Origin of the sequence: Vreelandella profundi, from assembly GCF_019722725.1 — a bacterium.
Lineage (GTDB): Bacteria > Pseudomonadota > Gammaproteobacteria > Pseudomonadales > Halomonadaceae > Vreelandella > Vreelandella profundi.
The window spans coordinates 285,785-343,455 of the sequence record NZ_CP077941.1; the positions used below are offsets into that span (position 1 = coordinate 285,785).

General features: G+C 55.8%; 46 protein-coding genes and 4 rRNA genes (2 of these 50 running past the window's edge). 17 read left to right on the top strand and 33 right to left on the bottom strand.

All coding sequences use genetic code 11. From position 1 onward, the window contains the following. From panC to dksA, 9 genes are all read right to left on the bottom strand, one after another. Positions 1–619 carry the 5' portion of a pantoate--beta-alanine ligase gene (gene panC, locus KUO20_RS01365; protein ID WP_235041139.1) on the bottom strand. 254 nt of this gene lie to the left of the window's left edge, so the window shows 619 of its 873 coding nt (coding positions 1–619); the start codon lies at positions 617–619; its stop codon lies beyond the left edge, outside the window. Between the two features lie 74 nt (positions 620–693). Continuing rightward, on the bottom strand, positions 694–1,485 hold the full coding sequence (gene panB / locus KUO20_RS01370) for a 3-methyl-2-oxobutanoate hydroxymethyltransferase (RefSeq protein ID WP_235041140.1): 792 nt from the start codon (positions 1,483–1,485) through the stop codon (positions 694–696). 146 nt (positions 1,486–1,631) lie between these two features. Next, on the bottom strand, positions 1,632–2,129 hold the full coding sequence (gene folK / locus KUO20_RS01375) for a 2-amino-4-hydroxy-6-hydroxymethyldihydropteridine diphosphokinase (RefSeq protein ID WP_235041141.1): 498 nt from the start codon (positions 2,127–2,129) through the stop codon (positions 1,632–1,634). A 6-nt stretch (positions 2,130–2,135) separates the two neighbouring features. Beyond that, on the bottom strand, positions 2,136–3,524 hold the full coding sequence (gene pcnB, locus KUO20_RS01380; protein ID WP_235041142.1) for a polynucleotide adenylyltransferase PcnB: 1,389 nt from the start codon (positions 3,522–3,524) through the stop codon (positions 2,136–2,138). An 874-nt stretch (positions 3,525–4,398) separates the two neighbouring features. After that, positions 4,399–5,787 (bottom strand): sigma-54-dependent transcriptional regulator, encoded by a 1,389-nt coding sequence (locus KUO20_RS01385; RefSeq protein ID WP_235041143.1) that lies wholly within the window; start codon positions 5,785–5,787, stop codon positions 4,399–4,401. After that, positions 5,765–8,713 carry an ATP-binding protein gene (locus KUO20_RS01390; protein ID WP_235041144.1) on the bottom strand — a complete coding sequence of 983 codons (2,949 nt, stop codon included), beginning with the start codon at positions 8,711–8,713 and terminating at the stop codon, positions 5,765–5,767. Before KUO20_RS01390 ends, KUO20_RS01385 begins: the two co-directional genes overlap by 23 nt. Further along, entirely contained in the window at positions 8,703–8,879 is a 177-nt protein-coding gene (locus KUO20_RS01395; protein WP_007111811.1) for a hypothetical protein, read from the bottom strand. The genes KUO20_RS01390 and KUO20_RS01395 overlap by 11 nt, the downstream gene beginning before the upstream one ends. A gap of 42 nt (positions 8,880–8,921) precedes the next feature. Further along, the gene (gene gluQRS, locus KUO20_RS01400; RefSeq protein ID WP_235041145.1) at positions 8,922–9,815 is read right to left on the bottom strand and encodes a tRNA glutamyl-Q(34) synthetase GluQRS; all 894 of its coding nucleotides are present in this window, start codon (positions 9,813–9,815) and stop codon (positions 8,922–8,924) included. Positions 9,816–9,912: 97 nt separating this feature from the next. Beyond that, positions 9,913–10,350, bottom strand: coding sequence for an RNA polymerase-binding protein DksA (dksA, locus tag KUO20_RS01405; protein WP_235041146.1), 438 nt, complete (start codon positions 10,348–10,350; stop codon positions 9,913–9,915). A 196-nt stretch (positions 10,351–10,546) separates the two neighbouring features. Here dksA and KUO20_RS01410 point away from each other — a divergent pair, with 196 nt between their 5' ends. Further along, complete coding sequence (locus KUO20_RS01410) at positions 10,547–11,707, top strand: aminotransferase class I/II-fold pyridoxal phosphate-dependent enzyme (RefSeq protein WP_235041147.1); 1,161 nt, start codon at positions 10,547–10,549, stop codon at positions 11,705–11,707. Continuing rightward, positions 11,704–12,480: a DNA/RNA nuclease SfsA gene (gene sfsA, locus KUO20_RS01415; protein WP_235041148.1), complete on the top strand. Its 777-nt coding sequence runs from the start codon at positions 11,704–11,706 to the stop codon at positions 12,478–12,480. Before KUO20_RS01410 ends, sfsA begins: the two co-directional genes overlap by 4 nt. Here the strand turns inward: sfsA and metW are convergent. From metW to KUO20_RS01440, 5 genes are all read right to left on the bottom strand, one after another. Further along, positions 12,439–13,032, bottom strand: coding sequence for a methionine biosynthesis protein MetW (metW, locus tag KUO20_RS01420; protein WP_235042396.1), 594 nt, complete (start codon positions 13,030–13,032; stop codon positions 12,439–12,441). The two genes, sfsA and metW, sit on opposite strands and share 42 nt — an antisense overlap. Next, entirely contained in the window at positions 13,032–14,228 is a 1,197-nt protein-coding gene (gene metX, locus KUO20_RS01425; protein WP_235041149.1) for a homoserine O-succinyltransferase MetX, read from the bottom strand. The genes metW and metX overlap by 1 nt, the downstream gene beginning before the upstream one ends. Before the next feature lie 84 nt (positions 14,229–14,312). Continuing rightward, complete coding sequence (locus KUO20_RS01430; RefSeq protein ID WP_235041150.1) at positions 14,313–14,906, bottom strand: YggT family protein; 594 nt, start codon at positions 14,904–14,906, stop codon at positions 14,313–14,315. Positions 14,907–14,944: 38 nt separating this feature from the next. Next, positions 14,945–15,769, bottom strand: coding sequence for a pyrroline-5-carboxylate reductase (gene proC, locus KUO20_RS01435; RefSeq protein ID WP_235041151.1), 825 nt, complete (start codon positions 15,767–15,769; stop codon positions 14,945–14,947). Positions 15,770–15,844: 75 nt separating this feature from the next. Beyond that, positions 15,845–16,561, bottom strand: coding sequence for a YggS family pyridoxal phosphate-dependent enzyme (locus tag KUO20_RS01440; protein ID WP_235041152.1), 717 nt, complete (start codon positions 16,559–16,561; stop codon positions 15,845–15,847). A 32-nt stretch (positions 16,562–16,593) separates the two neighbouring features. Here KUO20_RS01440 and KUO20_RS01445 point away from each other — a divergent pair, with 32 nt between their 5' ends. Beyond that, positions 16,594–17,637: a type IV pilus twitching motility protein PilT gene (locus KUO20_RS01445; RefSeq protein WP_235041153.1), complete on the top strand. Its 1,044-nt coding sequence runs from the start codon at positions 16,594–16,596 to the stop codon at positions 17,635–17,637. A gap of 47 nt (positions 17,638–17,684) precedes the next feature. Here KUO20_RS01445 and KUO20_RS01450 read toward each other — a convergent pair whose 3' ends face one another. Beyond that, entirely contained in the window at positions 17,685–18,827 is a 1,143-nt protein-coding gene (locus KUO20_RS01450) for an anhydro-N-acetylmuramic acid kinase (RefSeq protein ID WP_235041154.1), read from the bottom strand. A 129-nt stretch (positions 18,828–18,956) separates the two neighbouring features. Here KUO20_RS01450 and tyrS point away from each other — a divergent pair, with 129 nt between their 5' ends. The 5 genes from tyrS to KUO20_RS01475 all read left to right on the top strand — a co-directional run bounded on the left by tyrS (position 18,957) and on the right by KUO20_RS01475 (position 27,144). Beyond that, on the top strand, positions 18,957–20,156 hold the full coding sequence (tyrS, locus tag KUO20_RS01455) for a tyrosine--tRNA ligase (RefSeq protein ID WP_235041155.1): 1,200 nt from the start codon (positions 18,957–18,959) through the stop codon (positions 20,154–20,156). Positions 20,157–20,639: 483 nt separating this feature from the next. Further along, positions 20,640–22,174, top strand: a 16S ribosomal RNA gene (locus KUO20_RS01460). 315 nt (positions 22,175–22,489) lie between these two features. Further along, a 23S ribosomal RNA gene (locus KUO20_RS01465) occupies positions 22,490–25,379 on the top strand. Positions 25,380–25,545: 166 nt separating this feature from the next. Next, positions 25,546–25,661 (top strand): 5S ribosomal RNA (rrf, locus tag KUO20_RS01470). Together the 16S, 23S and 5S rRNA genes form the textbook arrangement of a ribosomal RNA operon. A gap of 151 nt (positions 25,662–25,812) precedes the next feature. After that, a complete protein-coding gene (locus tag KUO20_RS01475; RefSeq protein ID WP_235041156.1) occupies positions 25,813–27,144 on the top strand; it encodes a deoxyguanosinetriphosphate triphosphohydrolase in 1,332 nt (443 codons plus the stop codon). An 8-nt stretch (positions 27,145–27,152) separates the two neighbouring features. Here KUO20_RS01475 and KUO20_RS01480 read toward each other — a convergent pair whose 3' ends face one another. The 3 genes from KUO20_RS01480 to KUO20_RS01490 are packed head-to-tail and all read right to left on the bottom strand — an operon-like array spanning position 27,153 to position 29,192. Then, positions 27,153–28,061 carry a nuclease-related domain-containing protein gene (locus KUO20_RS01480; RefSeq protein ID WP_235041157.1) on the bottom strand — a complete coding sequence of 303 codons (909 nt, stop codon included), beginning with the start codon at positions 28,059–28,061 and terminating at the stop codon, positions 27,153–27,155. Between the two features lie 55 nt (positions 28,062–28,116). Next, positions 28,117–28,491, bottom strand: coding sequence for a translation initiation factor Sui1 (locus tag KUO20_RS01485; protein WP_235041158.1), 375 nt, complete (start codon positions 28,489–28,491; stop codon positions 28,117–28,119). Further along, positions 28,491–29,192, bottom strand: coding sequence for an HAD-IA family hydrolase (locus KUO20_RS01490; protein ID WP_235041159.1), 702 nt, complete (start codon positions 29,190–29,192; stop codon positions 28,491–28,493). Before KUO20_RS01490 ends, KUO20_RS01485 begins: the two co-directional genes overlap by 1 nt. Positions 29,193–29,413: 221 nt before the next feature. On the opposite strand from KUO20_RS01490, the gene KUO20_RS01495 reads away from it, so the two are divergent. Beyond that, positions 29,414–29,785 (top strand): hypothetical protein, encoded by a 372-nt coding sequence (locus tag KUO20_RS01495; protein WP_235041160.1) that lies wholly within the window; start codon positions 29,414–29,416, stop codon positions 29,783–29,785. A gap of 17 nt (positions 29,786–29,802) precedes the next feature. On the opposite strand, the gene KUO20_RS01500 is transcribed toward KUO20_RS01495, so the two are convergent. From KUO20_RS01500 to tkt, 7 genes are all read right to left on the bottom strand, one after another. Then, entirely contained in the window at positions 29,803–30,153 is a 351-nt protein-coding gene (locus KUO20_RS01500; protein WP_235041161.1) for a hypothetical protein, read from the bottom strand. Positions 30,154–30,388: 235 nt separating this feature from the next. Continuing rightward, positions 30,389–31,453: a class II fructose-bisphosphate aldolase gene (gene fba / locus KUO20_RS01505; RefSeq protein ID WP_235041162.1), complete on the bottom strand. Its 1,065-nt coding sequence runs from the start codon at positions 31,451–31,453 to the stop codon at positions 30,389–30,391. Positions 31,454–31,552: 99 nt separating this feature from the next. Continuing rightward, entirely contained in the window at positions 31,553–32,722 is a 1,170-nt protein-coding gene (locus tag KUO20_RS01510; protein ID WP_235041163.1) for a phosphoglycerate kinase, read from the bottom strand. Positions 32,723–32,746: 24 nt separating this feature from the next. Continuing rightward, the gene (locus KUO20_RS01515) at positions 32,747–33,784 is read right to left on the bottom strand and encodes a type I glyceraldehyde-3-phosphate dehydrogenase (RefSeq protein ID WP_235041164.1); all 1,038 of its coding nucleotides are present in this window, start codon (positions 33,782–33,784) and stop codon (positions 32,747–32,749) included. 80 nt (positions 33,785–33,864) lie between these two features. After that, complete coding sequence (locus KUO20_RS01520; RefSeq protein WP_235041165.1) at positions 33,865–34,599, bottom strand: LrgB family protein; 735 nt, start codon at positions 34,597–34,599, stop codon at positions 33,865–33,867. After that, positions 34,589–34,942 (bottom strand): CidA/LrgA family protein, encoded by a 354-nt coding sequence (locus tag KUO20_RS01525; RefSeq protein WP_235041166.1) that lies wholly within the window; start codon positions 34,940–34,942, stop codon positions 34,589–34,591. The genes KUO20_RS01520 and KUO20_RS01525 overlap by 11 nt, the downstream gene beginning before the upstream one ends. Before the next feature lie 3 nt (positions 34,943–34,945). Further along, positions 34,946–36,961 (bottom strand): transketolase, encoded by a 2,016-nt coding sequence (gene tkt, locus KUO20_RS01530; protein ID WP_235041167.1) that lies wholly within the window; start codon positions 36,959–36,961, stop codon positions 34,946–34,948. A 265-nt stretch (positions 36,962–37,226) separates the two neighbouring features. Here tkt and metK point away from each other — a divergent pair, with 265 nt between their 5' ends. After that, a complete protein-coding gene (metK, locus tag KUO20_RS01535) occupies positions 37,227–38,447 on the top strand; it encodes a methionine adenosyltransferase (RefSeq protein WP_235041168.1) in 1,221 nt (406 codons plus the stop codon). A 247-nt stretch (positions 38,448–38,694) separates the two neighbouring features. Then, positions 38,695–40,332 (top strand): NAD-dependent DNA ligase LigB, encoded by a 1,638-nt coding sequence (gene ligB / locus KUO20_RS01540; RefSeq protein WP_235041169.1) that lies wholly within the window; start codon positions 38,695–38,697, stop codon positions 40,330–40,332. Positions 40,333–40,367: 35 nt separating this feature from the next. Here ligB and KUO20_RS01545 read toward each other — a convergent pair whose 3' ends face one another. Beyond that, positions 40,368–41,303 (bottom strand): AEC family transporter, encoded by a 936-nt coding sequence (locus KUO20_RS01545; RefSeq protein WP_235041170.1) that lies wholly within the window; start codon positions 41,301–41,303, stop codon positions 40,368–40,370. Between the two features lie 160 nt (positions 41,304–41,463). Here KUO20_RS01545 and metF point away from each other — a divergent pair, with 160 nt between their 5' ends. Next, positions 41,464–42,306, top strand: a complete 843-nt coding sequence (gene metF / locus KUO20_RS01550) for a methylenetetrahydrofolate reductase [NAD(P)H] (RefSeq protein ID WP_235041171.1) — start codon at positions 41,464–41,466, stop codon at positions 42,304–42,306. Between the two features lie 91 nt (positions 42,307–42,397). Here the strand turns inward: metF and KUO20_RS01555 are convergent, their stop codons facing one another. The 4 genes from KUO20_RS01555 to prlC form a co-directional block, all read right to left on the bottom strand. Further along, positions 42,398–44,599: a TRAP transporter permease gene (locus KUO20_RS01555; protein ID WP_235041172.1), complete on the bottom strand. Its 2,202-nt coding sequence runs from the start codon at positions 44,597–44,599 to the stop codon at positions 42,398–42,400. Positions 44,600–44,701: 102 nt separating this feature from the next. Then, entirely contained in the window at positions 44,702–45,694 is a 993-nt protein-coding gene (locus KUO20_RS01560; protein WP_235041173.1) for a TAXI family TRAP transporter solute-binding subunit, read from the bottom strand. A gap of 349 nt (positions 45,695–46,043) precedes the next feature. Then, positions 46,044–46,295, bottom strand: coding sequence for a YheV family putative zinc ribbon protein (locus KUO20_RS01565; RefSeq protein ID WP_235041174.1), 252 nt, complete (start codon positions 46,293–46,295; stop codon positions 46,044–46,046). 84 nt (positions 46,296–46,379) lie between these two features. Then, complete coding sequence (gene prlC / locus KUO20_RS01570) at positions 46,380–48,428, bottom strand: oligopeptidase A (protein ID WP_235042397.1); 2,049 nt, start codon at positions 48,426–48,428, stop codon at positions 46,380–46,382. A gap of 196 nt (positions 48,429–48,624) precedes the next feature. Here prlC and KUO20_RS01575 point away from each other — a divergent pair, with 196 nt between their 5' ends. The 3 genes from KUO20_RS01575 to KUO20_RS01585 all read left to right on the top strand — a co-directional run bounded on the left by KUO20_RS01575 (position 48,625) and on the right by KUO20_RS01585 (position 51,368). Beyond that, a complete protein-coding gene (locus KUO20_RS01575) occupies positions 48,625–49,965 on the top strand; it encodes a sodium-dependent transporter (protein ID WP_235041175.1) in 1,341 nt (446 codons plus the stop codon). Between the two features lie 81 nt (positions 49,966–50,046). Next, positions 50,047–50,583 (top strand): gamma carbonic anhydrase family protein, encoded by a 537-nt coding sequence (locus KUO20_RS01580; protein WP_235041176.1) that lies wholly within the window; start codon positions 50,047–50,049, stop codon positions 50,581–50,583. 113 nt (positions 50,584–50,696) lie between these two features. Beyond that, positions 50,697–51,368, top strand: coding sequence for a metal-dependent hydrolase (locus KUO20_RS01585; RefSeq protein ID WP_235041177.1), 672 nt, complete (start codon positions 50,697–50,699; stop codon positions 51,366–51,368). On the opposite strand, the gene KUO20_RS01590 is transcribed toward KUO20_RS01585, so the two are convergent. The 3 genes from KUO20_RS01590 to KUO20_RS01600 are packed head-to-tail and all read right to left on the bottom strand — an operon-like array spanning position 51,344 to position 55,423. Beyond that, positions 51,344–52,726, bottom strand: a complete 1,383-nt coding sequence (locus KUO20_RS01590; protein WP_235041178.1) for a sigma-54-dependent transcriptional regulator — start codon at positions 52,724–52,726, stop codon at positions 51,344–51,346. The genes KUO20_RS01585 and KUO20_RS01590 overlap by 25 nt on opposite strands. After that, the gene (locus KUO20_RS01595; RefSeq protein ID WP_235041179.1) at positions 52,719–54,653 is read right to left on the bottom strand and encodes a sensor histidine kinase; all 1,935 of its coding nucleotides are present in this window, start codon (positions 54,651–54,653) and stop codon (positions 52,719–52,721) included. The genes KUO20_RS01590 and KUO20_RS01595 overlap by 8 nt, the downstream gene beginning before the upstream one ends. Continuing rightward, a complete protein-coding gene (locus KUO20_RS01600; RefSeq protein ID WP_235041180.1) occupies positions 54,650–55,423 on the bottom strand; it encodes a GntR family transcriptional regulator in 774 nt (257 codons plus the stop codon). Before KUO20_RS01600 ends, KUO20_RS01595 begins: the two co-directional genes overlap by 4 nt. Before the next feature lie 283 nt (positions 55,424–55,706). Here KUO20_RS01600 and lldD point away from each other — a divergent pair, with 283 nt between their 5' ends. Together lldD and KUO20_RS01610 are read left to right on the top strand one after the other, a co-directional pair. Further along, positions 55,707–56,861, top strand: a complete 1,155-nt coding sequence (gene lldD / locus KUO20_RS01605) for an FMN-dependent L-lactate dehydrogenase LldD (protein ID WP_235041181.1) — start codon at positions 55,707–55,709, stop codon at positions 56,859–56,861. A 543-nt stretch (positions 56,862–57,404) separates the two neighbouring features. Next, positions 57,405–57,671, top strand: a 16S ribosomal RNA gene (locus KUO20_RS01610); it runs 1,268 nt beyond the window's last position.

A 57,671-nucleotide genomic window follows, 5' to 3' on the forward strand; every position in this document is an offset into this window, starting at 1 on the left:
TGCGATAAAGCACCGGTGCTGCTGCGCGTTCTTGCTCACTCAAGTAGCCGTTGCGCGAGGAGAGCGCTAAGCCATCATCAGCACGCACAATCGGCACACCGATGATGTCGATCGGCATGTGAAGATCGCGGACCATTTTACGGATCACCGCGAGCTGCTGATAATCTTTCTCTCCAAAGCAGGCAATGTCGGGCTGTACGAGATTAAACAGCATGCTGACTACGGTGGAAACGCCGTCAAAATGCCCGGGGCGTGAGCCGCCACACAATCCCTCGCCCACGACGGGCACATGGACTCGCGTTTGGGCATCTAAGCCGTTTGGGTACAGCGAGCTGACGGTCGGCGCAAACAGGACGTCGCAGCCTGCATCGCTCAGCTGCGTTTGGTCTGCGCTGAAGGTCCGCGGGTAGCCGTCTAAATCCTCTCCTGGGCCAAACTGCATCGGGTTCACAAAGAGGCTCGTGACCACAACGTCGGCGTGCTCTCGTGCACTGGCGATCAGCGCTAGGTGGCCGGCATGCAGATTACCCATTGTGGGTACTAGAGCGATGCGCTGGCCGCGTAGGCGATGCTCTCGCAGGATGCTGCGTAACTGATCAATGTCTCGCAAAGTGCGCATAGTCGTTTCGCGTTATTAACAAAAAAGGGGGCTAATTAAGCGGGCTTCTAAAAATACGCTTTTAAAAGCATGTTTTAAAAACAATGCTCTGGTGCTGGGAAGGTGCGGTTTTTAACGGCCTCATGATAGTGCTGGAAAGCCGTTTGAATGCTCTCTGCCTCGGTCATGAAGTTCTTCACAAAGCGCGGCGTACGGCCATGGGTAACGCCAAGCACATCGTGCATAACGAGAATCTGGCCATCGGTGTCAGGTCCTGCGCCAATGCCAATCACCGGTACATCCAGTGCGTCGGTGATGGCTTTGCCGAGGCTGGCGGGCACGCACTCAAGCAAGATGACCGATGCGCCGGCCTCGGCCAGCACCTTGGCATCGTTGAGGATTCGCTCAGCGTTAGCGGCGTCTCGTCCCTGTACTTTATAGCCGCCGAGCTGGTGCACGGTTTGCGGTGTTAAGCCAAGGTGCGCGCATACCGGCACGCCGCGACGTGTCAGCTCACGAATGCCGTCGGCCATCCACGCTTCGCCTTCAAGCTTCACAAGCTCTGCGCCAGCGCGCATCAGCGCAGCGGCGTCTTCCAACAGGCGCTCGGTTGAAATATTGCTCATAAAGGGCAGGTCGACCATCAGCAGGCTATGGCCTTTACCGCGAGCGGCACAGCGCGTGTGATAAAGGATGTCTTCCATGGTGACGGGCAAGGTGCTGTTGTGGCCCTGTAGCACCATGCCTAGCGAATCGCCGACCAAAAGCACGTCAATACCGGCTTGGCTTGCCGCATGGGCAAAGGAGGCATCGTAAGCAGTCAAGCAGCTAAACGTTTCGCCCGCCTGCTTATAGGCTTGCAGCGTGTTCAGGGTGACGGTTTTCATGGCATGCTCTCATCGTGTGCGTGAGGCCAGCGCTGCATTGGCGACCGGCCATTATTAGTGCAGCCTTAAGTAGGTGCGTGCTGCGGTACCGTGATTGTTACCTGATTGCGCGCGCGCTGTCGAGATTTGGGTAAGAAAGTAACAGTTTACGAGGGCGCATCTTCAACTAACCGCTGAATGCCGGGGTTGGATATTTGGCCAAGCCACGCAGTAAGCGGCTTATGATGCAGTAGGAGTGCAGGCGCAATTTCTGCTAGCGGTGCTAGCACAAATGCTCTCTGGGTCATCTGTAGGTGTGGGACGCATAGACGCGGAGTTTCGATTTGCTGATCGCCGTAGACTAGCAGATCAAGATCCAGCGTGCGTGGGCCCCAGTGACGCTGGCGGCGGCGTCGGTGCTGCTGTTCTAACGCTTGGAGCTGATCAAGCAGCGCCAGTGGCGAGAGGCTGGTTTCCAGCGCCGCCACGGCGTTTATAAAGTCCGGCTGATCTTGCGGCCCAACGGGGCGGCTGGCGTAGAGCGATGATGCTATCACTAACCGGCTCAACGGCAGTCCAGCGAGCCCGTTGAGTGCCTGGCGAACCTGTTCAACGGGTGAGGCTAGATTGCTGCCTAAGCCAATATAGGCAAGTTGGATCGGCATTCCTGGCTACTCTGGATCTGGGCTGCGCGGTTTTCGCCGTTTTTTACGGCGACGATCACCCTGGCTGGCCGGATCGCCACCCACTTTTTGCAGCAAGCGACGCTGTTCGTGCTCATCGCCGCGCTGAAAAGCAGTCCACCAGTCGCCTAAGCCACGCGGTATTTCACCCGCCTGTTCGCGTAGCAGTAGCAGGTCGTAACCTGCCCTAAAGCGCGGGTGCTCGCGGGTCTGGAAGGCTTTCTTACCGCGTCGTTGAGGCAGACGCTGCTGTAGTTCCCAAATTTCGCGCATGGGTATACCGAAGCGCTTGGGAATCGAGGTGTGCTCTAACTGGCGAGATACCACCTGTTGAGCGGCCGCCTGGAGTGCGGGAATGGCCGCCATGCCCTCTTGCTCTAGCTCTTCCATGCGGTGCTTAACCGGCGCCCAAAGGAAGGCCGCCAGCAGAAATGCAGGCGTCACCGGGCGCTCTTCAGCAATCCGCTTGTCAGTATTGGTGAGCGCTTGCTCAATCAGCTCTTCTGCCCAGGCGGCATCGACCATCGCTTCTTCGGCTTCGGGGAACAGCATGCCGAACAGTCCGTAATGACTGAGCAGACGAAACGCAACCAGGCCGTAACCCGACATAAACAGCTTGAGCACTTCATCGAACAAGCGTGCGGGAGGAATCTGTAGCAGCAGCGATGCCTGTTCATACATCGGGGCTTCGGTGGCCGGGTCTATGGTGAAGTCCAGCTTGGCCGCAAAGCGTACCGCGCGCAGCATCCGCACCGGATCTTCACGGTAGCGCGTCGCCGGGTCGCCAATCAGGCGCAGCGTGCGGGTTTCAATGTCACGCACGCCGTTGGCAAAATCGGTGATGCTGAAGTCGGCGATGTTGTAGTAGAGCGCGTTCACGGTGAGGTCGCGGCGCACCGCATCCTCTTCGATATTGCCCCATACGTTGTCGCGCAGCAGTAAGCCTTCATCAGACTGGTGGGCAATATGATCGCTATGCTCGTCTTGGGGTTTGCCACGGAAGGTGGTGACTTCAATGACCTCGCGGCCAAAGCGCACATGGACAATCCGAAAACGGCGGCCGATCAGGCGCGAGTTACGAAACAGATCGCGCACCTGTTCGGGCGTGGCGTTGGTGGCCACATCGAAGTCTTTGGGCATCTTACCCAGCAGCGCATCGCGAATGCATCCGCCTACCAAATAGGCGTCGTAACCTGCGCCGCTCAGCCGATACAGCACTTTTAGTGCGGCATCGCTAATTTGCTGGCGAGAAACAGGATGCTCGGACCGAGGAATATGACGTGGAGAGAGGGCGGTGGTGGAACTCTCTTGGGGATCGAGCAAGGTTTTCAATTGCTCCCCCGGGCTGTGTAGGAAACGGGTAAATCCTTTAAACATGCGATGATTTCAACTCGCAGGGTACGAAGAAATGGTCATAACATAGTCGCTATAAAGCACTTCAAAAAAGTACTCAATAAAAACAGTCAGTGGATGAGTGTAGCCGACCCCTTTGAGCTTGCAAAGCACTTGACGCTGACGTGTGCTAACTCAATCCTCAAATACGGAAAGGGGAGGCTAAGAGAGCCTCCCCTATAAAGCAGTTAATCAGCGTCCATGCTGCTGTTTTTATTCATGATGGCACATCGCTCTGAATACGCACCGCAGTCGGTAGGCGTAAGGATCGCGTTCGTTCCGACCGCCTCGTATTCAAAACAATAATCCAACCGCGAACTTTTTCTCCCCCCGGGGAATTATTATTGGCGCCGGGGTGTACACCTAACTGCTATTGTTATTGTTGGTATGCAAGTTGCTGTGTACGTCGCGTCCTTATCGGGCTACTTACTGTGTTTATTATTGTTCTCAGCGCCTGTCTTGCCTGCGCTAGCAAGTCATGAGATTTAAGCCTGTTGTTGTTATTAGTACCGCTATCTCTACCTGGCCCTGTTGTATTTGTTATGGCTCAGGTGGTGGCAAGGTCATGTTGTTTTTGTTGGTGACCTACCGCTATGCCCAGTTTGTTTTTCTTACCTAGTAATATTGCAGTCGCTGTGCCACCTCTTAGATAAATCATAAATTTCAGAAGGTTGGCATTTTTTAAATTGTTAAGGAACTTTCTCTAGCAAGAAGTGTTACCCCTTTTGCTCCCGTTTTTGTGCGCCGTTGTGTGGGAAGGTAACAGTGCTGGGCGTGCATAAAGTTGAATATTTCTTATTTAAATCAGCATATTAGACGATAGTCGTAAGAGGGTGTCGTAAAGCCGGTTCCCTCATGCTTACCCTGGGCGTCGAGCGGTCTTTTTGCGCGGAATGCCAAGCCTCTGGCGCCGCTCCCAAAGGTTTTTCCGGCTAATACCCAGTTTTTGCGCCAGCTCGGTTTCGCTCATTTGGTCCTGGTGCTCTAGCACAAAGTGCTGAAAATAGTCCTCTAAAGAGAGGTCGTCTTCATTCTCTTCAGCGCTTTTATCTATCTCTCCGCTGGCCGCTGAAGCAATCGCTGATGGCGCGTGGGTACGTGCGGGCGTAGGCGCCAATCCTAGATCATCAGGATGAATCAGGTGCCCTTCAGCGAGAATAACGCCGCGCTCAAGCGCATTTTCTAGCTCGCGGACGTTGCCGGGCCATGGATAGTCGCGTAGATCTTGACGGGCAGCGCGGGACAGCCGCAGGCCGATGCGCTCATGGCGTTTACACGCTTTGTCGAGCAGGATGTCGGCGATTTCGAGTACGTCATCTTCTCGTTCGCGCAGCGGCGGCAGCTCTATCTGCATCACGTTCAAACGATAGTAAAGGTCGAGGCGAAACTCACCGGTTTTCGACAGTGCCCGCAGGTCGCGGTGAGTGGCGGCGATCAGCCGGACGTTAACGTGGCGGGTTTCCACCGAGCCAATTTTGCGGATTTCACCCTCTTGAAGCACGCGAAGTAAGCGCGCCTGGGCATCCAGCGGCAGCTCACCAATCTCATCCAGAAATAGGGTCCCGCCGTCGGCAGCTTCTACCAGGCCGGTGCGCGCAGCGCTGGCGCCGGTAAAGGCGCCTTTTTCATGCCCGAACAGCTCTGATTCGATCAGCGTTTCTGGAATCGCCGCACAGTTAACGCTGATCAGCGGTGCTTTGGCACGTTTGCTTTGCTGATGAATGGCCCGCGCGACGAGCTCTTTACCAGTGCCCGACTCGCCTAGAATAAGCACGGTGACATCGGCGGGCGCGGTTTTACTAATGCGGGTATACACCTGCTGCATGGCAATGCAGTTGCCAATCATGGCTTGTCGGCCGCCGCCTGCGTCAGTGATGTCGGGTGGCGGGCTCTGTTGCATCGCCTGCGTATGCAGAATCCGCTCGACGGTTTCGAGTAGCTCCGCGTGGTCAAACGGCTTAGCGACGTAGTCGATGGCGCCCAGTTTCAGCGACTCTACCGCTGAGCGCATGCTGGCGTAGCTGGTCATGATCAACACCGGCACCGGCGACGCTTTGGCAATCAGAGTGATGCCCTGTTCACCGGGTAAACGCAGGTCGCTGATGATGAGATCGAACCCTGTGAGTTCAAGCTTGCAGGCTTCCTCCGCGCTGCCTGCTTCGCTGACCGTATAGTCGTTGCGTTCCAGCAGCCGCTTTAACGCGCTGCGAATAATCGCTTCATCTTCAACAATCAGAATCCTGGGCATGGGCTGGCTGATCATCCTGTTGGTAAAGCGGCAGCCATAGCGTAATGGCAGTGCCGCGAGGCTGTCCGGGCGGTGGCGAGGCCACGTCTATTTTACCTTGGTGTTCATTGATAATTTGATACGCCAGCGAAAGGCCCAAGCCGGTGCCTTCACCTGCTGGCTTAGTGGTCGTAAACGGTTCAAATAAGTGGTCGCGTACCCTGGGGTCGATACCCTGGCCGTTATCGGTTATTCGCCACCAGGCAAGCTGTTGATGGGCGCCTGCGTCAATATGGACTTGCCCGCCTTGATCGCAGGCATCTCGAGCATTGCTGAGCAGATTGACCATCACCTGAGTCAATCGCTGCGCATCACCGCGGACCACCAGGTCATCTGGCGTATCGTTGGTCAGGGTAACATCCTCTCCCGAGCGGGCGAGGTGGATCAAGTGCAATGCGTCTTCGCTAATTGATGAAAGCGTCACCGGCGAAGCGGGGGGCGCTACCGCTTGGCGTCCACCATGGGCAAAGCCAACCAAGGAATTGACGATTTTAGTCACCCGCTGGGTCAACTGCTGAATTTGATCAGCCGTTTCCAGCAGCGCCGGGTCGTTGGTGTCGTAGCGAAGATTCTGCGCCAGCGATGAAATGCCGGTGATCGGATTGCCGATTTCATGGGCGACGCCCGCAGCTAGCTGACCGATCGAGGCTAACCGTGCCGCATGCACCAGCTCATCTTCCAGCCACTTCATTTCAGTATGGTCTTCTATCAAAATAACGCTGCCACCACGGCTATCGTGGCCGCTGAGAACCGCTTTATGCAGGGTTAGAAAGTAGTCTTTTTCGTGCAGCGTGACGGCCTGTTTATAGAGCGGGCCTGACGTTGCGTCGAGCACGCTGCCCAGCAGGCTTGGCCAGGGGGCTGGGAGACTATCGCGGCGCGAACCTATCACGCTTTCACCGCTAATGCCTGAGAGCTGAGAAAGCGCTTGGTTCCACATCAGCAGCTCGTCGTCATCGCCCAGCACGCAAAGCCCAACGGGCAGGTAGGCCAGCGTTTGGCGATGGTGGCGGCGCAAGCCGTCGAGCTCGCGGGCTAACCCTGTGAGCCGTGAACGGTAGGCTTCCAGGCGGCTTTCGACAAAATGAATGTCGTCGGTTTCTGGGGCGTCGTCATGGCGATAAGGCAGGTAGCGGTCAACGATGTCGCGCGCCACCGATGGCCCCATCAGGCCTGAGAGATTTGCTTGAATACGGTCGCGTAAGCGGCGCAGCGCGTAGGGTCGTCGCTCTTGAGGCGTAAAGTTGAGCGCTTTTAAGGCGCGGGCAACTTCGCGCTGCGCCGCTTCGTCGCCGATCGCCTGCGCCAAATGAGTGGCAAAGTCGTTAGCCGTGGCGGCTTCTAACGGCGAGCGCTTAGAGCGGATCACGGCATCTACCGAACACGCTTCGGCGGCAGATCGTTCCCCTTCAGAGATACGTGTAAAGAGTGAGATTACTATCAGCAGCAGGATATTAACCGCTAAAGAAAGCAGCGTAACGTTGTACCACAGCGGCGAATCGGCAGCCGTGAGCGGCGTTGAAGGCAGCGGCGGTAAGGGCAGTGAAAGAATGAGGGGTAGCCAAAGGCCCCAAAGCCATACGCTGACCCCAGCGACTAGCCCTACAATCATGCCTTTACGATTAGCGCCCGGCCAATAAAGCAGTGCCAGCATGCCTGGCAAGCACTGGGCCATACCCACAAATGCGGCTAATCCCAGCCCAATTAAGCCGTGGTGGCGGCCTATCCACTGATAGAACAGCCAGCCGCTGATAATCACCGCGACCACCAGGCCACGCCGCAGCCACAGTAGCCAGCCGTAAAGATCGCTGCGTGCTTCAGGGGGCCTTGCCACTAATACAATGTGGTTGAGCACCATGCCGGAGAGCGCCAGCGCGATCATCATCATCGTACCGGAGGCGGCGGCTAGCCCGCCGATAAACGCAAGCGCCCCCACCCACCAGTGTTCGGTCATTAAATAGGCGGCATAGGCCGCTATGGGGATGTCGGGATTGACCGACTGTGCGGCCCACCAAATCACCGGCACGGGTAGCGCCATGAGCAACAGAAACAGCGGTAACGCCCAGCTGGCTTGGAGCAGGGTATGCCGCGATAAGTTTTCTGAGAAGCTGATATGGAAAAGATGCGGCATCATAAACGCCGCGGCAAAGAACAGCAGCAGCAGGGTGCGCCACTGCGCAGGATCAAGCTGTGGGGTTTGCTGCTGAAGTATCGCGCCGGGCCCTTCCAGCCACAGTTGCAGATCGCCAGGGCCGTCAAAAACCATCCATAGCGCCACTGCCCCTAGCCCTAGCATGGCCAACAGTTTGACGATGGATTCAAACGCGATAGCGCTGAGCAGGCTGTCGTGGCGGCCATGCGCCTGACTATGACGTGCGCCGAAAATTACCGCAAACGCGGCAATGAGCGCGCAAAACAGCAGTGCAACGCTACTCCCCGCCTGGCTGGCCGTCATAATATTAATGGCATTGCTCAGCGTTTGTACTTGAATGCCCAGCAGCGGCAATACCGCCAGTAAACTAACGACCGTGACCAGCGTGCCCGCCCACCGAGAGCGAAAGCGAAAGGCAAACAGGTCAGCCAGTGACGTTAACTGATAGGTACGCGTGATGCGCTGAATGGGCACCAGCAGCACGGGCGCGAGCAGGAAAGCGCCAGCGGCGCCCAGGTAGTAAGCAAGAAAGCCAAACCCTGCGCTGGCCGCCATTTCCAGGCTGCCGTAAATTGCCCAGGCGCTGGCATAAACGCCGAGCGCAAGCGTGTAAACAACGGGGTGGCGGGTAATGCGTACCGGCACCCAGCCGCGCTCTACGGCAAAACCGCAGCCAAACAGCAGCGCCAGGTAGCCCAGGCCGAGCGCTAATACTCCCATTAACTCAGCGTTCATCAAGCTTTCTCTTTTGCTCTAGCCAGAGCGTCAAGGCAATAAGCCCGCCCCAGATCGCAAACGGCCGGTACCAGGCAGCCTCCGGGTCGCTCCAGCCATTCATAAGCAGCGGAGAGAGCAAATAACCGCCAAACACCAAAAACAGCATGATGCGATAGACGTACATGACGCTCTCCTGTGGATATTGAAAAAGATAATAACAAGGGTATTACGTTGGCGTTAGGCGATGAGCCGTGGGACGCAGCTGCGCCGGTGACCAGTTTGCGACTGCCCAGTGTAACTGAGTCGACGGTGGTTCATCGCCAAGCGCTTTAGGCGGTGCTTGGTCAAGTGCTTGCAGCGCCTGAAATAGCTGCAGGCGCACACCGCCTTCATCGGTTGCCAACGCGGGGGCCAGGTTTTGTTTTGAAAGCTTTTGGCCTTCAGCGGTCACGATCAGCGGCAGGTGCAGATAGCGAGGCCGCGGTAGCTGAAGGGCGCTTTGCAGCTGGCATTGCCAGGGCGTGTTATCCAGAAGATCGACTCCCCGCACCACGTCGGTAATCTGCTGTTCGGCGTCATCGACAATAACCGCAAGCTGATACGCCCAAAGGCCATCTTTACGCTTTAATACCACATCGCCTAGTGTGGTTGGGTCAAGCAGCTGTTCACCGAACAGTCGATCATGCCAGCGGATCGGGTGCTCGCCACGGTCGCTACGTAGCCGCCAGGCCACTGGTTTGGTGGGGTCGCATACGCCGCTGCGACACCAGCCGGGATAGATGTCATGCTCTTGCCACTGTTTGCGCGAACAGCTGCAGGGATAGGCCAGGCCTAGCGTGAGAAGCTGCGCTAACGCCTGTTGATACGCCTCGCCACGGGTGTGCTGCCACATGACCGTTTCATCCCACTCCAGGCCGAACGTTTCTAGCTGGCGCAAAATAGTACTCGCTGCACCCTGGGGGCAGCGGGGAGGATCGATATCTTCTATGCGCACTAGCCACTGCCCTTGAGCCGCGCGGGCGTCTAAGTAGCTGCCCACGGCGGCGACGAGCGATCCAGCGTGCAGCGGGCCTGAGGGCGTTGGGGCAAAGCGGCCACGATAGCGAGCAGAGAAAGGCATGTCAGCGTCGTCCTAAACGGTACAGGCAAGCGCCTTGTCGTTAACAAAAACGGGCACCCGAAGGTGCCCGCGTTCACGCAGAACGGTTTTGTAGAGCTCATCCGCCGTGCTGTTTTTCTTTGAGTTCCGCCAAGGTCTTGCAGTCCACACACAGCGTGGCGGTGGGGCGAGCTTCAAGACGGCGAATACCAATTTCAACGCCGCAGGCTTCACAGAAGCCATAATCGTCATCGTCAATATTATCCAGGGTCTCGTTAATTTTTTTGAGCAACTTACGCTCGCGATCCCGAGTGCGCAGTTCCAGGCTAAAGCCTTCTTCCTGGGTGGCACGGTCGGCGGGGTCGGCGTAGTTGTTAGCGTCTTCTTGCAGGTGGCGTACCGTGCGATCCACCTCTTCCATGAGATCCTGTTTCCAATCCAGCAGCAGCTGTCGGAAGTGCGCTAGCTGCTGCTCGTTCATATACTCTTCACCCGGTGCTGGCTCATACGGGGTGAAGGACTTGGACGCTTCCGGTTTCTTTTCTGCTACTGGCATGGGACTGCCCCTTACATATGTGACTACTGATCGACCATGAGCCTATGTCACGATCTCACGCCAAAGGGATGCTTGTTTAGCTGAAAAATGACGACGTTGCAAGCATAATAGTGCTTTTGCGACCATGGTCTTGCATCAAATGTGACTAGTGCCATGTTTTAAGTGATATTAATAATAGCTAGGTAAAGGAGCCGTTATGGCCTGGAATTCACGTGTCGATCACGTTGCCCCTTTTCGGGTCATGCATTTGTTGGAAATGGCGCAGGCGCGGGAAGCCGCTGGCCACGATGTGATTCATCTGGAAGTTGGCGAGCCGGATTTCGCTACCCCAGCGCCGATTGTGGCCGCCGGGCAGCAGGCGCTCGCCAATGGGCAAACCCGCTACACGCCGGCGGCCGGGCTGCCCGCCCTGCGTAAAGCGATTGCCGAGCACTACGCCGAGCATTTCAATGCCGCGGTGGACCCTGCGCGGATACTGGTGACGCCCGGCGCCTCGGGGGCACTGCTGTTAGCCAGCCAGCTATTAGTTGAAAGCGGCTCGCGAGTGCTGATGGCCGACCCCAACTATCCGTGTAACCGTCACTTTATGGCGTTAGCCGGTGCTGAGATTGATGCCGTGTCAGTGGGGCGCGAGAGTGGCTGGCAGCTCGACGCAGCCTTGGTCGCCAAGCATTGGCGTAAGGAAACCAGCTTGGCGATGCTGGCCTCGCCCTCTAACCCGACTGGCCACACCCTGAGCGCTGAGCAGCTTTGTGCCGTGCTGGCCGCGGTTGCCGAGCGTGAAGGCGACGTGATTGTTGATGAAATTTACCAAGGCCTTAATTACGACGCTGCGCCGCTGTCGGCGACCTCGCTTTCAGAAAACGCCTTTGTGGTGAACAGCTTCTCAAAATATTTTGGGATGACCGGCTGGCGCCTAGGTTGGCTGGTGGCCCCGGAGCATGCGATAGAGCCGCTGACCCGCTTGGCGCAGAATATGTTTCTTGCCGCCTCAACGCCTGCCCAGCATGCGGCGTTGGCAGCCTTTACCCCAGCGTGCCGAGATATTTTTGAGCAGCGCCGAGAAACCTTAAAGCAGCGCCGCCAGGCGCTGTTAGAAGGCTTGGCAGGCTTGGGGCTGGCGCCAGACCTGCCGCCCCAAGGGGCCTTCTATTTATGGCTGGATATTTCCCGCTACAGCCGCGATAGCCAGGATTTCTGCGAGCGCCTGCTACAGGAAGAGAACGTGGCCATCACCCCCGGCATTGATTTTGCCGTGCGGGGTGGCGAACACCATGTGCGCATTGCCTTCACCAATGACGTTGCCCGCCTTGAAGAAGCCGTGGCGCGCATTGCGCGTTTTGTGAGCCGACGATGACGCTGGCCTATCCCACGCTTGTGCCGGGCACGCTGCTCAAGCGTTACAAGCGGTTTCTTGCCGATGTCCGTTTAGACGATGGCCGTGAGGTCGTGGCGCACTGCCCCAATACGGGCTCGATGAAGGCGGTGAACGTGCCGGGCTGCCGCGTCTGGCTTTCGCCTAGCGATAATCCTAAGCGTAAGCTTGCCTGGACCTGGGAGTTTATTGAGCTGCCGCAAGCTGACGGGCAGGTAGCGCTTGCTTCTGTGCATACCGGTCGTGCTAACCGCATAGTGGAAGTGGCGCTAAACGCCGGGCGCTTAGCGCCTTTGGCGGGCTACGCCACGCTGCGTCGTGAAGTGAAAGTGGCCGATGCGCGGCTTGATTTTATGCTTGAAGATCCTGAGCGGGGGCGAGTGTATATCGAAGTGAAGCAGGTCACTCTTAAAGAGCCGGACGGCCACGGCTACTTTCCTGACTCGGTGAGCGTGCGCGGCACCAAACACCTGCATACCTTGCGGGCGATCGCTGAGCAGGGCGGGCGGGCAGTGCTGCTATTTTGTGTGGCTCACGAAGGTATCGCCGACGTGGCCGCCGCTGCGCATATTGATGCGACCTATGCAGCGGCCCTAACGCAGGCCTCGGCCAGCGGCGTGGAGGTGCTGGCCTATGGTATTGACGTGATACGGGAACAGGGTTGCCCCAGCGGGGTGAGGTTAAGCCGTGATCTGCCCGTGCGGATTGAGAGGCTAGCGGCGCCGAACGCGGAAGATGGCAATTTCACCAAATAGATTGGGCCATAGCCGCGATTTCCAGTGCCCCTGATGATCCCCAACGCCCACGGCGCGATCAACAATGACCAAGCCTTTCTCGCGACACAGGTGCTCAAAGTCATTGAACGTCGAGAGGTGGATGTTGGGCGTGTCGTACCAGGCGTGAGGCAGCGACTTCGATACCGGCATGTAGCCGCGCAGGCCTAGATGGATGCGGTGTCGCCAATAGGCAAAGTTGGGAAACGTAATAATCCCTTCTTCGGCGACCCGCAGCATTTCATCCAGCATCTTGTCTGGGCGGCGCAGCGCCTGTAGCGCTTGGGTCATGATCACTTGATCGTAGCTGTTATCGCAGAAGCTGCCTAAACCGTCGTCTAAGTTGTGCTCTATGACGCTAACGCCGCGCGCCACGCAGGCGTTGATGCCGTCATGATCAATCTCTAGCCCATAGCCGGTGACGCCCTTGGTGCGCGCTAGGCTCTCGAGCAAATCGCCGTTGCCACAGGCAAGATCAAGCACGTGTGATCCTGCGGGCACCCAGTCGTAAATCAGTTCAAGATCGGCGCGCATCATGACGTCTCCTCTATGCCTAATTCGTCGAGATTAAGCTCGCGGGCAGCGCGGTTCATAAAAGCGCTGAAAATGGCGTCGTAGCGCGGCTCGGAGAGTAAGAAGGCGTCGTGGCCATGGGGTGAGTCGATGTTGGCGTAGCTGACTGACTTGCCCGCGCGGGTGAGCGCATCGACCAATTCTCGAGAGCGTGAGGGCGGAAAGCGCCAATCGGTGGTAAAGCTGACAATCAAAAACGGACACTGCACTGGCGCCAAGGCTTTGGCAAAGTCGCCGCCTTGGGTGGCCGACGGATCAAAGTAGTCCAGCGCTTTGGTCATTAACAGGTATGTATTGGCATCAAAGGCGGTAGAAAAAGTATCGCCCTGATAGCGCAGATAAGACTCCACCTGGAATTCAACATCGAAACCGAAGTTGAGGTCGTCACTGCGCAGGTCGCGGCCAAATTTGCTGCCCATGGCGTCTTCTGACAAGTAAGTAATATGCCCCACCATACGTGCCAGTTTTAGCCCGCGCTTAGGTACGGCGTCGTGCTCGGCGTACCAGCCCTCGAAGAACTCAGGGTCGGAGCGAATCGCTTGGCGAGCCACTTCGTTAAAAGCGATATTTTGCGCCGAGAGCCGTGGCGTTGCGGCAATCACCACCGCGTTAGCGACGCGTTCCGGATAGGTCATGGTCCATTGCATTACCTGCATGCCACCGAGGCTGCCGCCCACCGCGGCAGCCCAGCGCTCAATTCCCAGGTGGTCGGCAAGTCGCGCCTGGCTGGCCACCCAGTCGCTGACCGTGACCATGGGAAATTCCGGCCCCCACTGGCGCCCGGTTTCGGGATTGTGGCTCACGGGGCCGGTGCTGCCGTGGCAGCCGCCTAAGTTGTTGAGCGATACAACAAAAAAGCGGTTGGTATCGATTGCCTTGCCGGGGCCGATATGGGCCTCCCACCAGCCGGGTTTACGATCCTCCTCGCTATGGTAACCCGCCGCGTGGTGGTGGCCGGAGAGCGCGTGGCAAATCAAGACTGCATTGCTGCGCTCAGCGTTCAGCGTGCCGTAGGTTTCGTAAATCAGCTCGTAAGCTGGCAGTACTTTGCCGCACGCCAGGGCGAGCGGCGTGTCGAAGCGTGCCACGTGCGGCGTAACAAGGCCGACGGAACCCGTCGGCCGGTCTGCAAACGCAAGCGTATCTGAATCAGGCATTGAAGGCGCGAGTCCTGCTAATTAAGAGTGCGGCTGAGTAGGCCCTGCTGATCGAATCCATGATGAAAATGGGTCGGGCTGTTATCACAGCCCGACCAGCGCGCCGGAAATGCCGGCAGCACGTATCATCGAGCCAACGATCAAGCTATCGATCAGGTTAATGGCAATAAACACGACGATAGGCGAGAGGTCGATCATGCCAAGCGCAGGAACGACCTTACGCACCGGTGCCATAATCGGTTCTACCAGTTGCATTACCAACAGAGCACCCGGATGGCTGGCATTGGGGGCTACCCAGCTCAGGATAATCATTACAATCATGGCGAAGAAGTAGATTTTTAAAATCGCATTCGCCAGGGCAGCAATACCCGCTATTAATAGCCCTGGAATAGGCGGCATGCCGATACCGATGACCATGAAGATAATGATGATGCTCACTACTTTTAACACGAAGCCAGCCGCGAGCGTTGCAAGATCAAAGCGTCCGGCAACGGGGCCTAAAAAGCTCTGAAATAAGCCGACCAGCGGCTGAGTGATCTTAACCACCGACTGACTTAGCGGGTTATAGTAATCCGCCCGTGACGCCTGCAGCAGAAAGCGCAGCATGAGTAAGAACAGATAAATATTGATCAGTGTGTTGACCAACATTAACCCTGCACTGCCTAATCCGTTGCCCATTATGATGTCTCCTTGGTGATTCGTTGCTGAGCGGTTCTTTAGTCGCCGCTAAGTTCTTTGGCCATTGCCTGAGCACGGTCAGCGCAGGCCTGCATGGCATCGGCAATGGTGGTGCGCAGCTGTGCCCCTTCCATGTGCGCAATAGCACGCTCGGTGGTGCCGCCGGGCGACATGACGTTTTGCTTCAACGTCGCCGGGTCTTTGTCACTCTGCTGTGCCATGGTGGCAGCGCCCAGCGCGGTTTGAATCGCGAGCCGGCGCGCGGTAGCGGCGGGTAGGCCGAGTTTCACCGCCGCCTCTTCCATGGCTTCGAACATCAAAAAGAAGTAGGCCGGCGCACTGCCCGAAACGGCGGTGACGGCATCCAGCAGCGCTTCTTCTTCAACCCATTCCACTATGCCTACCGCTTCCATGAGCTGAGTGGCCACGTCGCGCTGAGCGTCGCTTACGTTGGCATTGGCATAGAGGCCGCTGGCACCAAATCCGACCAGCGATGGCGTATTGGGCATGCAGCGTACCATGGCGTTATTGCCACCGAGCCACTGGTCGATAGTGCCTGCATCAAGGCCTGCTGCAATCGAGATAACGAGCGGCTGCTGACGCTGCACGCTGTCGCGCAAATTTTCGCATACGCTGCGCATAATTTGAGGCTTTACCGCTAATACCACGACGTCAGCATCGGCGACTGCCGCATTGTTATCTGTCGTTGTGTGGACGCCCAGGCGCTGTGCCAGCGTTGCCATCTCTTTTTCATTAGGTGCAGTGGCGGTGATAGTCGAGGGCGCCGCGCCGCTGTCGATTAGTCCGCCGATAATGGCACTCGCCATATTGCCGGCCCCAATAAAGGTAATGTTACTCGGCATTCTAGGTGTCCTTTAGTAAACGTTGGCTCAGTGAAAGAGTGGGCTGCAGCAGGCAGCCGGACGGTTGTGGTTCGTCTAAGCGCTCTGGCGGGCGCCAAAAATGGCGGTGCCTAAACGTACCAGCGTGGCGCCTTCCAGTACTGCCGCTTCTAAGTCGTCGCTCATGCCCATCGAAAGCGTGTCAAGCGGGGCCTCGGGCAACTGGCTTTGCAGAGTCGTTAAAGCTTCACGCAGCGCGGTTAGTGGCTGGCGCTGGGCAGCTAGCGTTTTTGCCGGAGCAGGTATCGCCATTAAACCGCGCAAGCGCAGATTAGGCAGCGTGGCAACTTCCCTTGCTAACGCCTCCAGCTCTTCCGGCAATACACCCGCTTTGCTATCTTCGTGGCTAATATTAACCTGTAGGCAAATATTTAGCGGTGCAAGGTGCGTCGGACGCTGTTCGTTAAGACGCTGGGCGATTTTTAATCGGTCGACGCTGTGCACCCAGTCAAAATGCTCGGCAACAGAGCGAGTTTTGTTGGATTGCAGTGGCCCAATAAAATGCCATATAAGACCTTCAAGGTCCGCCAGCTCCGCCTGTTTTTCTAGCGCTTCTTGCAGGTAGTTTTCACCAAACTCACGCTGGCCAAGCTGCCAGGCCTGACGAATCATCGCTGCCGGTTTCGTCTTGCTGACGGCCAGCAGCGCCGCGGCGTTCGGAGCGCGTTCTGCGTCCTTTAGCGCTTGGCGCAGGCGTTCACACGCCTGTTCGTAGGAATGGGCGAGCGACTCATTAAGCGCGATGTCTGACATACTCAAGCACCTTACCGCAGCTGGGAGGAGAGATGGATATTACCGAACTGCTAGCATTCTCGGCAAAGCAGAATGCCTCTGACGTGCATCTTTCGGCAGGTTTGCCGCCCATGATACGTGTTGATGGCGACATTCGTCGGCTCAATGTGCCGGCTATCGATAATAACGGTGTGCGTAAGTTGATTGACGACATCATGAATGATCATCAGCGGCGCGACTACGCTGAACGGTTGGAAACTGATTTTTCGTTTGAAATGCCGGGCATCGCACGCTTTCGCGTTAATGCCTTCACCCAAGCCCGAGGCGCGGGAGCCGTGTTGCGTATTATCCCTAGTCATGTGTTGCCTATGCAGGCCCTAGGGCTTGGTGAGACGTTTGAGCGCCTAGCCATGCTGCCGCGCGGGTTGGTATTAGTCACCGGGCCGACCGGGTCGGGTAAAAGCACGACGCTTGCGGCGATGATTGATTACATAAACAGCCATCTTTATGGGCACATTCTGACCATTGAAGACCCGGTTGAATTTGAGCACTCAAGCAAGCGCTGTTTGGTTAATCAGCGTGAAGTACACCGCGATGCGCACAGCTTTGCAGGTGCGCTGCGCAGTGCCCTACGCGAAGATCCGGATGTGATTCTGGTCGGCGAGCTGCGCGATTTAGAGACTATTCGCCTAGCGTTGACTGCGGCAGAAACAGGGCATCTGGTGCTCGGAACGCTGCATACCACCTCGGCGGCTAAAGCCGTTGATCGCATTATCGATGTTTTTCCTGGCGACGAAAAAACCATGGTGCGTTCGATGCTCTCTGAATCGCTCCAGGCGGTAGTATCGCAAACGCTGCTTAAGCGTCAGGGCGGCGGGCGCGTAGCGGCCCACGAAGTGCTCGTCGCTACGTCAGCGGTGCGCAACTTAATTCGAGAAGACAAAACGGCGCAAATTTATTCGGCTATTCAAACCGGCGGAAGTCTGGGCATGCAAACGCTAGACTTTGCGCTCGCCCAGCTAGTACAAGAAGGCTTAGTGAGTGCAGAAGAGGCGCAATTGCAGGCCAAAGGCGCGCACGCTCAGCAGGCGTCATAGCCCAGCTTGGCATGCGCTTTTATTACGGCGTTTACGTGTGACGTGAATCAGCCTGCGTAAATGCCGCCGAGCACCCGTGGGCCTGCTGCACCGGTGACCGATGGCAAGTTGCCCGGCAAATGCTGTAACCGCTGATGAGCCAGCCAGGCAAAGGCGCCTGCTTCAATCCAGTCTTCAGGCCAGCCGTATGCTGCCGGCGATGTGAACGTCGCCCCCGGCAGGTGATAGGCAAGGCGCTGCATTAAGTAGGCGTTATGGGCGCCGCCGCCAGCGGTGATAAGCGTGAGGGGGCCATCATTGATCTGTAAGTGGCTAATGCCCTGAACTACGCTAACCGCAGTGAGCTCGGCCAGCGTCGCCTGTACATCGGCGGCGGCCTCCTGGCCACTTAGGTGTTTTTCTAACCACGCCATGTGAAATAGCTCGCGCCCGGTGCTGCGCGGCGGCGGCTGCTGGAAAAAAGGTTCCGATAGCAGTCGAGCCAACAGCGCGTTATCTATTTTTCCGCTTGCGGCCCAGGCGCCGTCCTGATCAAAGCGCCCGCCCTGATGCCGCGCAAACCAGCCATCCAGCAATGCGTTGGCGGGGCCGGTATCAAAGCCAATCACCGGGTCTGTCGGCTGACGGGATAGCCACGTTAGATTGGCAAAGCCGCCTAGGTTTAGCACCAGCTGATGCGCGTTGGTCCTACCAAACAGAGCCTGATGGAAGGCGGGGGCTAGCGGTGCAGCCTGGCCGCCGGCGGCTAAGTCGCGGCGCCGAAAGTCAGCAACAACGGTGCAGCCGGTCAGTTCTGCCAAGAGACTCGGATTATCCAGCTGAAGGGTGTACGCCGGGCCGCCGTTGTGGCCTAGGGGGGCGTGCTCAATGGTTTGGCCGTGGCTGCCAATAGCACTGACCTGCGCGCGGCTTATTGAGAGTGGCGCCAGTAAATGTTGAACGGCTTGGGCCTGTGACTGGCAGAAAGCATGCTCCGCGGCTGCTAGCTGTGCAAAGCTGACCTGCTTGGCATGACAAAGCGTGAGCAGCAGATGATGCAGCGCGTCAGGCATGGGTTCGGCATGCGTTGCCATTAGGCGTGGCGGTGAGTCGTCTTCGATAGCGATCAGCGCGGCATCAATTCCGTCCAGGCTGGTGCCGGACATCAGGCCAATATAATAAAGCGGCGTCGAAGCAGTAGGCGTTTTCATAAGCTAACTCGTGCAAAGCAGGGCGGAGTCTCAGCCAAGGCTCAAACAAGACGAGCGAGTATGGTAACATCGCCGGCTATTTATCACCTGAGCCCGGCAAGGGCGGTTTTTTTATAGTGGAGAGAGGCAATGAGTGAGGTGGATCAGGCTTTAGCGCTGCTGTCGCGCGGTACGCAAGAAATCCTGGTAGAGGACGAGTTGAAAAAGAAGCTGTCCTCTGGGCGCAAGCTGCGTATTAAAGCTGGTTTTGATCCCACGGCCCCTGACCTGCACTTGGGGCACAGCGTTTTGCTGACCAAAATGCGCCAGTTCCAGGACTTAGGGCATACGGTCATCTTTCTGATTGGTGACTTCACGGGACGTATCGGTGATCCCAGCGGGAAAAACGTTACCCGTAAGCCGCTTACCGAAGAGGACGTTAAAGCCAACGCTGAAACGTATAAAGCGCAGGTGTTTAAAATCCTTGATCCCGAAAAAACGGAAGTGCGCTTTAACGCCGAGTGGTTTGGCGAGCTGACCGCCGCCAAAATGATTGAGCTTGCCGCTCAAAGTACCGTTGCGCGCATGCTTGAGCGTGATGACTTTGAGAAGCGCTACAATTCCAATCAGCCGATTGCTATTCACGAGTTCCTTTACCCATTGGTACAGGGCTATGACTCAGTGGCGCTTGAGGCCGATATTGAACTTGGCGGTACCGATCAGAAGTTTAACCTGCTGATGGGCCGTGAGATTCAAAAGCACTTCGGCCAGGAGCCTCAGGTGGTCATCACCATGCCACTGCTTGAGGGCTTAGACGGCGTGCAGAAGATGTCGAAGTCGCTAGGCAACTACATTGGTGTCGATGAAGCGCCTGGCTCCATGTTCAATAAGCTGGTTTCCATGCCAGATAGTTTGATCTGGCGTTACTTTGAGCTTCTGTCGTTAAAATCTAACCAAGAAATTCAGGCGCTGAAAGACGCCGTTGAGCAGGGCGCCAATCCCCGTGATGTAAAAATGGAGCTGGCGCGCGAGTTAATTGCCCGCTATCACGGTGAAGAGGCCGCGGCCAATGCTCACAAGTCAGCGGGTAATCAGTTGGCGGATGGTGAGCTGCCAGACGATCTGCCAGAAGTGACGGTGGATTTTGAAGGAAGTGAGCAGGCGCCTATTGGCGCGATCCTGAACAGAGCAGGGTTGGCGAACAACAGTGCTCAGGCTAAAGATATGCTGGGTAATGGGCGCGTTAAAGTCGATGGCAGCGTCGTTGCTAAAGACGCAATGCTGGCCACGGGAAGCAGCTATGTGATCCAGGCGGGCAAGAAGCGTTACGCCCGTGTGACGCTTGTGTGAACTTTTTGCGCTTATTTTCACCATAAGCCTTGCCAAGGCGGCAGCGAGTCCGTAAAGTACGCATCCGCTGCCGGGGACGCCAAGCGTTACCAGCGGTGAATGAAGTTGAAAAACTTCGGTTTGTCAGTAGGTTAGCGTTTTTGTTGGGTCGTCAAATTGGCCGCGAAAATTGCAGATTGACAAACGCTCGGAAGTGCGTAGAATACGCCTTCCTCGCTGAGGCCAAACAGTTCAACGGTTGGCCCGCTATCACAACACGATAGCCACAGCGAAACGCTCTTTAACAATTTGATCAGGTAATTCATGTGGGCGCTTGCTGATGTTGGTGGCAAATCACCCAATATCAAGGCAAGCGACTCAAGCAATAAGATTTTAAAGGCATTGCCTTTTTAATCCGTTTTGAATGAATTCGTTTGAACCTTGAGCCAAGTTTGATTCCGCTTTTGTTGTCCTCGGATGACAAGTAAGGATCACAATGATTGTAAACTGAAGAGTTTGATCATGGCTCAGATTGAACGCTGGCGGCAGGCCTAACACATGCAAGTCGAGCGGTAGCACAGAGAAGCTTGCTTCTTGGGTGACGAGCGGCGGACGGGTGAGTAATGCATAGGAATCTGCCCGATAGTGGGGGATAACCTGGGGAAACCCAGGCTAATACCGCATACGTCCTACGGGAGAAAGGGGGCTTTGGCTCCCGCTATTGGATGAGCCTATGTCGGATTAGCTAGTTGGTAGGGTAAAGGCCTACCAAGGCAACGATCCGTAGCTGGTCTGAGAGGATGATCAGCCACATCGGGACTGAGACACGGCCCGAACTCCTACGGGAGGCAGCAGTGGGGAATATTGGACAATGGGGGCAACCCTGATCCAGCCATGCCGCGTGTGTGAAGAAGGCCTTAGGGTTGTAAAGCACTTTCAGCGAGGAAGAACGCCTAGTGGTTAATACCCATTAGGAAAGACATCACTCGCAGAAGAAGCACCGGCTAACTCCGTGCCAGCAGCCGCGGTAATACGGAGGGTGCAAGCGTTAATCGGAATTACTGGGCGTAAAGCGCGCGTAGGTGGCTTTATAAGCCGGTTGTGAAAGCCCCGGGCTCAACCTGGGAACGGCATCCGGAACTGTGAGGCTAGAGTACAGGAGAGGAAGGTAGAATTCCCGGTGTAGCGGTGAAATGCGTAGAGATCGGGAGGAATACCAGTGGCGAAGGCGGCCTTCTGGACTGATACTGACACTGAGGTGCGAAAGCGTGGGTAGCAAACAGGATTAGATACCCTGGTAGTCCACGCCGTAAACGATGTCGACCAGCCGTTGGGTGCCTAGAGCACTTTGTGGCGAAGTTAACGCGATAAGTCGACCGCCTGGGGAGTACGGCCGCAAGGTTAAAACTCAAATGAATTGACGGGGGCCCGCACAAGCGGTGGAGCATGTGGTTTAATTCGATGCAACGCGAAGAACCTTACCTACCCTTGACATCTATAGAAGATTGCAGAGATGCGATTGTGCCTTCGGGAACTATAAGACAGGTGCTGCATGGCTGTCGTCAGCTCGTGTTGTGAAATGTTGGGTTAAGTCCCGTAACGAGCGCAACCCTTGTCCTTATTTGCCAGCGAGTAATGTCGGGAACTCTAAGGAGACTGCCGGTGACAAACCGGAGGAAGGTGGGGACGACGTCAAGTCATCATGGCCCTTACGGGTAGGGCTACACACGTGCTACAATGGCCGGTACAAAGGGCTGCGAGCTCGCGAGAGTCAGCGAATCCCTTAAAGCCGGTCTCAGTCCGGATCGGAGTCTGCAACTCGACTCCGTGAAGTCGGAATCGCTAGTAATCGTGAATCAGAATGTCACGGTGAATACGTTCCCGGGCCTTGTACACACCGCCCGTCACACCATGGGAGTGGACTGCACCAGAAGTGGTTAGCCTAACGCAAGAGGGCGATCACCACGGTGTGGTTCATGACTGGGGTGAAGTCGTAACAAGGTAGCCGTAGGGGAACCTGCGGCTGGATCACCTCCTTAAACGATGCGTCACAGTCAGTAAGCGTCCACAATGAATTACCTGATCAAAATGCTGTTGATACGCAGTGATAAGTGTCTCTGTCTTTTTTACATTAAAAAGAAAAAATAGCCTTTGACGTTTTAAAGGTCTCTTCTTTTCTTCTTCTTTTAATGTGAAAGAACACTTATCACTGCTTATAGCAGTCGCTCTTTAACAATGTATATCATGCTGACAAGAACACACCGCAAGGTGAGTTCTTAAATTGTGATACGTTTTATACGTATCCGGCAAATGAACGTTATCATTGCGAGATACCAGACTCCTTCGGGTTATAGGGTCAAGCAATGAAGCGCACACGGTGGATGCCTAGGCAGTCAGAGGCGATGAAAGACGTGGTAGCCTGCGATAAGGTTCGGTGAGGTGGCAACAACCTGTGACCCGGACATTTCTGAATGGGGAAACCCACTGACCATAAGGTCAGTATCTTACACTGAATACATAGGTGTAAGAGGCGAACCAGGGGAACTGAAACATCTAAGTACCCTGAGGAAAAGAAATCAACCGAGATTCCCCTAGTAGCGGCGAGCGAACGGGGACCAGCCCTTAAGCATGTGACTGATTAGACGAACAGATTGGGAAGTCTGGCCGTAGCAGGTGATAGCCCTGTAGTCGAAAATCTGATCATGTGAAATCGAGTAGGTCGGGGCACGAGAAACCTTGACTGAAGACGGGGGGACCATCCTCCAAGGCTAAATACTCCTGACTGACCGATAGTGAACCAGTACCGTGAGGGAAAGGCGAAAAGAACCCCGGATAGGGGAGTGAAATAGATCCTGAAACCGTGTGCGTACAAGCAGTAGGAGCAGACTTGTTCTGTGACTGCGTACCTTTTGTATAATGGGTCAGCGACTTATATTCAGTGGCGAGGTTAACCGTATAGGGGAGCCGTAGGGAAACCGAGTCTTAACTGGGCGACACAGTCGCTGGATATAGACCCGAAACCGAGCGATCTATCCATGAGCAGGGTGAAGGTTGAGTAACATCAACTGGAGGCCCGAACCAGGATCTGTTGAAAAAGATTTGGATGACTTGTGGATCGGAGTGAAAGGCTAATCAAGCTCGGAGATAGCTGGTTCTCCTCGAAAGCTATTTAGGTAGCGCCTCACGTATTACCGCCGGGGGTAGAGCACTGTTTCGGCTAGGGGGTCATCCCGACTTACCAACCCGAGGCAAACTCCGAATACCGGTGAGTACAGCGTGGGAGACACACGGCGGGTGCTAACGTCCGTCGTGAAAAGGGAAACAACCCAGACCGTCAGCTAAGGTCCCGAAATCCTGGTTAAGTGGGAAACGATGTGGGAAGGCTTAGACAGCTAGGAGGTTGGCTTAGAAGCAGCCATCCTTTAAAGAAAGCGTAATAGCTCACTAGTCGAGTCGGCCTGCGCGGAAGATGTAACGGGGCTAAACCAGGTACCGAAGCTACGGGTTCATTCTTCGGAATGAGCGGTAGAGGAGCGTCGTGTAAGCCAATGAAGGTGGATTGAGAAGTCTGCTGGAGGTATCACGAGTGCGAATGCTGACATGAGTAACGATAAAGGGAGTGAAAAACTCCCTCGCCGGAAGACCAAGGTTTTCTGTTCGATGCTAATCAGAGCAGAGTGAGTCGGCCCCTAAGGCGAGGCCGAAAGGCGTAGTCGATGGAAAACGGGCTAATATTCCCGTACCGGACATGGTTGCGATGGGGGGACGAAGAAGGCTAGGTGAGCCAGGCGTTGGTAGTCCTGGTGAAAGTGAGTAGGCCGAGATCTTAGGAAAATCCGGGATCTTAAAGCCGAGACACGAGATGAACTGACCACGGTCAGGAAGTCACTGATGCCACGCTTCCAGGAAAAGCCTCTAAGCTTCAGATCATGTGCGACCGTACCCCAAACCGACACAGGTGGTCAGGGTGAGAATCCCAAGGCGCTTGAGAGAACTCGGGTGAAGGAACTAGGCAAAATGGTGCCGTAACTTCGGGAGAAGGCACGCCGGCGTAGGGTGAAGAGACTTGCTCTCCTAGCCCGAACCGGTCGAAGATACCAGGTGGCTGCAACTGTTTATTAAAAACACAGCACTCTGCTAACTCGTAAGAGGACGTATAGGGTGTGACGCCTGCCCGGTGCCGGAAGGTTAAATGATGGTGTTAGCCGCAAGGCGAAGCTCTTGATTGAAGCCCCGGTAAACGGCGGCCGTAACTATAACGGTCCTAAGGTAGCGAAATTCCTTGTCGGGTAAGTTCCGACCTGCACGAATGGCGTAATGATGGCCACGCTGTCTCCACCCGAGACTCAGTGAAATTGAAATCGCCGTGAAGATGCGGTGTACCCGCGGCTAGACGGAAAGACCCCGTGAACCTTTACTATAGCTTCACACTGGACGCTGATGTTGCCTGTGTAGGATAGCTGGGAGGCTTTGAACTTCGGACGCCAGTTCGAAGGGAGCCAACCTTGAAATACCAGCCTGGCATCATTGGCGTTCTCACTCAGATCCGTTATCCGGATCGAGGACAGTGTGTGGTGGGTAGTTTGACTGGGGCGGTCTCCTCCTAAAGAGTAACGGAGGAGCACGAAGGTACCCTCAGCACGGTCGGACATCGTGCATTGAGTGCAAGAGCATAAGGGTGCTTGACTGCGAGACAGACACGTCGAGCAGGTGCGAAAGCAGGTTCTAGTGATCCGGTGGTTCTGTATGGAAGGGCCATCGCTCAACGGATAAAAGGTACTCCGGGGATAACAGGCTGATACCGCCCAAGAGTTCACATCGACGGCGGTGTTTGGCACCTCGATGTCGGCTCATCACATCCTGGGGCTGAAGTCGGTCCCAAGGGTATGGCTGTTCGCCATTTAAAGTGGTACGCGAGCTGGGTTTAGAACGTCGTGAGACAGTTCGGTCCCTATCTGCCGTGGGCGTTGGATGTTTGAGAAGGGCTGCTCCTAGTACGAGAGGACCGGAGTGGACGACCCTCTGGTGTTCCGGTTGTCACGCCAGTGGCATTGCCGGGTAGCTATGGTCGGACGGGATAACCGCTGAAAGCATCTAAGCGGGAAGCCCCCTTCAAGATGAGACATCCCTGAGGCCTAGAGCCTCCTGAAGGGCCCAGCGAGACCAGCTGGTTGATAGGCACGGTGTGGAAGCGCTGCAAGGCGTTGAGCTAACGTGTACTAATGGCCCGTGAGGCTTGATCCTATAACACCCAAGGGGTCTGGCTCACAGTGATAACGTAATGATGTTAAGTGCATCAAAAAAGCCGGATACGCAGCGTGTGGCTAAGCTCACTCATAAAAATGAGACAGGCAGGCGGCACGAAAAAAAATGAAGCAGTCACAAACAGCATGATATACAGCCAGTTACGCCTGACGACCATAGCACGCGTGAACCACCTGATCCCTTGTCGAACTCAGAAGTGAAACCGCTTAGCGCCGATGGTAGTGTGGGGTCTCCCCATGCGAGAGTAGGTCATCGTCAGGCACTTATATGAAAAATCCCCCAGGGCACATGCCCCGGGGGATTTTTTTTGCTTCACTTTTAACCTTTTAGAGTTAAACCGTCTTAATGTTGAGGCGCGCGTCTGCCTATAGCTATTTTTATGGCAGAATGCACTCCTTCAGGAGGAACGCTTATGACACAGATGCGCTGGGAACAGCTACTTTCCCCACGTAGGCTTCACGACCAACGCTCAGAAAGCACTCGAGAAATAGGCCGCAGCCCTTTTCATAAAGATCACGATCGAATTGTTTTCTCTGGTTCTTTTAGACGCCTTGGGCGTAAGACTCAGGTCCATCCGCTGACTGAAAACGATCATATTCATACCCGCTTGACCCACTCGTTAGAAGTGGGCTGCGTCGGTCGCTCGCTGGGAATGATCGTCGGTGAGCTGCTACGTGATCAGTTGCCTGAATGGATTACGCCTGCAGATCTGGGTGTAATAGTACAAACGGCATGCCTTGGCCACGATATTGGCAACCCGCCCTTTGGGCATGCCGGTGAGTATGCCATCCGCGATTGGTTTCAGCGTGCCCAGAGCAGTGGTCTGCTTGAGAGTCTATCAGACGCTGAGCGCGAAGATTTGCTGACTTACGAAGGTAATGCCCAAGGCTTTCGCGTTATTACGCAAATTGAATACAACCAGTTCAATGGCGGTATGCGGCTGACGTCAGCCACTCTTGGTGCCCTGCTCAAGTATCCGTGGACTGTTCGTTATAGTGGGCGGGCAGGTAAGTTCGGCGCTTATCAATCGGAGCAGGCACTGCTCAAAGAGGTCGCTGAAGCAGTAGGATTGCTGCCCCAGGGCGAGCAGCGTTGGTGCCGTCATCCGCTGGCTTGGCTCGTGGAGGCCGCTGATGATATCTGCTATGCGCTGCTGGACCTTGAAGATGGTTTAGAAATGGGCATTCTGCGTTACGAAGAAGTCGTCGAGATTCTGCGCCAGATTGCTGGAGAATTCCCACCCGAGTATGCCGAGATGCAAGACCGCAACGTGTCCCAGCGGCGCCGTATCGCATTGCTGCGTGGTGCTGCCATGGAGCGCGCCGTCAATGATGTGGGGGCGGTGTTTGTGCAGCATGAGCAGGCGCTGTTGAACGGTACGCTTAGCGATGATTTATTAGAGCTGTGCCACCCGGATTTAGGCTGGGGTGTACAGGCCGCCAAGCAGCTAGCACGCGAGCGTATTTTCCAAAACGAGCGTAAGGCAAAGTTAGAAATTGGCGCTTATACAACGCTAGGGATTCTTCTCGAGGCCTTTATTGGGGCGGCTCACGAGCTCCACCATACGGGGCATTCATCGTTCAAGCATCAGCGTGTGCTGGCCCTTATTGGTGAAAATACGCCGCTGCCGTCTTGGCCACTCTATGATAGCTACCGGCGGATGCTGGACTTTATCGGTGGGATGACCGACCACTACGCGGTGGACTTAGCTCAGGAGATGGGCGGTCGCTTACGCGGCGATTAGTCTCGCACTTAAACCGATGGCTGACTGAGGTGCTTTAATTCCAACAGTCTAGCGCGCTCAAGCAAAACGTTGATGACCTTATCATGTATGGCATTGTCGAGCGCGCCGGTGTTTAGCTCAGTCAGCTGCCTGGCGAGCGTATCGCCGCTCACCACCAGAATATCGGTAGCCGCATCACTGTTATCTATTTTCCAGCCAGGCAGAACCAACACGCCGCGTACCGGAACAGGGACGCCACAGCGTCGCTCTAACCAGTGAGAGAGCCAGCAGACGCCCTGACGTGTTTTATGCAGCGGCCGACGCTCCTGCCAATGAGGAAAGCGCAAACGTTCTCGTTCTACGGCCACGGTATTGAGCTCATTGCCGTCGGTACCGATAGCCAGCGTTCTAGCGCGTGTTTCGACCACAAAAATGCCGTGAGGCGTCACGACGACGTGATCGATGGTAAAGCTATCGGTGGGCACATCGTGGAAGACGTAGTAGGGATGTGCGTCGGGGCGAACTAGGCGCGCAAGCTCTTGCCCAACGGCAAGCTCGCAGGCCAAGCCAAGCTTTAATCGCCGTATGCGCTGGTAGTCACGTACTAGCAGTAGGGAAAATATCAGAACGAGTAATGTACTTAGCAGCCCGTACAACGCCCATTCAACCCAATCCTGTCGTTCGACAAACAGCATGCGCCCCATGCCATAAACGAGTGGCGCCAGGCTGATGATGGGCCCCAGCGCGCCGTTTAAAAATAGGCTAGAAAAAGCTTGGTCAAGTCGGTAGCGCAATGCTTGGCCTGGTTCATGCAGGGGCGCATTGAAAGGGGAGTGAACACGGGCGTCATGTAAGCTACGAAGCGCCAACACGATGCTGCCCATTGCCGCCATCGGGAATAAGAAGATTAGCGGTAGCAAATATTCCAGCCAAGCCATTGCAGTGCCTTGCTCTGCGACTTACCTAGCGATAAGTCATCGTATTATAGAGGTGTTAGCCTCCAGCGAATTTGACCTGGTATCCGAGAGCGCTTAACGCCTGGTGTAGGGTATCTCGATGATCGCCTTGGATTTCGATAATCCCTTCTTTAACCGCGCCACCCGTCCCACAACGCTGCTTAAGCGTTTTTGCCAAACGTTTAAGATCACCGCTTGGCAAAGGAATGCCGCTAACGGTAGTCACGCCCTTACCTTTACGACCACTGGTTTCTCGGCGGATACGCACCACGCCATCAAGAGCCGATAGGCGCTGCTGCTCACTTGCATTATCGCAGTTACACGCATCAAGCGCTTCTCTACATGTCGGGCAGGTTTTGCCGTGCTCGGTGGAATAAACCAGCCCACCTAGCTGATCACGCAAAGACGCCATTATCGCCCCCCTGCCGAGTGCTGAGGCACCGGGGTTTGCCAATATTCACGAGTGAGTCGCTCCACTACTGCAGGTAACTGATACATATTGCTGATCATAATAGCGTTTTCAGGCGTTGTCTCAGCATCGGGGAAACGATTTAAATGGATGACCGTCATTCCAGCTTGCTGGGCCGCCTGAACACCGACCAGTGCGTCATCAATGGCAATACAGTCACTTGCCAAGTAGCCCATGATACTCGCTGCATGTAGATGTAAACAGGGCTCAGGCTTCCAGCAATTGGCGGTATAGCCACTGAATAAACGGTTCCCAAAGTAGTCGCTAAGGCCCGTAACATCTAACGCGGTATGAATTTTACTTTCTGGGCCATTGGATACCACTGCGCTGGGATAGCCAGCCAATATATCCAGTGCTTCATGGGCACCAGGTATCGTCGTTAGTTCCTGGGAAAGTCGAGTGGCTAAAGTAGCCCGCATGTGAGTTTCCATGCTGTCGAGCTTGTCCGGATCGACGTCGCCGTGGCGTTTTTGCAGTTCGGCAACAATCCGCCGAAAACGCGCGCCACGAAACTCGCCAAGGTAGTCAGTGGCGGCAAAAGGCAGCCCTACCGCATTGAGGCCTAAGGCCATTTCTTCCGCGAGAATAGGCTCGCTGTCAACGAGCGTGCCATCACAGTCAAACAGCAAAAGTGGGAGCGGCATTGCATTTCCTTGCAGCGGCTCAAGCGCTGCCAGTGTTAGTTAAAGCCAATCATCCTCTATTGAACGGGATTTTTTGCCTTTTGTGAACACTGTTTTGTTATTTTTTACTTGCCAGCGTGTTGCTCTTGAGCCAGCTTAAAATAGCCATGCTCAATTTTACGACGACTGCGCTGACGAGATAGTATGCAATATCCTTTGTCATCACCAATGGAGATCGCGCCATGCGATTAGTTACCTGGGTTCTTCCCTTTACGCTTAGCGCTGCTTTATTCGCGACGACGGGCTATGTTTTTGCCGATAACCATGCACCGGAGGAAGGGCAGCACGCCCCGCTAGACGATAAGGCCTTGGAAGAGGAGTACGGCATAAAAGCAGGGTCGGTAAAGCGCGATGGCGAGCTGTCGTCTAGCGATACTAGTGAAGCGAGTGATCAAACTCGCGCAGGCGAGGATGACGTAGAGCTTGCGCCCTCAACGGGAGAAGAAGAAAGCCCCGGTGCTGGCACCGGAGGAACCGGTAGCCCCAATGATGCGATCAACAGCAGTGAAGAGGAAAACAGCCAAAACGATGATGGCACTGACGATAGCGAGTAGCGTCAGTGCCTAATGCATTACTGGGCAAGTCGGCGCGAGTTAGCGCTACTGCGCTGGTGATAAGGCTTCATCGTATGTTTGCTAGTGACCCACCAGGGAGCTAGCTGACCGTTCATTGAACTAAACAGTGCTTTTTGTATGACGAGGCCAGCTTCCATGCTGGCCTCGAGTTTTTCGGTCACCATGCGCTGATTTTCTTGCATCATTTTAGGGCTGAAGAACGGCTGCGTTTGCCATAAGTGGTTGCGCATAGTGATGGTGGACAAAGAGGTAGACCATAGCTCGCACGCCATAAGGCCGACTTTCCATATATCGAACATCGCCACGGGCGTAGTAGGGATCAATGGCAGGGTTGATGAGCGTTTCATTAGCGGCTTGCCTCTGTGTTGGGCCGCGAAACCTCGTGGCCTAATGAACAGTGTTAGCGCATTAATGCTGCAATGCAATATGTATATTGCGGCCTATAACCTGGGTTATGAAAAGCAGGGTTATAAAAAGTAGGGCTGTGAAAAGTAGGACTATGAAAAGTAGGGTTACGAAAAGGCAGTGGCACAAAAAAAGACGACCAAAGGGTCGTCTTTTTGAACAGGCTTAGCTAGGCGATCATTTGATCTTAGGTGCCAGTTCGCCGCGCTCGTAGCGCAGGAACATCTCTTCTAAGTTAATCGGCTTGATTTTGCTGGCATTGCCTGCTGTGCCGAACGCTTCGTAGCGAGCGATACATAGGTCGCGCATCGCGGTGACGGTTTCTTTCAAGAACTTACGCGGATCGAATTCAGCGGGGTTCTCAGCCATAAAACGACGCACTGCGCCGGTAGAGGCTAGGCGTAGGTCAGTGTCGATATTGACCTTACGTACGCCGTGTTTAATCCCTTCGATGATTTCTTCCACCGGCACGCCGTAAGTTTCGGGAATCTGGCCGCCGTACTGATTAATGATTTTCAGCCATTCTTGCGGCACTGAGGACGAGCCATGCATCACTAGGTGGGTATCTGGAATACGCGCGTGAATTTCTTTGATGCGCTGGATTGAAAGCGTATCGCCCGTGGGTGGCTTGGTAAATTTGTAAGCGCCGTGGCTGGTGCCAATAGCGATGGCCAGTGCATCGACCTGAGTGGCTTTAACGAATTCGGCGGCTTCCTCAGGGTCTGTGAGCATCTGCTCCATATCCAGCTTGCCTTCAGCGCCAATGCCGTCTTCTTCACCGGCCATGCCGGTTTCCAGGCTACCCAAGCAGCCCAGCTCGCCTTCAACGGAAACGCCACAGGCATGTGCCATTTCTACCGTGCGACGGGTAACGTCAACATTATAGTCGTAGTCAGTTGGCGTTTTACCGTCTTCGCCCAGCGAGCCGTCCATCATCACCGAGGAGAAGCCGAGCTGAATAGAGCGCTGGCAGACGGAAGGGCTGGTACCGTGATCCTGGTGCATGACCACCGGAATGTGAGGAAACTCCTCAACCGCGGCTAAAATCAAATGACGCAGGAATGGCGCTCCCGCGTATTTACGCGCACCCGCAGATGCTTGTACGATGACCGGCGAGTCGGTGGCATCGGCGGCTTCCATAATGGCGCGCATCTGCTCGAGGTTATTGACGTTGAAAGCCGGAATGCCGTAGCCGTATTCGGCAGCGTGGTCGAGCATCTGGCGCATGCTGATTAGAGCCATGAAATCACCTTACCTGTGGACGTTGTGAGAAATTAGTTATTTGAACCCGTGCTGCAAGCAGCGCGGGTTCACGTTGTCTAGTGCGTTTTTTACAACAAATTAGCCGCGTTTGGCAGCCGCTTCGAGGGCCGCTACGGCCGGTAGCTGTTTGCCTTCAACATACTCAAGGAAGGCGCCGCCACCGGTAGAAATATAGGAAACGCGATCCGCAATGGCGTATTTATCGATGGCCGCTAACGTGTCACCACCACCGGCAATAGAGAAAGCCGCGCTATCTGCAATGGCCTGGGCAATAACCTGAGTGCCGTTACCAAACTGGTCTATTTCAAATACGCCGACCGGCCCGTTCCATAAAATGGTGCCAGCATCTTTAAGCATGGTGGCTAAGTGAGCAGCCGTCTCAGGACCGATATCTAAAATCATCTCGTTGTCGGCTACTTGGTCGACGGGTTTGACAATCGCCTGCGCTGATTCAGAAAACTCAGTGGCCACGACTACATCGGTAGGTAGCGGGATCGAGACTTTTTCCATCAGCGCTTTAGCCTGATCGATCAAGTCGGCTTCATGCAATGATTTACCGACATTGTAGCCCGCTGCGGCAATAAAGGTATTGGCGATGCCTCCACCCACGATGAGCTGATCGCATTTATCAGCTAACGTCGTGAGTACGTCTAGCTTTGTTGAGACTTTTGAGCCGCCGACAATGGCGGCCATAGGGCGGGCCGGATTCGCTAACGCTTTTTGTAGCGCGTCGAGCTCTTTGGCCAGCAATGGTCCTGCGCAGGCGCTGGGTGCAAAGCGGGCGACGCCGTGGGTCGAGGCCTGTGCCCGATGGGCCGTACCGAAAGCATCCATAACAAAAATATCGCACAGCGCGGCGTACTGCTTCGCCAGCTGCTCGTCATCTTTCTTCTCGCCGCTGTTGAAGCGCACGTTCTCAAGAAGGACGACATCACCATTGTCGAGTGCCAGCGTTTCGCCGAGATACGCGGTCACCAGAGGCACCGGGCGACCCAATAGGCCGCTCAGGTGCTCAGCAACGGGGGCAAGAGAAAACTCATCGGCAGGTTCGCCTTCAGTAGGGCGTCCTAAATGGCTCATCAGCATGACTTTCGCGCCAGCGTCCATGGCTGCCTGAATGGTGGGCAGCGCTGCGCGCAGGCGGGCGTCGCTGGAGACGCGGCCATGTTTAATGGGCACATTTAAATCTTCACGGATCAGCACGCGTTGTCCTTCCAAGGGAAGGTCAGTCATTTTCTTCACATTCATGTGAGCGGTTTCCTCGTGTTCGGATTACGTTTCTGTCGAAAGTCTGGCTAGTCGATGGCTAATGTCGAGCATGCGATTTGCAAATCCCCACTCGTTGTCGAACCAGCACAGCAGCTTGATGAGGCGTTTGCCAGCGACCCGGGTTTGGGTAGCGTCCAGAATGCCTGAGCGTGGATCGTGATTAAAATCAATCGACGCCATGGGGGCTTCAGTATAGCCAAGAACGCCCTGTAAACGCTGCCGGCTGGCCGTCAGGAGCAGCGCATTCACCGCATCGCGATGAGTATCGCTGCGAACCGTGAGGGCCACGTCCATCGCAGAGACGTTAATCGTCGGCACGCGTACGTGTAAGCACTCAAAGCGGCCCGCAAGATGAGGCATTAAGCGGCTAATGCCGAGCGCCAAGCCGGTGTCGACGGGAACAATCGACTGCATCGCCGAGCGGGTGAGGCGCAGATCCGTTTGATGGTAGGCATCAATCACCGGCTGATCGTTCATCGCCGAGTGGATCGTTGTCGTCACGCCGTGCTCAAGCCCGAGCGCTTCATCTAAAACGGTTAGCAGCGGCACCAGGCAGTTGGTCGTGCACGATGCGGCGGAAAGAATGCGCTGAGACAGCCTCATCTGGTCTTCATTAATGCCCCACACAATGGTGGCATCAACGTCATTCTCCGCGGGTTGAGAAAACAGCAGCCGCTTGGCGCCCGCGGCTAAATGCAGCTCGGCCGAGGCGCGGTCTTTAAAGCTTCCTGAACACTCCAGCACCAGGTCTACATCGAGTGCTTTCCAGGGTAGATTGCGCGGATCTTGTTCGCACAGTATCTGGATGCGCTGGCCGTTAACGATGAGATCATGGCCGTCGTTATCGACCTCACCCGGAAAACGGCCGTGCGTCGTGTCGTAGCGCGTCAGGTACGTCATCGTAGCGAGATCAGAGAGTTCGTTGATAGCCACGACCTCAATGCCAGGAAGTTGCCGCTCGACGAGGGCCCGCAGCACGCATTGGCCAATGCGTCCGTAGCCGTTAATAGCGATGCGATACGTAGAGGCGGAATTAGCCATACACAAAGGCGGCTCTTAAAAGTAAATCGATGATCAAAAGTGGGATAGCAAACCCCGCGATAATAGCGTATTTCAGTCGGCTATGCGTATCCGCTGCTCATGCCTAGCAGTCGCCAGGCAAGCGGCAGCAGCACCGCAGTGAAGATGCCTGTAAGGCTCATTCCCAGTGACGCGAACGCACCCGCGGCGGGGCTGATCTCGAATGCTCTGACGGTACCAATGGCGTGCCCATTCAGGCCAAGGGCGAAACCGATCAAGCGTTCATCGTTGATATGCAGCAAACGCGCGGCAATGCTGACGCATGGAATGGTAATAACACCGGTTACAAGCAGTGCGCCTAGCAGCAGCGACACCTTACCGCCAAGCTGCTCAGTAATGCCGATAGCAATCGGCGCTGTCACGGACTTGGCCGCAATGGAGGCGAGTATGGTGTCGGAGCTGCCCAGCAGCCAGGCAATAGCAAGCGCATAGAAAGCCGCTAGCGTGGCGGCAATAGGTAAACAAATCGCCAGCGGCCGCCAGAGTTCCACGATTCGCGGCAGCTGTTGATAAAGTGGCATGCCTAGCGCCACCGTCGCGGGCCCCAGCAATACCGTTAGCCATATCGCGCCCTCTTGATAGGTCGGATAAGGCAGTCCTATCAGCGAGAGCGCTCCGGCCAGTAGCAGTGCCGCGATTAAGATAGCGGGTAGCCAAGAAGGGCGTTTAAGGTGCTGAAACAGCCGATTACCAATCAAGTAAGCAACCAGCGTTAGCCCTACCGCAAATAGCGGCGTGGCGGTTAGCAGCTCTAACGGCGATAGATCAGCGTTCATAAGATTGCCCAATTAGTCGCTTAAGCAACCAAAGGGTGGTGACGACGCTAAGAAGTGTGCCCACCACTAAGGCGATAAGAATCGCCGTCCACTGCCCGGCTAATTCGCCAATGATAAAAAACACACCGACGACACCGGGCATAATCAGCATAGCGAGCAGCGCAATCAGCGGCTGTGCCGCTGCGGCAATACTGCTAGGCACGCGACCGTACAGCGCAAGCGTGGCACACAGCAGCAGCATGCCAATCACGCCTGAAGAAACCGGCAGACCGGTGAAGTAGATGACCACTTCACCGATCAGCCAGTAGCTAATCAGCCATAAAAAGCCACTGAGTGCCGGCATGGCCTAGCCGAGCAGTTCGTGAGCTTGCTTGACGATATTGTCGACCGTAAAACCGAAGTGCTTGAACAGATCATCCGCGGGTGCCGATTCGCCGTAGGTCGTCATGCCAATCACACGGCCTTCCAGACCCACATACTTGTACCAGTAGTCGGCATGCGCCGCTTCGATAGCGATCCGCTTGGTGATCGCTTTGGGCAGCACGCTTTCACGGTACTCGGCGTCCTGGCCGTTGAAACGGTATGCAGAGGGCATGGACACAACGCGAACGGCTTTACCCTGCTGCTCAAGCTCGGCAGCGGCGTCCATCGCGAGCGATACTTCTGAGCCGGTGGCAATCAGAATCAGCTCGGGCATTTCTGGCGTGCCTTGGCTGTCTTTAAGAGTCGGGTCTTTAAGAACGTAGCCGCCGTTTTGAATGGCCGCTAGCTGCGCTTGAGTGCGCTGCTGGTGCGGCAGATTCTGACGTGAGAGTACCAGCGCGGTCGGGCCGGAGTGGCGTTTGATCGCCGCATCCCATGAGGCGGCCGTTTCGACCGCATCGCAAGGACGCCAGGTATTAAGGTTGGGCGTCGTGCGCAGGCTGGTAAGCTGCTCAATGGGCTGGTGCGTCGGGCCGTCTTCACCCAGGCCGATGGAGTCATGGGTAAACACGTAAATCACCTGCTGACCCATTAACGATGCCATACGAATCGAGTTACGCATGTATTCCATGAAGATCAGGAAGGTGGCGCCGTAAGGCACCAAGCCGCCGTGCAGCGCGATACCGTTCATGATCGCGCCCATGCCAAACTCACGTACGCCGTAATGCAGGTAGTTGCCGCTGGCGTCTTCAGGGGTAATCGCCTTGGCACCTTTCCAGAAGGTCAGGTTAGACGGTGCCAGATCCGCACTGCCTCCCAACAGTTCCGGCATTTGCGGGCCAATCACATTCAGCGCTTCAAATGATGCCTTGCGCGATGCGATGCTTTCTCCCTTCTCTTGCGCCTGCTCAATCAATGCTTCAGTGGCAAGCTCGGCAGGCAGCTGGCGCTTCATACGACGCGTGAATTCGCGCGCCTCGGTTGGGAAAGCGTCTGTATAGCGAGCAAAGCGGTCTTCCCACGCCTGCTGCGCCTGTTTGCCAGCGTCGCGAGCATCCCAGGCAGAATAGATCGGCTCGGGGATATGGAACGGTGCATGCTCCCAGCCCAGCTGTGTACGTGCCAGGGCGACTTCATCGTCACCCAGCGGCGAGCCGTGGGCGTCTTCTTTGCCCTGCTTGTTAGGTGCGCCAAAACCGATAATGGTTTTGCAGATAATCAGGCTAGGCTTATCGTCGTGGCTCTTTGCCAGTTCAATGGCCGCTTTAACTTCCTCTGGCTGGTGACCATCGACGTTTGGCACCACGTGCCAGCCGTAAGCTTCAAAGCGTTTGGCGGTATCGTCGGTAAACCAGCCTTCCACTTCGCCATCGATTGAGATGCCGTTATCGTCGTACAGCGCGATCAATTTACCCAGCTGTTGGGTACCGGCTAGCGAAGCGACTTCGTGGGAGATGCCTTCCATCAAGCAGCCATCGCCTAAGAAACACCAGGTATGGTGATCGACAATGGCATGGCCGGGACGATTGAACTGCGCTGCCAAGGTCTTTTCAGCCATGGCAAAGCCTACGGCGTTAGCAAAGCCCTGGCCGAGCGGGCCCGTGGTCGTTTCAATGCCGGGGGCATAGCCAAACTCCGGATGCCCCGCCGTGGGCGAATGCAGCTGACGGAAATTTTGCAGCTGTTCCAGGCTAAGCTCGTAGCCGCTGAGGTGCAGCAGCGAGTAAAGCAGCATGGAGCCATGGCCATTAGACAGCACGAACCGGTCGCGATCAGCCCACTTGGGGTCTTCGGGGTTGTGCTTGAGGTAGTCATTCCATAGCACCTCGGCAATATCAGCCATGCCCATGGGGGCGCCCGGATGGCCGGATTTGGCCTTCTGAACAGCATCCATGGAAAGGGCGCGAATGGCATTGGCTAGCTCAAAACGGGACGGCATGGGGGTGCTCCTCGCCTGAAAACAGAAATTATAAAGGCGCTATTGTCGCTGACTTCCCATGTGGCGGCAAATGCGCAAGCAAATGTGCCGGTAAATTCTGGGGCACGCGTTCTGGGAAGCATCGCCGACAGCGTGTAGACTCTGCCTCCCGAGGTGGTGGAGAACGTGATGCTGCCGCCTCTATATACGGGCAGGGGCACCTGCCATGATTTCCTGCTGATGCTGTGGATTTGCTACAGCCGTCATACAGAGGGTCGAGTGCGCGATGAGCGAATATTCCCTGTTTACCTCCGAGTCGGTCTCCGAAGGTCATCCTGATAAGATTGCTGACCAGATTTCTGATGCCGTATTAGATGCCATCATCGCCCGTGATAAACAGGCGCGTGTCGCCTGTGAAACGATGGTAAAAACCGGGGTGGCGATTATTGCCGGTGAAATCACGACGTCCGCGTGGGTCGATCTGGAAATGCTGGTGCGTGATGTGATCACCGACATCGGCTATAGCTCCTCACAGGTAGGCTTTGATGGCGCTACCTGTGGCGTGATTAATCTTATCGGCAAGCAGAGCGTTGAGATTGCTCAGGGCGTTGATCGTACCAAGCCAGAAGATCAAGGCGCCGGCGACCAGGGGCTGATGTTTGGCTATGCGACCAATGAAACCGATTCGTTCATGCCCGCACCCATTCATTATTCTCACCGTTTAGTCGAGCGCCAGGCTGAGCTGCGCAAAAATGGCCTGCTGCCTTGGCTGCGTCCGGATGCAAAAAGCCAGGTCACTATCCGCTATAACGCCCAGGGCCGTCCGTGCGGTGTCGACGCTATCGTACTTTCTACCCAGCACGATCCAGACATTGGGCAAGAAGATCTGCGTAAGATGGTTAAGCGCGAGATTATTGAGCACGTGATCCCCGCTGACTGGCTAGACGATAATACCCAATACCATATTAATCCAACCGGCAAATTCGTTATCGGCGGCCCGGTCGGTGACTGTGGATTAACCGGACGTAAAATCATCGTTGACACCTACGGCGGCATGGCGCGTCACGGCGGCGGTGCATTCTCAGGCAAAGACCCCTCAAAAGTGGATCGTAGCGCCGCCTATGCGGGCCGCTATGTAGCGAAGAACGTCGTGGCGGCAGGGCTGGCTGATAAGTGCGAGATTCAGGTCTCCTACGCGATTGGTGTGGCTGAGCCGACCTCGGTGTCGATCGACACTTTTGGTACCGGCAAGATTGAAGACAAGCAGATTGTGGCGCTGGTGCGTGAGCACTTTGATCTTCGCCCTTACGCGATTACCAAAATGCTGGATCTGCTGCACCCGATGTATCAACTCACCGCCGCGTATGGTCACTTTGGCCGCGCGCCGTTCGAGCACAGCTACACCTGGAGCGACGATAAAGGCGAGCAGCATACGGAAACCTTTACGGCTTTTCCGTGGGAAAAAATTGATAAAGCCGATGCGTTGCGCCAGGCCGCTAATTTGTAAGCGTTTGGCTACACGGTTTGTAAGAGATCGCCCCTTTGGCTTCGGCCGGGGGCTTTTTTTATGCTTTATGTCCAAGCCCTGCGCTAGGCTGTTCTGTTTGCCGATTAATATTTAAACGGGTAAGGGGACCGCAATGCTTAACGGCGCAGCGTTTAATGGGTCATTGTTTAATGGATCAACGTTTAATAGAGCAAAGTTTAATGGAGCAGTGTCAGGCACTACCGCAATCTGGATGCTCAGTGGTCTTATGGGGCTTGTCACTTTTTCCGCACAGGCTAGTGAGTGCCCCCACTGGCAGGCTGAGCGCTTAGCCAGAGAAAGCCACGCATTAGCCCAGCAGGTCCAGCGTTGGGACACCGCCTACCATGATGAGGGCGTGTCACTGATCGACGACGCCCTTTACGATCAGACCGTGGAGCGCCTGGCCACCTGGCAGCGCTGCTTAGGCAATGAATTTGAGCATAGGCCGCTTTCGCCGCTGGCACCTAGTGACGCAACGCTTGAACACCCGGCGGCCCAGCGCGGGCTCCATAAAGCCGATGAAGACGGTGTAAGGCGCTTCACCAGCCGTCGCGATGACCTGTGGATTCAACCCAAAGTTGACGGCGTGGCTATCACGCTACGCTATGACCAGGGTGAGCTGGTCGACGGGGTTAGCCGTGGTGACGGCGAGCGCGGCCAGGACTGGACGGCACGCGTGCGCCAGCTTCCCGCGGTTCCTAATATGCTTTCAGAACCGCTTTCGGCGGTACTTCAAGGCGAGCTGTACTGGCGATTAAATCAACACGTTCAGTCAAGCTCGCCCGCATCGGGCGCTCGTGGCGCGGTCGCAGGTGCGATGGCGCAGTCATCACCTACCGATGCTACGTTTGAGCGTATTGGGCTGTTTGTGTGGGATTGGCCCGATGGCCCAACGAGCATGACCGAGCGTTTAGCGCAGCTGACTCGCCTGGGCTTTGATACCGCTGACTATACCCACGCGCTTGATAGCCAGCGTGACGCCGCCGACTGGCGCGAAACTTGGTTTAACGGCCCGCTGCCATTTGCCACTGACGGCGTCGTGATCAAACAAGCGGAGCGCCCCGGCGTGTCAAGCTGGTCGTCCTCACCGCCGGAGTGGGCGCTGGCCTGGAAATACCCTGCGCAGCAGGCGCTAGCACAGGTGCGGGGCATTGAGTTTCGCGTTGGACGCACCGGACGCGTGACGCCGCTAGTATGGCTCAACCCGGTACGGCTGGAGGGGCGGCGAATTAGCCGCGTTTCGCTAGGGTCGCTTGAGCGCTGGGCGTCAATGGATGTACGCCCCGGCGACCAAGTGGCGGTCACGCTGGCAGGGTTGACCATCCCCCAACTAACGGAGGTGGTATGGCATACCCAGGAGCGCGCACCGCTGAGCGCGCCGTCGCCGCAGCGCTATCATCTACTCAGCTGTTTTGAATTAACCGCTGGCTGCGATGCCCAGCTGTTGGCACGGCTTACCTATCTCGGTGAGCAGCTCGATATGCAAGGCGTTGGCGAAGGCACCTGGCACGCGTTGCTGGAAGCCGGCGTGGTAACACAGCTGCTGGACTGGATGAGCGTGGAGCCAGGTGAGCTACAGCAGGCTCACGGCATTGGTGAGACCAGCGCTGGCGCGCTGATCGAACAGTTTGAGACCGCACGCTCGGCCTCTTATGCTGATTGGCTGGCAGCCCTTGGCATGCCGCCAGGCGGTAGTGCACGCATCGGTGACTGGTCTGCCTTGGCGGATTATCAGCACGCGCAGTGGCAGGCCATTAGCGGCGTGGGCCCGGTTCGCGCTGATGCGTTAGTGGCATTTTTTAGCCACCCAGAGGTGCAGCGCATGGCGCAAAAGCTTCAACAGGCGGGCGTTGATGGTTTTTAGTCAGACCGCTTATTCAAAATGCTTAGCAAGACAGCTTAACTAAGCCCCGTTATATGCAGCATGAAGCCGAGATAAAGCGGGATCAGCAGCGGTGCCAGCAGCGTTGAAACCAGCACTGCCAGAGCGCCTTTTTGCGGCTGAATCCCCAGCTCCATAGCGACCACCACCACGTTAGACGCCATCGGTACGACGCCCAGCAACAGCATCGCCATACCCAGTTCAGGCGAAAGAAGGCCGAGCCCCTGCAATAGCAGCACGGCAGCCAGCATCACCAGAGGCCACAGCAGGTAACGCAACCCTACGCAGCTCGCTACAAAGCGGGTATCCCAGGCGGCTAGGGTCACCTGGCTCAGCGTCATGCCGATAATCATCATGCCTAACAGCGTGTAGGTGGCGGGGAAGACCTCCAGCGCACTCATTACTTCAGCGGGCAGCGTTATTTTTAGACTGCTCAGCAGGAGCGCTAGTAAGAAGGTGTAGATAAGCGGTAAGCGAGAAATTTTGATCAGGCTTTCGCGTACCGAAAAGCGACCGCGAGCGCTGAGATAAAACCCGACGGTAAATTCATAAATATTAATCCCCAGCATGCAGAACAGATAAAGCGTAACGCCTTCTGGGGGCAGCAATATAAACGCGATCGGTAAGCCGAAATAACCGGTATTGCCGGTTCCCGAAGAAAATGCCAGTAGCGCCGCCTCCTGCTCGCCAAAACGATCACGCGTGAGACGATGGACAATCAGCGCCATGAGGCTCGACAGGATGAACAGCGCTAATGTGAGCAATAGATAGTTCGGCGTCGGCCCGCCATTCATCAGCGCGCGAAAAATGGTAAAGGGTGCAATCAAGTAAACCAGCAGTGTCGCGATGGGACGTGGGTCTAGCTTGAGCCGTTGGGCGGCGATCCAGCCTAATCCCACATAGCTGAGCAACATTAATAACGGTCCAGCCAGTGCCCCAGGTGCAAGATCCATTGATTCTCCCGTATGAGTGCGTGGTGCTTGGTATGTATTCTGGTCAGCCAACATGAGCCGAATTAAAGGCCGAGCGTGAAATCTTTCATTAGCCCTAGCGCATCTGAACAGCGAGAATACCTCAAAATATCACGCCTATTGACCCTAAAAAGGAAATTCCATGAGCAGCCTTGAGCATCCGCTGGGTATCAGCTTTGAATTCTTTCCGCCCAATACTGATGCTGGGCACGACAAGCTAATACACGTTCGTGATGAGCTAGCTGCCCGGCAGCCGCGGTTTTTTTCAGTCACCTATGGCGCCGGTGGGTCGACGCAGGCGCGCACGCGTGAGCTGGTACGCACCGTTAGCCAAAGCGGCATCACGACCGCGCCGCACCTATCCTGTATTGGCAGTGAAAAAGCGCAGTTGCGTGATCTGCTAGCGCAGTATCGCGAAGAAGGCGTGAATAGTCTGGTTGCCCTGCGTGGCGATATGCCGTCGGGCATGGCAAGCATTGGCGAATTACGCTATGCCAATGAGCTGGTGGAGTTTATTCGTGCTGAAACCGGCGATCATTTCGAGATTGCGGTCGCGGCTTACCCAGAGTCTCATCCACAGGCGGCTAATCTAGATAAAGACGTGGAAAACTTCGTGCGCAAAATGAAGGCTGGCGCCAACATGGCGATCACCCAGTACTTTTTCACCGCCGATGCCTATTTCAATTTTGTCGATAAAGTTCGCGCGCTTGGGGTCGAACAGCCGATCATTCCCGGTATTATGCCGATCACCAACTACACTAAGCTGGCGCGCTTCTCTGATGCCTGCGGCGCTGAGATTCCCCGCTGGATTCGCAAGCAGCTAGAGTCCTATGGCGATGACAGTGAGGCGATTGCCGCCTTTGGAACCGACGTGGTGAGCCAGCTTTGCCAGCGACTGTTGGATGGCGGCGCCCCCGGCCTGCATTTTTATACTCTCAACCAAGCAGCACCGGTGCTCAAAATAGTCGACAACCTGACCGGCTAAGATGCGCTGTTAAGCATCCAGTAACTAAAAACCCCGCTCAATGACCATTGAGCGGGGTTTTTTACACTTAGCGTTTAGCGGCTTAGCGTGATTAGCCAGCTTGAGCCGTTTTATTACCACTGCCATGTAGCTTACGCTGCATGACAAACAGCCCGATACCAATCGCAAGCCCCAGAACGTCGGTATAAATACCGCCATAGATCATAAACATGGCGCCCACCAGCATCAGTACGCGTTGCCATGCGTTGACCGGCCCAAAGAACCACGCTTGAACCATGCCTGACAGCAAGATAATACCCAGCGTTGCGGTGACCCCCACGCGCAGGATTTCCATCGGCGTGCCTTCCATCAGCATGGCAGGGCTGTAGAAGAACATAAACGGCACGATGAAGGCGGCCAAGCCAATCTTGAACGATGCCACGGACGTGCCCATTGGATTGTCGCCAGAAATACCGGCCGCTGCATAAGACGCCAGCGCAACGGGAGGAGTAATCGCCGACACCACCGCAAAGTAGAACACGAAGAAGTGAGCGATCAGCGGCTCAATGCCAATATTGATCAAGCCAGGCGCTACCACGGAGGCGGCGACGGCATAGGCGGCGGTGGTCGGCATGCCCATACCGAGCAAAATGCTAATCAGCATAGCGAATACCAGCGCCAGCAGCTGGCTAACACCGGCTAAGCCAAGCAGTAACGACGAGAAGCGAGCGCCAACGCCGGTCAGTGAGATAACGCCCACGATTAAGCCCGCACAGGCGCACACGGCGATAATCTGAACCGACATGGTGCCCGCGATTTGCAGCGCTTTAAGAATCGCACGAATACCCATTTTATTGGGTGAAATCCAGCTTACGACGGCCGCTGACGCGGTTGCCAGCGTGCCCGCACGAATCACCGAGTAGCCCATGAACAACGCCGCGATCAGAATAATAATCGGCGCGAACAGATAGACCTGCTTAACCAGCTTGGAGAACAGCGGGATCTCATCTTTGCGCATGCCGCGCATGCCTTTACGGGCGGCTTCAAAGTCGACCATAAAGTAGATAGAGGCAAAATAAAGAATCGCCGGAATGATCGCCGCAATGGCAATTTCGGTATACGGAATGCCCGTCACTTCGGCCATGATGAACGCACCGGCGCCCATAATCGGCGGCATGATTTGCCCACCCGTTGAAGCCGCCGCTTCGATCGCCCCCGCGCTACGCGCCGGATAGCCGACTTTCTTCATCAATGGAATGGTCAGCGAGCCGGTGGAAACCACGTTGCCTGCGGAGGTGCCGTTAATCATGCCCATCAAGCCAGACGCAAAAATAGCCACTTTGGCCGGGCCACCGCGGGCGCGCCCTGCAGCAGCGAAAGCAAAGTTGACGAAGTAGTCGCCCACTTTCGACGCTTGCAGGAACGCGGCAAAAATAATGAACAGAATAATATAGGTCGATGATACGGCGGTGGTGGGGCCTAAAATGCCGGCATCGGTATACACCTGGCTGAAGAAGCGCTGTAGCGACAGCCCCGGGTAGCCTAAAAAGCCGGGTAAATAAGGACCGACGAAAACATAGCCCAGGAACACCGCTGAAATGACGACCAAGGCTAAACCGGCCACGCGGCGGGTAAGCTCAAGAATCAGTAGCGAGCCCGCGATCGCCGCCCAAGAGATGCCTGACGGCGCAAAGGAGGTGCCCGTCGACATGCGTATATTCGTGTTGAAAGCCACTAGCAAATAACCGGCGCTGGCCAGCGCACATACCATGAGCACAAGGTCGGCAGGGTTAAAGCGATGCCGCGCCTGACGATAAAACCAGGACAGCACAACGGCACAGGCCGTGGTCGCCATCAGCGGGTAGCCGTAATGCCAGTTTTCGATGTTAGGGTCGATGCGCATCGCACCGCCGCTGAGCGTTTGGTGCATTAAAAAGACTTGCGCCAACGTATAGGCCGCAGGAATAAGCAGTGCGTAGCTCACCCATTTAATCCATGCACCTGACGTTTGGTGTTCCTCGTCGGCAAATCGAGCGCCGGCAAATAGCCCGTAACCGAGAATAAGCGCCCCGGCTATGTGCACAATCCGAAACGACCAGGTTTCCATCGGGTACACGTTTAGGGAAAACAGGTGGAAGCTAGAATAAGCAATGGCTAATGCCGCAAATAATAAGAACTGCCAGCCGGCAAACAGGCGGCGATTAGATTCAACAACGTCGTCATCGACACCATCGGCAATGGACTCGGGTACTGTTGACGCCACGTTGGCATCATCATTGAGACCGTTGGGTTCTTGGTCGGTTTTGTGACTCATTAGAGTTCACCCTCACAGCAAAAGCAGACAAAGGGATAGCAGGAGCGAAATCTGCCCCGCCCGGCAAGGCCGAGACGGGGCAGTTAGAGCGGTAAACGTTGCTTAGTTGATCATGTCATCAGCAATTTCATAGCCGTTCTCTTTGTACCAACGCGCAGCGCCTGGATGAAAGGGCAGTACGGTGTTGTGCACAATGTTTTCTGGAATTGTGGTTTCAGCACTGCGGTGGATTGAGCGCATGCGCTCGTTGTTTTCCATGGTCGCCTTGGTCACTTCGTAAATGAAGTCTTCCGGAAGGTCACAGCCAGCGATAGCAAAGTTCCACATGGAAACGGCACGAGCATCTTCTTCAAGCGTCGTGTACGTATTAGCGGGAATCATGAACTCAGCGACCGGATAGTTTTCCAGCACGGTGGCTAGCTCATCTTCGGTGAACTCAATAATGTTGACGTCCGTTTGCACTTCCAGCTGGCTGACGGCGGGAATCGGGATGCCGGCAGCGAACGCAACGACGTCGAGCAAGCCGTCCTGCAACTGACCGCCTAGGTCTGACCAGCCACCGTTACGACGCTCAAAATCCACGCCGAGCGTTTCTAAGATCGCGGGGAAGTAGGTGTCAGACGTGGACGCCGCGGGGCCAAAGCCGATACGCGCGCCATCCGGAATGTCAGCGATGGATTCGATGCCGCTGCTAGATAGTGCCGCAATTGAGAACGGCGTTTCGTACATGGGGAACATGGCACAGACGTTGTCCATCTTCATGCCGGGTGCCAGCGGGCTTTCACCGTTCACAGCATCAGACGCAGGGCCCATGGTGGTTAAGCCAAACGCCATGTCACCGGTATGTACTAGCGCTAAGTTTTGCGTAGGGCCGCCGGTGACTTCACCGCCGCCAGATACGCCAACTTCCTCAGCAATAAAGTTCGCCCAGCCTGAGCCGTAAACGAAGAACGTGCCACCTTGGCTTGCGGTACCGACGGTGAAGTTATCCGGCCAATCTGAGCGATCGGCTTGAGCTTGGGCACTACTGGCCGCCGCTATAAGAAGAGCGCTGCTGGCAAGTAGCGTGAAGGTCTTAGGCATATGTTTGCGCATGGCGAAAGTTCCTAGCTGTTATTGGGATTATTGACTGACGGTCATGTTCGATGCTGCTCGTTGGCACGGCATGAATCAGACTATTCAGAGGTTATAACAGCGATAGTTGTGCCATTTAATTGTTATTTTTTTAAAATCAGTTGGTTAAGAGAAGCACATTAAACTTTCGTGGCAAGCCCAGGCGGACAAAGTGTCCGAGTGTTCGCACGATGGCTATTTTGAATGTGCGGATAGCCGCACACTAATGAGGCCGGTCAGGCGCCATTAGTCAGCAGTCGACGCATTGAGGAGGAAGACGCTAGGCTCGCGGTGCTTGGTTAGGCCTTCCTTAGCGGGATGAAAAGTGCGTTTAACGCGAGGGCTTGCCGGGGTCCATGATGCGTACGGGCTGTACATCTTGCTGCTTCTGATCGTCGCGCACCTGGTTCACCCGAGTGGTCATTTCGGTAAGGGCATCTTCTTCAATAGGCAGCTGTTCGAAAAAATCGCAGCTGACGCATTCGCGGTAGCGAATGCCATTCTGCTCCCAGGCGCGGATACGATCCATCTCCGCACAGCGCGGGCAGATCACGCCGGCAATAAAGCGCTTAACCGTCGACATAATAGACTCCTAGGCATCAGATGCGCGGCGCCCAAGGCGCCGCGCATGAAACAATGGTTTGAAACGTGTACTTGATAACGTGTTTCAAGCGGCGCGGATACCGCAGTGGCGAAGCAGTGGCTCAACGCTGGGTTCGCGACCGCGAAAGGCAACGAACAGGTCGGCGGCATCACGAGCGCCGCCCTGTTCCAGGATTTCGCGACGAAAGCGCTGGCCTGTTTCTGGATCGAAGATGCCAGCCTCTTCAAAGGCACTCCAGGCATCTGCCGAGAGCACTTCCGCCCACTTATAGCTGTAGTAGCCGGCCGCGTAGCCGCCAGCAAATATATGCCCAAAGCTATTTTGGAAGCGATTGAAAGAGACTTTTGGCAGCACTGACACCGCGGCCCGCACGTCATCGAGCAGTCCCTGCACGTCGCTGGCGCTAGGGGCGCTGAGTTCATGGTGCAGGCGTAAATCGAATAGCGAGAGCTCGATTTGGCGCATCATACCCATGGCCGACTGGAAGTTCTTGGCTGCCTGCAGGCGCTCTAGCAGATCGAAGGGGAGCGGCTCGCCGGTATCCACGTGCTTGGCCAGCAGGTCTAGTCCTTCACGCTCCCAGCAGTAGTTCTCCATAAATTGGCTGGGCAGCTCGACCGCATCCCAGGCCACGCCGTTAATGCCGGAAATATCCGCAATATGCTGCTTGGTGAGCATATGGTGAAGGCCGTGCCCAAACTCATGGAACAAGGTCGTGACTTCGTCGTGGGTCAGCAGCGCAGGGCGGCCGCCGACCGGTGCCGTGAAGTTGCAGGTTAGAAAGGCCACCGGCAGCTGCAGGCCCTGGTCGGTTTGACGGCGTACCCTACAGTCCGCCATCCAAGCACCGCCGCGCTTGCCTTCACGGGCGTAGAGGTCAAGATAAAAGCCGGCAATCGGCTGGCCGTTTTCAGTAATCTGGAAGTATTGTACGTCGGGATGATAGCGAGTCGCCTCGGTATCTTCTTCACAGCGCACGCCGTAGAGGCGCTCAACCACTTGAAACAAGCCATCAATGACGCGCGGTGCGGGAAAATAAGGACGCAGCTGTTCTTGGGAGATAGCGTGGCGCGCTTCGCGCAGTTTCTCGCTGGCGTAGGCAACGTCCCACGGCTCAAGTACTTCCAGGCCTAGCTCGTCACGGGCGTAGGCGCTCAGTTCGGCAAATTCTTCTTTAGCCTGGGGCAGCGCACGGCGGGCTAGGTCGTTGAGGAACTCGAGCACCTGCTCGGGAGATTCGGCCATTTTAGTGGCCAGAGAATAATCAGCATAGGTGGCAAAGCCAAGCAGCTGGGCAATGTCGCTACGTAACGACAAAATCTCTTCCACGATGGCGGCGTTATCAAACTTGCCTGCATCCGCGCCTTGGTCTGAGGCACGGGTAATGAAAGCGGTATATACCTCGCGGCGCAGCTCGCGACTGTCGGCGTAGCTGACGACAGGGAAAAAGCTGGGGAAGTCCAAGGTAATCCGATAGCCCGCCACGCCTTTCGCCTCGGCGGTGGCTTTTAAGGTATCTAAGGCACTTTCTGGGACGCCCGCGAGCGCATCTAAGCTATCAATATCTTTGTGCCATGCCTGGGTGGCATCCAGAACGTTATTCGAAAACTGGTTCGAGAGTAGTGACAGGCGCGACTGAATTTTCCCGTAGCGCGCTTTCTGATCCTCGGGCAGGTCAACACCGGCTAGTCGGAAATCGCGTAAGGCGTTCTCGACGGCGCGCCGCTGTGCGGCATCTAGCGATGACCAGGCCGGACCTTCTTTCAGCGCTTTCCAACCATGGAAAAGCCCTTCGTGTTGGCCCACCCAGGTGCCGAAAGCAGAAAGCTTTTCAAGGCATGCCTGATACGCCTCGCGTAATTCGGGGGAGTTCATGGTGCCGTTGAGATGAGAAATTGGTGACCACGCTTGGGTGAGCCGGTCGTTGACGGCCTCAAACGGCGCTGCGAAATTGTCCCAAGTGGGCGGCGTGGCAGCGGCCTGCTGGGCGAGAAGGTCAATGGCCTCGCGGCTTTCGTTTAGCAGGGTTTCTACCGCAGGCTCAACGTGTTCGGCGCGAATGTCAGCAAAAGGGGGGAGCTTGTGCGTCTCAAGCAACGGATTGGAGGGCAGGGGGATGGAGGACATAGGCACCTCAGGTGGCATCGTTTTTAAAATCGTATAGGAAGCGCAAAACGCGCGATAATGATGACACAGTGCGGGCAGTGGGGCCGCGTTTCAATGGCAGGTTGAAGGTCAGCGTTTGGCCTGCGTGCAAGCGCCTGCTAGTCTTGCCGCCTTTTAATGCCGCTAACGGCAGGAGCATACGATGAGCGAAACGCTGGAGCGCTGGGGGTCTAAGCGGGCCTTTATCTTGGCAATAACAGGTGCTGCAGTGGGTTTAGGCAACATCTGGCGCTTTCCCTACGTGGCTGGAGAAAATGGCGGTGCGGCATTTTTACTGGTTTATGTAGCGTTTGTGCTGCTGCTAGGCATTCCCGTCATGATGGCAGAAATATTAATTGGCCGAGCCGGACGCCGCGGGCCAATGCAGGCGTTAGGGGCCTTGGCGTCAGAGGCGGGGGCATCGCCTCATTGGCGTTGGCTGGGGCTATTTGGCGCGTTCACCGTATTTTGTATCTTATCGTTCTACTCGGTGGTCTCCGGCTGGTCGATTGAGTTTTTAGTTGCCTCCGTGAACGGTAATTTCAACGGCGCGAGCGCTGAGGAGATTGGCGCGGGCTTTGACGCTTTCTTGGCTAACCCAGGCCTGCTTATTTTTAATCATACTCTGTTTCTATTTATGACCATGTCCGTTGTGGCGGCCGGTATTGCCAAAGGTCTGGAGCGGCTTAACAATTTGCTGATGCCGCTGCTGTATTTTTTGCTGCTGCTATTAGCAGGCTATGCCGCCACGACGGATGGCTTTGGCACCGCGTTGGCGTGGCTATTTCTGCCCTCTTTCGATGCGCTAACGCCATCGGTGGTTGTCCATGCAATGGGGCATGCGTTTTTTACCTTGGCGGTTGGGGCCTGCGCATTAATGGCGTACGGGGCTTATATGCCTGAAGAGCAAAGCCTGCCAAAAGCCGCGTTTGCGGTAGCGGTGCTCGATATCAGCGTTGCGCTACTGGCGGGTATTGCGATTTTCTCGGTGGTGTTTGCCCAAGGCATGGACCCCGCCGAAGGCCCAGGCTTAATGTTTGTCACGCTGCCTATCGCATTTTCTGAATTGCCGTGGGGATCAGTATGGCTGAGCGTGTTCTTTTTATTACTGCTGTTAGCCACCTGGACCTCGGCGATTAACCTAGCCGAGCCCATGGTCGCGACGCTGCAGGGGCTGGGGCTGCGTCGCAGCCTTTCGACGCTGGTCGTGGCGGTAAGCGTCTGGTTAATCGGCCTGCTATCCGCCTTCTCGTTTTCAACGCTTGCTGAGTTCCGGCCGCTCTTTGGGCGCAACGTGTTCGAGCTGGTCAGCAGTATACCGCCGGATGTTTTTCTGCCCTTAGGCGGATTGATGATCGCCATTTTTGCCGCTTGGGTGATGCCCCAAGAGCGAGTCATCAGCGCATTGGGTGCCGGCGAGCGCGGCTATTTAGTGTGGCGAAATATTCTTCGCTGGGTATCGATTCCGCTGACCTTTATCGTGCTACTGACAGGATTGCTGTAAGGCTTTCTTGGCTGTCATTAAGCGCTATTGTCAGCGAGTCATATTCTTTAAACGGTCTATCGAGAACCGCAGGAGCAAATTATGAGCAGTGCGTTAAGACGCTATCAGGGCATGGAGCCGTCGCTTGGCGAGCGCGTGTATATTGATCCGGCAAGCGTAGTCATTGGTGATGTGGTGCTGGGGGATGACTGCTCCGTTTGGCCGATGAGCGTTATCCGCGGCGATATGCATCGTATCCGAATCGGCGCGCGTACCAGCGTGCAGGATGGCAGCGTGCTGCATATTACCCACGCAAGTGACTTTAGCCCGGCGGGTTTTCCGCTCATTATTGGTGACGATGTGACCATCGGCCATAAGGCGATTTTGCATGGCTGCACGCTGGGTAGTCGGATATTGGTGGGCATGGGCGCGATTGTGATGGATGGCGCGGTCGTTGAAGATGAAGTCATTATTGCCGCTGGCGCCGTAGTAACGCCGGGTAAGCATCTGGAAAGCGGATACGTTTATGCCGGTAACCCGGCCAAACCGCTGCGCCCGCTGAAAGAATCCGAACGTGCTTTCTTCCCCTATACCGCCGGTAACTACGTTAAATTGAAAGACCGCTTTTTGGCCGAATAGTCAGTTTGATGCCTTTTCTCTAAGCGGTTGCCCTGCCAACCTTTTTTCGTAAATAGTCGTGTCGCGTCGGCCAGAAATCTGTTAATTTATCCAGTTTTCTGGGGTGCCGCGTCATGGCTAACTTTCGCACGCATATTACAGTGGCAGCGGCGGGCGGCATGCTGATAGCTTACGCAGCCTGGAAGGGCCATTGGTGGCCGCCTTCTCAAGCGGTGGTGATGGTTGCGCTGGTCACGTTTGGGGGCATTCTGCCCGACATCGATGCCGACCGATCACATTCTATCCGATTGATTTTTAATCTTCTTTCAGTGCCAGCCTTGGTCTTGGGTGCACTGCTGCTTCAGCCATGGCTCACGCCCGGTGCGCTGCTGGTTGCCTGCGGTGGGATCTACTTCTGCGTGCGTTATTTGGCCAGCGTACTGTTTTCGCGTTTAACCGTGCATCGCGGCATCTGGCACTCACTGCTCGCGGGGGGGCTATGTAGCCTGGCCACCGCCGCGCTGAGTTTTAATCTGCTTGGCCAGCCGGCGTGGCTTGCCTGGTCGCATGGCGCCGCCACGCTGGTCGGATTTCTAATTCATCTGAGTTTAGATGAGGTGTACAGCGTTGATCTTGAAGGCGCTCGGCTAAAGCGTTCGTTCGGAACGGCGCTAAAGCTAGGCGATAGCCGGCGGCCTATGTCTAATCTACTGATGCTGATTGCCACGTTAACGCTGGTGCCCTGGGTACCGCCCTGGTCAGTGCTGGGTGAGCTGCTGCATCAGGGCTCGCTGCTGTGGCGATAGTCATCGGCATTGAGGCCGTGCTTTTTGAGCTTGTCATAAAAGGTTTTGCGCGGAATCCCTAAGTGGCGACACACGTCGGTGACTCGGCCGTGATAGCGCGCCAGGGATTGGCTGATCAGGCTTTTTTCAAACAGCTCCACCTGGCGGGGCAGAGTGGGCTCCTGAGTGTCGGCGCTAACCCCTTCCAGTAGTGCATCCAGACGATAATCAAAGGCGGCGCCCAGCAGCACGTAGCGCTCGGCAAGGTTGCGCAATTCGCGCACGTTGCCGGGCCAGTCATGTGCGAGCAGAACGGCAATGCCTGAGCTGTCTATGACCGGCGCTTCCAGTCCGCTGCGATTGGCAGCTACGACGGCAAAATGCTGAAACAGCAGGGGAATGTCTTCGCGCCGTTCGCGCAGGGCCGGCAGCGGCAGAGTGACCACGTTAAGGCGGTAATACAGGTCTTCGCGAAAGCGGCCCTCTTCAGACGCTATCTTTAGATCCACCTTGGTGGCGGCAATGACGCGAATGTTGAGTGGTACCGTTTCATTCGCGCCCAGCCGTTCCACGCTGCGCTCTTGCAGCACCCGTAGCAGTTTGACCTGCAGCGCCATGGGCATGGATTCAATTTCATCCAAAAATACCGTGCCGCCGTTAGCATGTTCGAACTTGCCGATACGCCGCTCTACGGCACCGGTAAAGGCGCCTTTTTCGTGGCCAAATAGCTCGGACTCAATGGTGTTTTCGGGCACTGCGCCGCAGTTGATGGCCATAAAGGGGCTATTGCGCCGCCCGCTGCGCTCGTGAATGGCGCGGGCCACCAGGTCTTTGCCGGTACCCGTTTCACCAAATAGCAGCACATCGGCTTCCACTTGGCTGATGCGCTGAATCATGGCGGCCAGCCGCGAGATGATCGGCGTACGGCCGACCAGGCGCGGCCCCAGCGCGGCCTGCTGTACTTGCAGTTCGGCTTTCAGGCGATGGTTTTCTAAACTGAGCTGGCGCTTCTCGATGCCACGGCGCACCACATCCAATAGTTGATCACCGGCGAAGGGCTTTTCAAGAAAATCCCACGCCCCTGCACGCATTGCCTCTACCGCGGTCGAAATGTCGCCGTGGCCGGTAATTAAAATGATCGGCAGCGTCGCGTCGCGGGCATGTAGCTCGTGCAGTAACGCCATGCCATCCATGCCGGGCATGCGTATGTCGCTGACAATCACGCCCGGAAAGTCGGGCGTTAAGGCGGCGAGTGCCTGTTCAGCGGATTCATAGCAATAGGGCGTGTAGCCTGCAAGCTCGAGGGTTTGGCTGGCGGTGATTCGAAGGTGTGGTTCGTCGTCGATCACCATGACCGGCAGGGTCGACGGTTCATGCATAGTGAGAGCGCTCCTGGACATGCGTTAACGTTGAGTGGGGTAGCGTAATAGTGAAGCAAGCGCCCCCTTCGGGTCGATTAGCAGCCTGCAGCTTACCGCCTAGATCGTCCATAATGCGTGAAGAGATCGAGAGGCCCAAGCCTAAGCCACTGCCTGGCGCCTTGGTGGTGAAAAAGGGTTCAAACACATGCCCTAAATGCTCCTCTGGAATGCCGGGTCCGTTATCGGCAACGCTAATATTCACCTGCTGATGGTGGATGCTAGCGCTTAGGGTCAGCTGCGGTGCGGGTTCGGCTTTCATGGCCTGCAGGGCATTGCCGATTAGATTAACCAGCACTTGCTCCAGGCGTACTAGGTCGCCTTTCACCCATAGCGTTTCATCGGGCCAATCCTGAATAATCGCAATGTTGCCTTCGCGCAGGCGGCTTTGAAATAAGCGCAAGGCGTAGTCGATACAGGCCTGTACGGAAATGGTCTCTTGGCGCTCGCTGCTCTTGCGTGAAAACTGGCGCAGCTGTGCGCTTATATCGGCCATACGTTCGGTCAGCTCGACAATCTGCTCAAGATTGGCGTCGGCTTTTTCATGGCGTGCGAGTGCCATAAAGCGTCGGGCGTTCTCAGCATAAGCGCGAATAGCGGCCAGCGGCTGATTCAGCTCATGGTTGATGCCCGCGGCGAGCTGCCCTAATACGGCCAGTTTGGCCGCCTGAATAAGCTCATCCTGCGTTTGGCGTAAGTTGGCTTCAGCGCGACGGCGCTCTTCAATTTCATCAGAAAGTCGCTGGTTGCTGGCGACCAGATCACGGGTGCGCCTTTCTACACTAACCTCAAGCTCATCGCGAACGCGGGCCAGGGTGTGGCGTTCGCGCTCGGCAAACGCTTCCCGCTCACGGCGAAGCCTCAACCGCTGCCAGCCTATGCCGGCGCCAAGCGCAATCATGCCGTAGAGGCCGCCCGCCATGAGAGCGGCGACCCATTGGGCGCTGATTACTGGCGTTAGCGGCTTTAAAATATGCATCTGCCAGCCAAACTCAGGGATAGGTCGCGTCAAGCTTAGGTAGTTGCCTTTACTTAAAGGGCCCTGGGAGAAACTGACTAATTGGCTGCCCAGGCCGTAAGGTGCAATGACGTTGATGCCCGAGGATGTTAGCGGATCCATCGCATAGCGCCGTGTTGCGCGCAGGATTTTACGCTGCTCATCGGAGAGCGGGTAAAGGGCGTTCATACGCAGCCCTGGATGGCTGGCCATGAAGATGATGTTGTCGCTGTCGGTGACAAACAGCTCCGCATCCTGCTTTGCCCAGCTTTCTTCAACGTCATCAAGCAGTACTTTGATGACTAATACGCCGTCAGGCTTGGCGTCGGGCGAGGTGTCGTCGAGCCAAATCGGTGCTGAAAAGAAGTAGCCCCGCTCAAGGGATTGGGTGCCCAAGCCATAAAACCTACCTTGGCGGCCCGCAATTGCTTCGGTGTAATAGCTGCGAAAAGCATAGTTGTGGCCGATAAAGGTGTTAGATCGATGCCAGTTGCTGGCGGCAATAGTATCGCCATCGCGATTTAGCAAATAGACATCTGAAACGCCTGCCGTGAAGCGGAAACGATCCAGCAGCATGTTTAGCGGCATCGAGTCCTGGCTGTCGGGAGAGGCTAAAAAGCGCTGCACGCCTTCTCTTGTCGCGAGCATTTGTGGCAGGTAGTCGTAGCGCAGTAAATAGCCGTTTAAATTGGCGGCAGACAGGCGCAGCTCGTTTTCGGCATCGTCCTGTAAGTCAGAAAGCGCCTGCTCTCGGGCCAGTTGGGCGGCCTGCCACATGCACAGCAATAAGCCGAGCGAAATGATCAATAGCCATAGGCGACGCCAGCGTGGCTGCAAGGGGGCGGGGGTCTGGCTATGTATGTCAGACTGACCCCTCTCAGTGCTGTTCATGCCGATGTCTTTCGACTGCCTTGGGCGCGGCGAAGGGCGCGTTGTGACCGCGTCTCCGCACGTGCCACTTCAAGCAGCCCTTCTTCAACGAACGCTAGGTGCTCATGAGCGCGAGCGCGGGCGTCTTCTGCACGTCCTTCCAAAATGGCATCAAGTAAGGCGCGGTGCTGCTGCATTAACTGGCTGCGCGAGCCGGGTTTGGCAAACAAGTGAGCCAGATTATTAACAATGCTCTTTTCAAGCAGGTGAAAGATGCCGCGAATGGTATGTAGCAGCAGAACATTGTGGGCGGCTTCGGCGATGGCAAGATGGAACGCCGCGTCAAGCTTGGCTTCATGAACAGGATCGGCGCCGGCAAAACCGCCGTCTAGTTCTTCAAAGCGCTGGATGAGGATCGCTTTATCAGCGGGCGTTGAGCGCAGTGCGGCGTAATAGGCGGATATTCCTTCCATTGCATCGCGGAATTCGAGTAGATCTAAGTTGAACTCGCCGTGCCGAGAAAGCATTTCCAGCAGTGGATCGGTATAGCCATTGCTTAGATCGTCGTTTACAAAGGTACCGCCGCCTTGGCGGCTGGTCAGTAAGCCGCGCGCGGCTAATTTTTGAAGCGCTTCACGTAAAGAGGGGCGCGAGACGCCAAAACGCTCCGCTAATTCACGCTCTGGGGGAAGGCGCTGCCCAGGTTTTAAGCTGCCCTCTAGCATCATGGCTTCTAAACGCTCGGTAATAACATCGGCCAAACGCTGCTGGCGGAGCGGTGGATAGCTCATGTCGGGTAGCTCCTTCAATTGGTAAGACCAATATTAAAAGCTTTGAACAGACAGCTCAAGTGCTGGCAGAGGCGGGTGGCCATTGACCCAGCATCATTAGTAGTAACGTTGAACTAAAGTATAGCGCTATGCAGGGCCGTTAAACCGCATCATCGTTTGACACGCCTATGGTGCCTCACTAATGTTGGTTCCATATTTTGTCAATTGGTAAAACCAATTGTTGACTCTGAATACGCCGATGTATCGCGCGTCAACTGCGCGCATCTACTAAATAGGGCTCGCCATGATTATTTCAGCCTCCACGGACTACCGAAAAGCCGCTAAGCGGCGTATTCCTCCCTTTCTGTTCCATTATGCCGACGGGGGAGCATACGCCGAGCATACGTTGCGGCGTAATGTCGAAGATCTCTCCGGCATCGCCTTACGCCAGCGAGTGCTCAAGGACATGTCCTCGCTATCGCTGGAAACTGAGCTATTCGGTGAAAAGTTGGCCATGCCGATTGCGCTGGCTCCGGTGGGGCTGGCAGGTATGTACGCTAGGCGAGGGGAAGTCCAGGCGGCGCGAGCGGCTGCGAATAAAGGCATACCGTTCACGCTATCGACAGTGTCGGTGTGTCCCATTGCAGAGGTGGCCTCGGCGATTGATCGACCCATCTGGTTCCAGCTTTACGTGCTGAAGGACCGGGGCTTCATGAAACACGTTCTGGAGCAAGCTAAGGCCGCCGGCGTCAAAACACTGATCTTTACCGTTGATATGCCGGTGCCGGGCGCGCGCTATCGCGATGCTCACTCTGGGATGAGCGGTAAGCACGGGCCGATCCGGCGTATGGCTCAGGCTGCAATGCATCCTTTCTGGGCGTGGGATGTTGGTATTAAGGGCCGTCCTCATGACTTGGGTAACGTCTCTGATTACCGCGGTAAGCCAACCGAATTGGAGGATTACATTGCCTGGCTGGCTACCAACTTCGACCCGGCTATTTCTTGGAAAGACCTGGAGTGGATTCGCGAACTCTGGGACGGGCCGATGATTATTAAAGGGATACTGGATGCTGAGGACGCCCGTGATGCGGTTCGCTTCGGTGCAGACGGTATCGTTGTTTCTAATCATGGCGGCCGTCAGCTTGATGGCGTTCCCTCTACTGCGCGCGCCTTGCCAGCGATTGCCGACGCGGTTAAAGGTGATCTGGCCATTCTTGCTGATTCCGGCGTGCGCAGCGGACTTGACGTTGTGAGGATGATCGCTATGGGTGCCGATACCGTATTGCTGGGCCGGGCCTTCATCTATGCGCTGGCCACTGCTGGCGAAGCGGGCGTCACGCATTTGCTTGAGCTATTTGAAAAGGAAATGCGCGTGGCGATGACGCTCACCGGGGCGAGAAGTATCGCTGATCTGGGGCCGGATTCATTGGTATCGGATTTGCCCCGTGATCTTAAGTGAATAGGCGCTTGCACATTGCTCATATAGGCCTAGGTTTGATTCGCAAAAGTGTCCGAATGATATGACGTGTGTTTTTTTCACCATAGCCCTTGCCAAGGCGGCAGCGAGTCCGTAAAGTACGCATCCGCTGCCGGGGACGCCAAGCGTTACCAGCGGTGAATGAAGTTGAAAAACTTCGGTTTGTCAGTAGGTTAGCGTTTTTGTTGGGTCGTCAAATTGGCCGCGAAAATTGCAGATTGACAAACGCTCGGAAGTGCGTAGAATACGCCTTCCTCGCTGAGGCCAAACAGTTCAACGGTTGGCCCGCTATCACAACACGATAGCCACAGCGAAACGCTCTTTAACAATTTGATCAGGTAATTCATGTGGGCGCTTGCTGATGTTGGTGACAAATCACCCAATATCAAGGCAAGCGACTCAAGCAATAAGATTTTAAAGGCATTGCCTTTTTAATCCGTTTTGAATGAATTCGTTTGAACCTTGAGCCAAGTTTGATTCCGCTTTTGTTGTCCTCGGATGACAAGTAAGGATCACAATGATTGTAAACTGAAGAGTTTGATCATGGCTCAGATTGAACGCTGGCGGCAGGCCTAACACATGCAAGTCGAGCGGTAGCACAGAGAAGCTTGCTTCTTGGGTGACGAGCGGCGGACGGGTGAGTAATGCATAGGAATCTGCCCGATAGTGGGGGATAACCTGGGGAAACCCAGGCTAATACCGCATACGTCCTACGGGAGAAAGGGGGCTTTGGCTCCCGCTATTGGATGAGCCTATGTCGGATTAGCTAGTTGGTAGGGTAAAGGCCTACCA

Coding starts and splice junctions, on each gene's coding strand:
- metF (WP_235041171.1), top strand. CDS start 41,464: ATGAGCAGCCTTGAGCATCCGCTGGGTATCAGCTTTGAATTCTTTCCG.
- KUO20_RS01445 (WP_235041153.1), top strand. CDS start 16,594: ATGGATATTACCGAACTGCTAGCATTCTCGGCAAAGCAGAATGCCTCT.
- gluQRS (WP_235041145.1), bottom strand. CDS start 9,815: ATGCCTTTCTCTGCTCGCTATCGTGGCCGCTTTGCCCCAACGCCCTCA.
- folK (WP_235041141.1), bottom strand. CDS start 2,129: ATGCCGATCCAACTTGCCTATATTGGCTTAGGCAGCAATCTAGCCTCA.
- KUO20_RS01485 (WP_235041158.1), bottom strand. CDS start 28,491: ATGGCGTCTTTGCGTGATCAGCTAGGTGGGCTGGTTTATTCCACCGAG.
- KUO20_RS01525 (WP_235041166.1), bottom strand. CDS start 34,942: ATGCCGGCACTCAGTGGCTTTTTATGGCTGATTAGCTACTGGCTGATC.
- KUO20_RS01440 (WP_235041152.1), bottom strand. CDS start 16,561: ATGTCAGACATCGCGCTTAATGAGTCGCTCGCCCATTCCTACGAACAG.
- tkt (WP_235041167.1), bottom strand. CDS start 36,961: ATGCCGTCCCGTTTTGAGCTAGCCAATGCCATTCGCGCCCTTTCCATG.
- KUO20_RS01450 (WP_235041154.1), bottom strand. CDS start 18,827: ATGAAAACGCCTACTGCTTCGACGCCGCTTTATTATATTGGCCTGATG.
- KUO20_RS01590 (WP_235041178.1), bottom strand. CDS start 52,726: ATGCATGAACCGTCGACCCTGCCGGTCATGGTGATCGACGACGAACCA.
- KUO20_RS01475 (WP_235041156.1), top strand. CDS start 25,813: ATGACACAGATGCGCTGGGAACAGCTACTTTCCCCACGTAGGCTTCAC.
- KUO20_RS01385 (WP_235041143.1), bottom strand. CDS start 5,787: ATGCCCAGGATTCTGATTGTTGAAGATGAAGCGATTATTCGCAGCGCG.
- KUO20_RS01555 (WP_235041172.1), bottom strand. CDS start 44,599: ATGAGTCACAAAACCGACCAAGAACCCAACGGTCTCAATGATGATGCC.
- tyrS (WP_235041155.1), top strand. CDS start 18,957: ATGAGTGAGGTGGATCAGGCTTTAGCGCTGCTGTCGCGCGGTACGCAA.
- KUO20_RS01410 (WP_235041147.1), top strand. CDS start 10,547: ATGGCCTGGAATTCACGTGTCGATCACGTTGCCCCTTTTCGGGTCATG.
- KUO20_RS01515 (WP_235041164.1), bottom strand. CDS start 33,784: ATGGCTAATTCCGCCTCTACGTATCGCATCGCTATTAACGGCTACGGA.
- fba (WP_235041162.1), bottom strand. CDS start 31,453: ATGGCTCTAATCAGCATGCGCCAGATGCTCGACCACGCTGCCGAATAC.
- lldD (WP_235041181.1), top strand. CDS start 55,707: ATGATTATTTCAGCCTCCACGGACTACCGAAAAGCCGCTAAGCGGCGT.
- proC (WP_235041151.1), bottom strand. CDS start 15,769: ATGCCGAGTAACATTACCTTTATTGGGGCCGGCAATATGGCGAGTGCC.
- sfsA (WP_235041148.1), top strand. CDS start 11,704: ATGACGCTGGCCTATCCCACGCTTGTGCCGGGCACGCTGCTCAAGCGT.
- KUO20_RS01520 (WP_235041165.1), bottom strand. CDS start 34,599: ATGAACGCTGATCTATCGCCGTTAGAGCTGCTAACCGCCACGCCGCTA.
- KUO20_RS01480 (WP_235041157.1), bottom strand. CDS start 28,061: ATGGCTTGGCTGGAATATTTGCTACCGCTAATCTTCTTATTCCCGATG.
- KUO20_RS01580 (WP_235041176.1), top strand. CDS start 50,047: ATGAGCAGTGCGTTAAGACGCTATCAGGGCATGGAGCCGTCGCTTGGC.
- KUO20_RS01390 (WP_235041144.1), bottom strand. CDS start 8,713: ATGAACGCTGAGTTAATGGGAGTATTAGCGCTCGGCCTGGGCTACCTG.
- pcnB (WP_235041142.1), bottom strand. CDS start 3,524: ATGTTTAAAGGATTTACCCGTTTCCTACACAGCCCGGGGGAGCAATTG.
- metW (WP_235042396.1), bottom strand. CDS start 13,032: ATGCGCGCCGATCTTGAACTGATTTACGACTGGGTGCCCGCAGGATCA.
- KUO20_RS01595 (WP_235041179.1), bottom strand. CDS start 54,653: ATGAACAGCACTGAGAGGGGTCAGTCTGACATACATAGCCAGACCCCC.
- KUO20_RS01495 (WP_235041160.1), top strand. CDS start 29,414: ATGCGATTAGTTACCTGGGTTCTTCCCTTTACGCTTAGCGCTGCTTTA.
- KUO20_RS01560 (WP_235041173.1), bottom strand. CDS start 45,694: ATGCGCAAACATATGCCTAAGACCTTCACGCTACTTGCCAGCAGCGCT.
- KUO20_RS01545 (WP_235041170.1), bottom strand. CDS start 41,303: ATGGATCTTGCACCTGGGGCACTGGCTGGACCGTTATTAATGTTGCTC.
- KUO20_RS01575 (WP_235041175.1), top strand. CDS start 48,625: ATGAGCGAAACGCTGGAGCGCTGGGGGTCTAAGCGGGCCTTTATCTTG.
- KUO20_RS01395 (WP_007111811.1), bottom strand. CDS start 8,879: ATGTACGTCTATCGCATCATGCTGTTTTTGGTGTTTGGCGGTTATTTG.
- metX (WP_235041149.1), bottom strand. CDS start 14,228: ATGCCTGATTCAGATACGCTTGCGTTTGCAGACCGGCCGACGGGTTCC.
- panB (WP_235041140.1), bottom strand. CDS start 1,485: ATGAAAACCGTCACCCTGAACACGCTGCAAGCCTATAAGCAGGCGGGC.
- KUO20_RS01565 (WP_235041174.1), bottom strand. CDS start 46,295: ATGTCGACGGTTAAGCGCTTTATTGCCGGCGTGATCTGCCCGCGCTGT.
- KUO20_RS01510 (WP_235041163.1), bottom strand. CDS start 32,722: ATGAATGTGAAGAAAATGACTGACCTTCCCTTGGAAGGACAACGCGTG.
- KUO20_RS01500 (WP_235041161.1), bottom strand. CDS start 30,153: ATGAAACGCTCATCAACCCTGCCATTGATCCCTACTACGCCCGTGGCG.
- KUO20_RS01490 (WP_235041159.1), bottom strand. CDS start 29,192: ATGCCGCTCCCACTTTTGCTGTTTGACTGTGATGGCACGCTCGTTGAC.
- ligB (WP_235041169.1), top strand. CDS start 38,695: ATGGGGCTTGTCACTTTTTCCGCACAGGCTAGTGAGTGCCCCCACTGG.
- dksA (WP_235041146.1), bottom strand. CDS start 10,350: ATGCCAGTAGCAGAAAAGAAACCGGAAGCGTCCAAGTCCTTCACCCCG.
- KUO20_RS01585 (WP_235041177.1), top strand. CDS start 50,697: ATGGCTAACTTTCGCACGCATATTACAGTGGCAGCGGCGGGCGGCATG.
- metK (WP_235041168.1), top strand. CDS start 37,227: ATGAGCGAATATTCCCTGTTTACCTCCGAGTCGGTCTCCGAAGGTCAT.
- KUO20_RS01600 (WP_235041180.1), bottom strand. CDS start 55,423: ATGAGCTATCCACCGCTCCGCCAGCAGCGTTTGGCCGATGTTATTACC.
- KUO20_RS01430 (WP_235041150.1), bottom strand. CDS start 14,906: ATGGGCAACGGATTAGGCAGTGCAGGGTTAATGTTGGTCAACACACTG.